The organism is Stenotrophomonas ginsengisoli (assembly GCF_001431485.1).
Taxonomy (GTDB): domain Bacteria; phylum Pseudomonadota; class Gammaproteobacteria; order Xanthomonadales; family Xanthomonadaceae; genus Stenotrophomonas; species Stenotrophomonas ginsengisoli.
In genome coordinates, this window is sequence record NZ_LDJM01000030.1 from 1 (window position 1) to 45,168 (window position 45,168).

Here is a 45,168-nt window from a genome sequence, read left to right on the forward strand (position 1 = left end):
CGTACCCATGGCTTGCCGCAAGTTGTACGGTCGGACAACGGGCCGGAATTTCTTGGGGAAGTATTCACCAGCTGGCTCAAGGCCAATGGGGTGGCGCTGCAGTACATCCAGCCAGGCAAACCCAATCAGAACGCCTTCATCGAACGTTTCAATCGCACTTTCCGCGAAGAAGTGCTCGACCGAAATCTTTACGCCCGTCTGGACGATGTACGCGAAGCCACCTACTGGTGGATGATCAATTACAACGAAGAGCGACCTCACGATTCGCTTGGCGGCATGAGTCCGGTCGAGTACCGCAACCAGTACGTCGAAGGTTCTACTTTTGAAGTGTCTGCTTGACGGGGGAGCTTACGTCTGCATCGCGCGTACTTCGATGACGCTCGAGTAAATTGGAGTAATGCCGGGCCTCGTCCGCTTGCAACCACGATCTGGTATCAGGCATCTGACGATAGTGTTGAGTCAGAGTGGAAAATTGGAGTGTTCCGCTTTGGTCGGAATGCACTGGATGCCCCGTTTGCGGATAACCGGAAGCGCCCGCTTGTAATCTTGTCCCACGGCACGGGCGGTAGCGCAGCACAGCTGTCATGGCTGGCTGAGAGCCTGGTTGCGGCCGGTTACTTGGTTGCTGGCGTCAATCATCACGGGAATACAGGGGCAGAGAGCGCCTCTTGGCCGCACGGCTTTGCTCTTCCCGCAGAGCGCGCTCGTGATATCTCCGTATTGATTGATCAATTGCTTGGCGACAAGGAGATCGCGCCGAACATCGATACTGATCGCATAGCTGTGGCGGGATTCTCGATTGGCGGATACAGCGCACTGGCCTCATCGGGCGCGCACTTCAAGGTGTCGGATAGGCAGCTGCGCTGCGCGAGCCAGTCAAGCAATCCTGTGTGTCAGCTTCCGCCGGAAGCTGGATTTACCGAGGCAGATATCCGCGTTCTGGCGAACTCAGACATTACGTTCAAGCAGGCTCTGGCGCGAGATGAGCATCCTGTCAGTGATTCGCGGATCCGGGTGGTTTATGCAATTGCCCCCGCGTTCCTGTCGTTGATGACCAAGGATGAATTTTCCCTGCTCGATGTTCCGACAAGAGTTGTCCTGGCCGAGAAGGATGAGCAAATTCTGATGGCCGAGACGCTCGATGTGCTGAGAGAGGGGCTTGCTGACGCCACTTCCATCACGATTCCCGACGCAGGGCATTATTCATTTTTGGCTTCATGCACCTTCAGGGGAAGGATTTTCTTGAGTGCCATTTGTAGGGACTCAAGCAAGATTGACCGCGACCAGTTGCACGCACGTATAGGCACTGACGCAGCAAGGTTCTTCGACGCCAAGCTGTGAGCGAGATGAGGCCTCGACGCCCCCCAACTTTGAGTCGCAGGCCGCTTTGCGAGTTCGCTGCATTGCCGGGTGATGCAGCCTGTTGCGGCAGCTTGTATCAGGCAAGGGACGTCATGCGGTACTGGCAAGCCGGTAATGATGCTGTTGCTGCCGCTCGTTGGCTGGTCCTGCTGGGCGCGCCTGCGCTTGTGCGGCAGCATGCTGTGATGTCGCCGGCCGGCGGTTTTGGTGCCGGGGTTCTGCGATGGCGGCCTGCGAACAGGGAAACATGACGATGGACAATGCGGATATTGAACAGCTGGTGCGCATGCAGCAGTTGTGTGACAGGGTCATCAGCAAGACCGAGGCGCTGGAGCCGGTACTGGAGGCCATTGCCGGGCTCAATAAGGACATCCAGCAGCTGGAGGCGATTTACGGCCAGGACTGGCTGCGCCTGCACGATGCGCTGCCAGCTGACGCGGATACGCCGGCCGGCCTGCTTGCCTGCATTGCGCCGGGCAGGTATTCGGTGCTGAGCCAGGACACGATCTGGGATGCCTTGCAGGCGGCGCGCCAAGCGCAGCTTGCATTGACCAAGAGGCTGGTAGCCGCGCTGTAGCACGCGGCTGGCCGCGGCTGCAGCCACTGCATGCGCCGTCAGTGGCTGGTCTGCTCAGCCCAGCAGCAGGCCAATGAGCGCGCCGGCCAGCATGGCCAACAGGCCGCTGCCGACCAGCAGGCCGTACCGGCGGCCGCCGGCGATGCAGGCAATCACGCCCTTGCTCAGGCAACTGGCGGCCAGCACGGCGATGATGCCGATGCTGGCCACCTGTACCGGCAGCTTGCCGATAGCGGCCAGTTGGGCCACGCCGGCGGCAGCGGCATGCACTTCGGCCAGGGCGACGATGATTGCGGCAGCCAGGGCGCCACTATGGCCAAACAGTTCTTCCAGCCAGGCCGCCAGCAGGGAAACCCCGGCGATCAGGCCGGCGATGAGCAGGGCCTGCTGGATCTTGAAGGCCTTGCCGTGGCCCGCCTGCGGCTGCAGGCCGCCATTGCTGTGGGCCTTGGCCAGCAGCCCGGCGATCACCAGCAGCAGGCCGCCCACGGCACCGGCAAAGGCCGCTGCACTGGCCTGCAGCAATGCTGGCGAGGCGGCGGCCACCACGGCCACGAACAACAGCAACGAGGCCAGGTTGGCGAGCAGGGCGGCGGCTGCGCTGGCGATGGTCAGTGCGCTGTGGTTGCGGGCCTGCTGGCCCATGCTGGTGACTGCAGCGGTGGAAGACGCAAAGCCGGCAAAGAAACCGGCAATGGCCAGGCCCCAGCGCGCACCGAGCAGGCGCTGGGCGAAGTGGCCGAACATGCCCACGGCCATGATCAGCACCACGATCTTCCACACCGTCATCGGGCTGACCACGCCCCAGCGGTCCAGTGGCTGCTCGGGCAGCAGGGGCATCACCACCAGGGCGGGAGCGGCCAGCATCAGGATGTCCTGGATTTCGCCCTCGCTGATCCATTCACGGCTGAGCTTCTGCAGCGGAGCCTTGGCCTGCAGCAGGATCGCCACCACCACCGCCAGGGCCGCGGCCAACGAGGCCTGGTGCGCCGCCAGGCCGCCGAGCAGGCAGGTCATCAGCAGGGCGATTTCACCGGTCAGGCCGGGGTCTTCGGCCACCGAGGCGCGGTAGGCAATCACGGTCAGTGCGGTGACGGCCAGCAACACGGCCACCATCACCCATGGCGAGAGCAGCCAGGCGGTGCAGCCGAGCAGGGCTACCAGGGCATGGGTACGGGTACCGGCAGGCAGCAGGTGGGGTGGCTGGGCGCGCTCGCGCACCACGCCGATCATCAGGCCGAGGCCCAGGGCGGTGAAGAGCGCGGTGCTGGCTTGGTTCCAATCCATGGGGGCTCGCAACAGAAGGTTCAGGCAGCGCGACAGCGACGCGTGCGGATTGTCGGCGCATCGGTACGGAAAGACAAAACCACCTGATGGTATGGATGCCCAGCGTGGGTTGCTGCGTGCGAGTGAGGGCGAGCGCTGCGTGGTGGTGGTTGCCGCTCATGGTGAGGGTCGTGCAGCTGGCAGCGCCGGAATGCGGTTGCCGCGGTCATCAAAAAGGCCGCCTTGCGGCGGCCTGGTGGCAGTGTCGAGCGATGCGGCGCTTACTTCAGGGTGGCCAGCTTCTGACCCAGTCGCACCGGGCTTTCGGCCTTGAGCTGAGGATTGAGCTCGGCCACGCCCGGGGGCAGCAGCACGATCACGGTGGAGCCGTAATTGAAGCGGGCCATTTCGGCGAACTTGTCCAGGCTGATGTTCTTGCCGCGCCAGTCCTTGCGGGTGATCTTGTCGCCATAGGCAGGGATTTCCTCGCCGCTCCAGACCGTCTCCACGCCGGAGACCAGCAGGGCGCCGACCATCACCTGCACCATCGGGCCGAATTCGGTGTCGAAATGGCAGACCAGGCGCTCGTTGCGGGCAAACAGGCGCGGCACGTTGGCCACGGCATCGGTGCCCACGCTGAACAGGCGGCCCGGCACATGCACGGTCTCGCGCAGGGTGCCGCGTACCGGCATGTGCACACGGTGGTAGTCACGCGGGGACAGATAGACGGTGGCGAACAGGCCATCGTTGAATGGCTTGGCATCGTTGGCATCGCCCAGCAGCTCGGCGGCGGTGAACGACTGCCCCTTGGCCTGGAAGATGCGGCCATCCTGGATCGGGCCGAGCTGGCTGATGTGGCCGTCGGCCGGCATCAGCAGGGCGCGGCGGTCCGGGTCGGCCTTGCGCGCGCCGGGCTTCAGGGCGCGGGTGAAGAAGGCATTGAAGCTGGGGTAGCTGCCCGGGTCCGGGTTGGCGGCCTCGTCCATGTTGACGCCGAACTTCTCGATCACCGTGTTGATCAGCAGCTGCGACATCTTCGGGTCGGTGGAATAGGCCAGGCGGCGCGCCCAGGCGGAGAGCAGGCGGTGCGGCAGGACGTAGGTCAGGGTGGTTACCAGACTCATGGGGCGGTCTTCTTGGTCAGTTCGGTCAGGTCGGCGGCGATGGTCGCCGCAGTGAAGGGGGGGCGGATCAACCCGGCCAGGCGGCCTTGCGGGTCCAGCACGGCCAGGCCGGCGGAGTGGTCCACGCTGTAGTCGTCCGGGTTGGTGGCAAAGCTGTCGCCTTCGGCCTTGCGGAACACAAAGCCCAGCGAGGTGGCGAACTTCTCCAGGGCCGGCAGCTCGCCGGTGGCGGCCAGGGTGTCGGCATGGAAGGCATGGGCGTATTCACCCAGGCGCGCCGGGGTGTCACGTTCCGGGTCCACCGACACCAGCAGCAGGCGCGGGCGCACCGAATCGGGCAGGGCGCGCCATTGCTGCTGGGCCCCGGCCAGCTCCATCAGGGTGGTCGGGCAGATGTCCGGGCAGGTGGTGAAGCCCAGAAACACCAGGGTCCAGTGGCCGCGCAGCTCGCCGGGCACCAGGCGGGTGCCGTCGGACTGGGCCAGGTTGTACTCGGGCAGTTCGCGCGGGCTGGCGTACCAGGTGATGCTGGCGGTGGCCCCGGCATGTTCGGGCGCAGGGCGGTTGAATACCTTGTTGCCGGCCACCAGCCCGAGCCCGGCGATCAGGGCCAGGGCCAGGATGATGATCGAATTGCGGTTGAACATGGGTCCGTTTCCTGTGCAACGAAGCGCTCAATATACCGGGGTGGCCCCTATAATCGGCGGTTCTATTGCTTACGACGTACCGCCATGACCAGCCAGGTTGCCGCGCAACTCCACACGATCATCGACCTGATCCGCTACGGCGCCAGCCGTTTCAACGCCGCCGGGCTGACCTTCGGCCACAGCTACGACAACGCCCTGGACGAGGCCACCAGCCTGGTGCTGCACGCTCTGCACCTGCCGCCGGACCTGGGCCCGGCCTACGGCGCGGCGCGCCTGCTGGACGATGAGAAGGCCAACATCCTGGGCCTGTTCGAGCGCCGCATCAACGAGCGCGTACCGGCGGCCTACATCAACGGCGAGGCCTGGTTTGCCGGCCTGAACTTCATCAGCGACGAGCGCGCCCTGGTGCCGCGCTCGCCGATCGCCGAGCTGATCCTGGGCGGTTTCGAGCCGTGGCTGGCCGGCCGCGAGGTGACCCGTGCGCTGGACCTGTGCACCGGCTCGGGCTGCATCGCCATCGCCATGGGCCACTACTACCCGAACTGGCAGGTGGACGGCAGCGACATCAACGATGCCGCGCTGAGCCTGGCCCACGAAAACCGCGAGCGCCTGCTGGCGCACAACGTGGAGATCCTCAAGTCCGACCTGTTCAACGGCCTGGATGGGCGCGTGTACGAGCTGATCGTGACCAACCCGCCGTATGTGACCAACCAGGAAACCGACGAGCTGCCGGATGAATACCGTCACGAGCCGGAACTGGCCCTGCGCGCCGGTGACGATGGCCTGGACCTGGTGCTGAAGATCCTGCGTGATGCCCCCGACCACCTCACCGAAGACGGCCTGCTGATCTGCGAAGTGGGTGATTCAGAACAGCACGTCAATGCGCTGCTGCCGGAGCTGGAGCTGGCCTGGATCGAGTTCAAGGTCGGCCAGATGGGCATCTTCGCCGTGGAGGCCAGCGAGCTGCGCCGCCACCACGCCCGCATCGCCGAACTGGCTGCTGCCCGATGAGTGCCAACTCCTTCGGCAAACTGCTCACTGTCACCACCTTTGGTGAGTCCCACGGTCCGGCCATTGGTTGTGTGATCGACGGATGCCCCCCGGGGCTGGCGATCAGCCCGGAGGAGTTCAGCGCCGACCTGCAGCGCCGGGCCACCGGCCGCTCGCGGCATACCTCCCAGCGCCGCGAGCTGGACGAGGTGGAAATCCTGTCCGGGGTGTACGAGGGCCTGACCACCGGCACCCCGATCGCCCTGCTGATCCGCAACACCGACCAGCGCAGCAAGGATTACAGCAACATCGCCGCCCAGTTCCGCCCGGGCCATGCCGACTATGCCTACTGGCACAAGTACGGCATCCGTGACCCGCGCGGTGGCGGCCGTTCCTCGGCCCGCGAGACCACCATGCGCGTGGCCGCCGGCGTGATCGCCAAGAAGTGGCTGGCCCAGCGCTACGGGGTGAGCGTGCGCGGCTACCTGTCCCAGCTGGGGCCGCATCGCCCGGCCGGGTTTGACTGGTCGGCGGTGGAGGACAACCCGTTCTTCTGGCCCGACGCGGCCCAGGTGGGCGAGCTGGAAACCTATATGGACGCCCTGCGCAAATCCGGCGATTCGGTCGGTGCGCGGGTGGACGTGGTGGCCGACGGTGTACCGGCCGGCTGGGGCGAGCCGATCTACGGCAAGCTCTCGGCCGAACTGGCCAGCGCCCTGATGAGCATCAATGCGGTCAAGGGCGTGGAAATCGGTGACGGTTTCGACTCGGCCGCCCAGTTGGGCACCGAGCACCGCGACCTGATCACCCCGGCCGGCTTTGCCTCCAACCATGCCGGCGGCATCCTCGGCGGCATTGCCACCGGGCAGCCGATCCGCGTGTCGCTGGCGCTCAAGCCGACCTCGTCCCTGCGCTTGCCAGGCGAGAGCGTGGACACCGCCGGCAACTCGATCCAGGTGGTGACCACCGGCCGCCACGACCCCTGCGTGGGCATCCGTGCCACCCCGATTGCCGAGGCCATGGTCGCCCTGGTGCTGATGGACCAGGCCCTGCGCCACCGCGCCCAGTGCGGCGATGTCGGTGCGGTGGCCCCGCAGATTCCCGGCCGCATCGATGGCTGAGGCGCTGGCTCCGGCCAACGTCGTGCTGCCGGCGGCCACGCCGGTGGCCTTGCTGTGTGCGATCGCTGCGGGGCAGCTGCCGGGCAACAAACGATAGGGGGCCGTGCTGGTCGTGTGGCGGCTCCCCGAACCTGGTTCCTGTTGCGCCTTCTTCCTCTCCCCCTTTTGAGTGTTCCCCATGAGCAATGCATCCCGTCAGTTCCATGTTGCCGTTGTCGGCGCCACCGGTGCGGTCGGCCAGACCATGCTGGCCATCCTGGCCGAGCGTGCTTTCCCGGTCGGCAAGTTGAGCGTGCTGGCCTCGGCCCGTTCGGCCGGCAACAGCATCGAATTCAACGGCGACAAGGTCACCGTGCAGGACCTGGCCAGCTTCGACCCGGCCGGGGTGGACATCGCCCTGTTCTCGGCCGGTGGTGACATCTCCACCGAGTACGCACCGAAGTTTGCCGCTGCCGGGGCTGTGGTGATCGACAACTCCTCGGCTTTCCGCTACCAGGACGACGTGCCGCTGGTGGTGAGCGAAGTGAACCCGGAGATGGTCAAGCAGCGCCCGCGCGGCATCATCGCCAACCCGAACTGCTCGACCATGCAGCTGATGCCGGTGCTGGCGCCGATCCACCGCGAGGCCGGCATCGAGCGCGTCAACATCGCCACCTACCAGTCCGTTTCCGGTGCCGGCCAGACCGGCATGGAAGAGCTGGGCAAGCAGACCGCCCAGCTGCTGGGCTTCCAGCCGGCCGAGGCGAAGAAGTTCCCGGTGCAGATCGCCTTCAACCTGATCCCGCACATCGATGCCTTCCTGGACAACGGCTACACCAAGGAAGAGATGAAGCTGGTCTGGGAAACCCGCAAGATCCTGGGCGATGACAGCATCCAGGTGAACCCGACCGCGGTGCGCGTGCCGGTGTTCTACGGCCACTCCGAGGCGGTGCACCTGGAAACCCGCGAAAAGATCTCCCTGGAGCGCGTGCGCGAGCTGCTCGCCGCCGCACCGGGTGTGGAAGTGGTCGATACCCGGCAGGCCGGTGGCTACCCGACCCCGGTGACCCATGCCTCGGGCAATGACCCGGTCTACGTGGGCCGCCTGCGCGAGGACATCTCCCATCCGCGTGGCCTGGCCATGTGGGTGGTGGCCGACAACATCCGCAAGGGCGCCGCGCTCAATGCGGTGCAGCTGGCCGAACTGGTCGCTGCCGAAGGCTGAGCCTGCAGGGCAACCGGCGCACAGGCGTATGCCTGACGCCGGTTGCTGGGTATATTGACGCGATGAATACACCGGCACGGGGCGCCAGACGCCCGCTTCAAGGCGCGATGGCGCTGGTCCTGGCATTGAGTTCCAACGCCGCCCTGGCCCTGGGCCTGGGCGATATCCGGGTGCTGTCCCAGCCCGGCCAGCCGCTGCTGGCGGAAATTCCGGTGGTCAGCGCCGACCCCGGCGAGCTGGAAGCGGCAAAGGTGGCCCTGGCCTCGCCGGCCACCTTTGCCCGTGTCGGGTTGGAGCGGCCGAGTGGTTTGATCAGCACCCTGCAGTTCGGTTTTGCCACCGACGCGCAGGGGCGCGCAGTGATCCGGGTGACCAGCCCGGCTGCCGTCGAGGTGCCGGTAGTCAGCTTCCTGATCGAAGTGGACTGGGGCCGTGGCCGCCTGGTGCGCGAATATTCGGCCCTGGTCGATCGCCCGCATACGGCGCAGGCCATCGATGCCCCGCAGATCCAGGCGCCGAGCCTGGCACCGTCCAATGCCATCGTGCGCGAGCCCAGTGCTGCCCCGGTTGAGGGCGTGCAGCGTGTGGCACCGTCGCCGGCTCCTGCGCCGGCCCCGGCTCCGGCCGTGGCCGCCAGCCCGGTACGTGCTGCGGCGCCCGCCGCAGCGGCGATCACGACCGCCGACGGCACGCTGACCGTGCAGTCCGGGCAGACCCTGTCGCAGATCGCCAGCAACCTGGCCCGTGGCAGCAATGCCAGCCTGGACCAGACCATGGTGGCCCTGTTGCAGGCCAACCCGCAGGCCTTCATCGGCGGCAACATCCATCGCCTGCGCAGTGGTGCCCGGCTCGAGTTGCCCGACGCCCAGGCCCTGGCCAGCGTCGGTGCGGCCCAGGCGCGGGCCATCGTGCGCGAGCAGACCGGCCAGTGGCAGCAGGCGCGTGCGCCGATGCCGCAACCGGCAGTCGGCGAGTCGGCCGCATCGGCGGCGGTTGCTGACAAGCCCGCCCAGAACACGGCGGCCACCACCGGTGCCCGCCTGGAAATTGCCCCGGCCGCAGCCGTGGATGGAGCCGCTACGGCGAGCGTATCGGGCACCCAGAGCGGTGCCCAGGGAGACATGCTGGTGAGTGAGCAACTGCGTCAGGCCCAGGAAGACCTGGCCACCCGTGATGCCGAACTTGCCGAGCTGCGTGAGCGCGTGGCCGAGCTGGAAAAGCTGCGCGAGCAGCAGTCGGCGTTGATTGCGTTGAAAGACAATGAAATGGCCGCGGCGCAGAAGCAGGTGGCCGACAGTGCGCCCGCGCCGTCCGAGGGTGGCGCCGGTTGGCTCTGGGGTGGCGGCCTGTTGTTGATCGGTGCCGCCGCGGCAGCTTGGTTTGCCCGTCGCCGCAAGCCCTCGCCGTTGCCGCCCTTGGCCCCCACCGCTGAGCCTGGGCCACACATGCCTGATCAGGACGCGTCCGATCAGGACATGCTCGATCAGGACATGCCCGAACATGATCTTGCGTCGGCCCCCAAGGGGGTGGATGCCGAGCAGATGATTGCCGCCCTGCGCGGTGATGCCGTGGTGCCTGCCACCGACGTGCGTGCGGTGTTGCCTGCAGTACCGGAGCAGGTGACGCGCGTCGAACCGGTGTGGCAGCAGTCCCCGGCGGCGGTCCACGAGGATTTGGCCGCACCGCCGCGTGCTGCCGACGAGGTGTTTGATCCGTTCCTGCCGCCGGCCGCCGAACTGGAGCCGGAGCTGGCGCTGCAGCCGGCCGCCGTGATCGAATCCGCGCCGCCGGCCCAGCCGGTTGCAGAGGACGCCGAGCCGGCAGTTCCGGTGTGGGAATTGCCGGAGCAGCAGGCCAGCCCCGCCAGCCTGCCGCAGCCGGGCAGCCGCGAGCGCCTGGAACTGGCCATTGCCTATCTGGACCTGGGCGATGCCCCGACTGCCCGCAACCTGCTCGAAGAGGTCGTCGCTTCCGGTGATGCCGCCTCGCGTGCGCAGGCGCTGGAGCTGCTGGGGCGTCTGGGTTGAGCCACGTTACAGGCAGGAAGCAGTGATGCGTTACGCAGCAGGCATTGAATACGACGGCAGCGCGTTCAAGGGCTGGCAGTTCCTGGGCGAGGGTGGGCCGAGCGTACAGGCCGCACTGGAGCAGGCACTGTCCTCGGTGGCCGATGCCCCGGTGTCGGTGATGTGCGCCGGGCGCACCGATGCCGGCGTGCACGGCCAGTGCCAGGTCGTGCATTTTGATACCGAGGTGGTGCGTGACCCACGCGCCTGGACCCTGGGCACCAGCACCCGGTTGCCGCCGGAAGTGGCGGTGCGCTGGTGCCAGCCGGTCGATGCGGACTTCCATGCCCGCTTCTCCGCCCGCGCGCGGCGTTACCGCTACCGGATCATGAACCGCTCCGTGCGTCCGGCCCTGGGGCGGCAGTTGCTCAGCTGGGAGCGGCGTCCGCTCGATGCCGATGCCATGCACCAGGCGGCGCAGTTGCTGCTCGGTGAAAACGATTTTTCCGCCCTGCGCAGCGCCGAGTGCCAGGCCGCCCATGCCCGCCGCGAGATGCAGCGCATCAGCGTGACCCGCGAGGGCGAGGTGGTGGAGGTGCAGGTACAGGCCAATGCCTTCCTGCACCACATGGTGCGCAACATCGTCGGCTCGCTGTGCATGATCGGTGCCGGTGAGCGGCCGGTGGAATGGATGGGCGAGGTGCTGGCCGGGCGCGACCGGACCAAGGCCGGGCCGACTGCGCCGGCGGCAGGCCTGGTGTTTCTGGGGCCGCTGTACCCGGCGATCTGGCAATTGCCGGATGAAGTCACCGACGCGGCCCTGCAGCCATGAGCCTGGGCCGCACCCGGATCAAGTTCTGTGGCATGACCCGCGCCGGTGATGTGCGTCTGGCCGCCGAGCTGGGGGTGGATGCGGTCGGCCTGATCTTTGCTGCCGGCAGCAAGCGCCTGCTCAACATCGCCGAGGCCCGGGTGGTGCGCGCGGCGGTGCCGCCGCTGGTGGATGTGGTTGCCCTGTTCCGCAACAACAGCCGTGACGAGGTGCGCGAGGTGATGCGCAGCGTGCGGCCGAGCCTGCTGCAGTTCCACGGTGAGGAAGACGAGGCGTTCTGTGCCGGCTTCCAGATGCCCTGGCTCAAGGCCGTGGCGATGGGCGGCAACGAGCCGGTCACCGGCAAGGAGCTGCTGCAGCGTTATCCCGGTGCCAGCGGCCTGCTGCTGGACAGCCATGCGCCGGGCGGCTCGGGTGGCAGCGGCATGGCCTTTGACTGGAGCCAGGTGCCCGGCGGCCTGCACCGGCCGTTCCTGCTGGCCGGCGGCATCGGCCCGGACAATGTGTACGAGGCGGTGACGCGCACCCGCCCGTGGGGCGTGGATGTGTCCAGCGGGATCGAGCATTCGCCCGGGATCAAGGACGGGGAGAAGATGCGCCGCTTCGTCGAACAGGTACGTCTGGCCGACCAGACATTGATGACGGCATCGCCTTCGCCGGCTTGAGCGCGGTCACAGTTTGCCGGCGGCAGGTATGCCGCATGATCCATGCTTGAACTATGATCGGGGACTGGCTGCGCAAGGAGATGGCGCGGCCAGATCCATGGCCGTGCGCCATGGCCGGCCCTGAATACGGTCACATGGAGGTTGGATGCAGCAGTTCCTGCAGGTTGTGTTGTCCTACCCGACGCTGCCGCTGAGCATCGTGCTCAGTGTGTGCCTGCTGTACTGGCTGCTGATGGCCACCGGCCTGCTGGGCGACGGGCTGGATTTCGGCCTTGCCGATGGCGTGGAGGCCGAGGGCATTGCCCATGCCGTGGCCGCCGTGCTCGGCCGCCTGGGCCTGACCGGTGCACCGCTGATGCTGGTGCTGACCCTGCTGGTTTTCTTTTCCTGGACGCAGGTCTACCTGCTGCAGCTGTTGCTGTTGCAGGCCATGCCGGGGTTCTGGCGTTTGGCGCTGGGCAGCCTGGGCTTGCTGCTGGCGCCGCTGCCTGCGGCCTTTGCCACGGCACTGGTGCTGCGGCCTTTCCGCCGGATGTGGCTGCGTGCCGGCTCCACTGGCGTGCAGCAGCTGCTGGGCCGCACCGGGGTGGTGATTTCTGCCGCGGTCACGGCCGATGAAGGGCGCGCAAGCGTGGCCGATGGCGGGGCCGGCCTGGTCCTGCAGGTACGCAGCCGTGACGGCGCGTACCTGTCGCGCGGCCAGGCGGTGATGCTGGTGGAGTACGACCGCCAGGCCTATTGCTATTACGTGATTGCAGCCGATGCCCTGGAACAGGCGCCGGCTCCGGTTGGCTTACTTGAATCTGGCGACAAGGAGAGTGGTTGATGAGCATGGCGGTGTATGCCCCCTTCGTGGTGGGCGTGGGTGGCGTGGTGGTGGTGCTGGTCGGCATTGCCGGCCTGTTCAAGGCGTTCTATCGCAAGGTCGACCAGGGCGTTGCGCTGATCGTCAACGACATGAGTGCCACGCCCAAGGTGCACTTCACCGGTGCCCTGATCGTGCCGGTGCTGTACCGGGCCGAGCTGATGCGGATCAGCCTGATTACCCTGCAGGTGGACCGCCGTGGCAAGGAAGGCCTGATCTGCCGTGACAACATGCGGGCCGACATCGCGGTGGCGTTCTACCTGCGCGTCAACGAGACCCAGGAAGACGTGCTGCGCGTGGCCAAGGCCATCGGTGCGGACCGCGCTTCGGACAAGCATGCGGTCGATGAGCTGTTCAATGCCAAGTTCTCCGAGGCGCTGAAGACGGTCGGCAAGAAGTTCGAATTCACCGAGCTGTTCGAAAAGCGCCAGGAGTTCCGCGACGAGATCATCAAGGTGATCGGCAACGACCTCAACGGCTATGTGCTGGAGGACGTGGCCATCGATTACCTGGAGCAGACGCCCAAGGCCCTGCTGGACCAGAGCAACATCCTGGACGCCGAAGGCATCCGCAAGATCACCGAACTGACCGCGCGCCAGAACGTGATCACCAACGAGCTGGAGCAGAACGAAAAGCTGGCCATCAGCAAGAAGAACGTGGAGGCCCGCGAGGCCCTGCTGGCGCTGGAGCGGCAGCAGGCCGAGGCCGAGGCACGCCAGCAGCGCGAGGTGCAGACCATGCGCGCGCGCGAGGAGGCCGAAACGCTCAAGGTGCAGGAAGAGCAGCGCCAGCTGGCTGAAAATGCCCGCATCGAGGCCCAGCAGCTGATCGACATCCGTGAGCAGAACCGCCTGCGCGAGGTCGAGGTGGCCGAACAGAACCGCCAGCGTGCGGTGACCATCGAGGCCGAGCGGGTGGAGCGTGCGCGCCAGCTGGAACAGGTGACCACCGAGCGCGAGGTCCAGCTGCAGGGCGTGGAGCGTGACAAGGTGGTCGAGCAGGGCCGCATGGACGTGGCCAACATCACCCGCGAGCGCATCTCCATCGACAAGACCGTGGCCCAGGAAGAGGAGCGCATCAAGGAAGTGCGCCAGGTGTCCGAGGCCGACCGCCTCAAGCAGGTGACCATCCTGGAGGCCGAGGCCAAGGCCCAGGAAGCCCTGGTGCGCGAGGTCAAGGAAGCGCAGGCACGTGAAACCTCGGCCCGGCACAAGGCGGTGGAAATCACCACCCTGGCCCAGGCCGAGTTCGAGGCATCGGGCAAGCAGGCCGAAGCCAAGAAGCTGCTGGCCGAAGGTATCCGCGCCGAGCGCGCGGCGCCGGGCCTGGCCGATGCGCAGGTGCGCGAGGCCGGTGCCCTGGCCATCGAAAAGATCGGCGTGGCCGAGGCGCGGGTGATCGAGGCCAAGGCCGATGCCAACCTCAAGCAGGGCAGTACCGATGCCCAGGTGCTCACCCACAACCTGCAGGCCAAGGCGCAGGGCGAGGAGGCCATGGGCCGGGCCAAGGCAGCAGCTGCCGAGTCGATCGGCACGGCCGAAGCCAGCGTGGTGGAAAAGCGCCTGTTTGCCGAAGCCGAGGGCCTGACCCGCAAGTTCCAGGCCATCGATGCGCTCAGCGACAAGGCGCGTGGGCATGAGGAATTCCGCATGATGCTCGATACCAGCCTGAAGCAGGCGCTGGCCTCGATCGACGCCGGCAAGGAAGTGTCCAAGGAAAATGCCGAGGTCATTGCCACCGCACTGCGCAATGCCGATATCGATCTGGTCGGCGGCGACGGCGGCATGTTCGAGAACCTGATCAAGGCGGTATCGCTGGGCAAGTCGATCGAGGGGCTGGTGGACAAGAGCCCGATCGTGCAGGACCTGATGCAGCGCTATCTGGGCGTGGCCCGGCCGCAGGCGCTGGATCTGGACAAGGCCGACTGAGCCGTCGGCATGGCGTGCCACGCCCGGCCGGGCGTGGCGGTTTTCCTGCGGCAGGCCGCTGGCCGCCGCTGTTGTTGGCCAGGCAGGAAGCGTAGAGCATGTCGGACAATCCGGATCAAGCAAGCAGCGTCGCCGTGGATCAGGCGGTGGCCCAGGGCGGCGCCTACGAGGTACTGCGTCGGCGTCTGAGTGAACAGGGCGAGCAGCTGCTTGCCGCCGCCGCGCAGTTGAACCAGCAGCGCCTGGGTGAGTTCGGTGACAGCCGGATGGAGGTGCTCGGGCGCTTCCGCATCCGCTCCGAGCACAATGCCGTGGGCCGCGACGTGGTCCAGATCGGCACTGACTGCCTGTTGTTCGGCTACAACGTCTACATCGGCCTGAAGAGCCAGACCACGGTGGCCGACGTCTTCAGCCTGTACCGCCTGACCCATGGCGATGCCGGTTATGACGTCACCCCGATCGACCCGGCTACCACGTTCCTGGCCCAGCCGGAGTTCGTGCGTGATTTCACCGAGCTGTACACCTACTACAAGGATGCACGGCTGCTGCAGCTGATCGTCACCGAAGGCCGGCTGCTGGCGGCCTTCCAGATCGGTGAGCGCAACACCGATGTGCGCGTGTTCCGCTGGTCCATTGCCAGTGACGGCGTGCTGAGCTATCTGGATGCACGCGGCGAACGCGACATCGTGCTGCCGCCGCCATTTGATTTTGAATGGACCCGCGCCGGGCGCGAGATGGCGGTCAATGGCCGCCATCCGCATCTGAACATCCTGGACACCCTGTTCGTGGAAACCCTCGGCGGTGACCTGACGATCAAGGTGGAAAACAACACCGACAGTGGCCAGGGTATCTACAGCGAACCGGTGGAAGACGCCACCCAGTCGCTGGATGACGCGCAGATCGAGTTTGCCCAGCTTGGCACCCTGATCCTGCTGCGCGTGCTGCCGTACCGCGAGACCCAGTGGCGCGGGCTGATCTTCAACCGCCTCACCGGCCAGGTGCTGCGCAATGACGCCATCGTCCAGGCCTGCGTGCAGCTGCCCGAGGACCACGGCATCATCTTCCCCGGTGGCAGTTACCTGCAAAGTGGCGAACACCGCCATTTCGATGCCGGCGTGGAAGGCATGCAGTTCAAGCGCAGCATCCGTTCGCCCAATGGCGAGGATGTGCTGTACATCTTCTATGACCGCCAGGCCGGGCGCTCGGCCCTGCTGGTCTACAACACCATCGCCCGCAGCCTGCAGAACCCGGTGATCGGCCATGGTTATGCCTTTCTGGCCGATGGCCGCCTGGTGCTGTTCAACGCCGAGGGCGATGCGCCCACCCGCATCCACCCGATGCAGGTCTGGCAAACCCCGTTCTACAGCGATGAGTACGCCGCCAGCCGGCCGCCGAGCACCAGTTTTCTGGGGGCCATCGGCAATGCCGAGCTGGTCCGTGGCATTTCCAACCTGATCGCGGTTGCGCGCCAGATCGCCAGCCCGGATGTGTCCCTGCCGCGTTACCAGCGTCTGGTGGAGCAGGCGCGGCGCCTGTTTGACAGCCATCACTGGCTTGATGATGCCAACTGCGGCGGCATTGCCAGCCTGCTGCATGCGGTCACCGCCACCGGTGAGTCGGTGCTGGACGAGTTCGAGAAAGTGCAGTCCATTGCTGCGCAGTCGCAGCAGGCCATGGACGATGCCCGGCGTGAGCACCGCGCCTTGCTGGCACGCCTGCAGCCGGACAACTGGCAGCAGGTGGATGCGTTCGTGCAGGCGCTCACTGCCATCCGTCAGCAGCGTGGCCAGCTGCTGACGATCCGTGAACTGCGCTACATCGATACCGCTGCCATCGATGCGATGACCGATGCCCTGGCCCAGGCCGAGCAGCAGGTCGGTGCGGCCACCGGCCGCTTCCTGGCCAGTGAACGTGCGCTGCAGCCCTACAACGAGCGCCTGTCGGCGCTGGACCAGGCCGCGCAGGAAGCCGTCAGCGCGCGCGCCATTGCCGGGCAGCTGGAGCTGATGCAGGCCATGGCCGCCGAGCTGGACATGCTCAGCGAGCTGATGGCCGGCCTGCCGATCGAAGATGCGGGCGTGCAGACTGCCGTGGTCGAGGCGATTTCGGCCATCTATGCCCGCCTCAACCAGGCCCGGGCCCGCGCCGAGCAGCGCCGCCGCAGCGCCGGCAGCCAGGAAAGCATGGCCCAGTTCGGTGCCCAGTTCGCCCTGTTCGGGCAGGCCACGGCCAGTGCCCTGGCCCTGGCCACCGACCCGGAACGTGCCGACGAACAGCTCTCGCGCCTGCTGGTGCAGCTGGAAGAGCTGGAAAGCCGCTTCGGCGAGCATGAGCAGTTCCTCGGCGACATCCTGGACAAGCGCCAGGAGTTGATGGAGGCCTTTGACAGCCACAAGCAGGCCTTGCTGGAGCAGCGCCAGCGCAAGGCGCGCTCGGTACTGGAAGCGGCCAACCGCCTGCTGGAGGGCCTGGGCCGGCGGACCGAGCGCTTCGAGCGTGCCGAGGACCTGCATGCCTTCTTTGCCGGCGACCCGCTGGTGGTCAAGCTGCGCCAGCTCAGTGCCCGCCTGCGCGAGTACCACGACAACGTCAAGGCCGATGATGTCGATGCCCGGCTCAAGGGCGTGGCCGACCAGGCCGTGCGCGCGCTGCGTGACCGCAGCGACCTGTACGAGGCCGGCGGCAGTGTGATCAAGCTGGGGCCGCGCCACCGTTTCAGCGTCAACAGCCAGGTGCTGGACCTGACCCTGGTGCCCGATGGCCAGGATCTGGCCGTGCACCTGACCGGTACCGATTACCTGCAACGCATCGAGGATCCAGCGCTGGAGGCCGGCCGGGCGTACTGGCAAGTCAACCTGGAATCGGAATCGGAGCAGCTGTACCGGGGCGAATTCCTTGCCGGCAGCATCCTGCTGGCGGCCCGGGCAGGGCAGGAGGGCCTGGACATGGCACGCCTGCGCCAGGCCGCTGCCGACCCGCAGCAGCTGGACCGGCTGGTGCGCGAATTTGCCGCGCCCCGCTACCGGCAGGGGTACGAGCGCGGCATCCATGACCATGACGCGGTGATCCTGCTGCAGGCGCTGCTGCCCATCGAACGAGGGGCCGGGGTGCTGGTGCATGCGGCCGCCACCCGGGCCATCGCGCTGCGCTACTGGGCCGAGCACGGGCAGTCGGTGGTGGTCAGCCAGTGGGGCGCGCGGCGTGCCGGCGCCGCTACCCTGCAGCGCCTGTTCGGTGACGGCAGTGCCCTGCAGGCCCTGCAGCAGGAGATGGCCAACCAGCTGCACGAGCATGCCCAGGTGCAAGCGCTGGCGTGGAGCCCGGCACAGTGCATGGCCGCTGCGGCCTACCTGCTTGATGAGCTGGCCGCCGCACCACCGGTTTTCAGCATCAGCCGCAATGCGCAGGTCCTGCTGCAGCAGTTGCGCCAGACCCTGCAGGACGCCGGCGAGAACGAACGCTTTGACGCCTTGCTGGCCGCCGCCGGTGATGCCGGCTCACGCTGGGCCCTGGCAGTCCAGTGGCTGGGGGCAATCTGCCGCGATCCGCAGGCACAGCCGCTGCGTGATTATGTGGCCGAGGCCGCCGCCCTGCTGCTGCATGGCCCGGCCCTGCATCACCGGGTCAGCCAGGCAGGCCTGTCCGCGTCGGTGGAGGGCCTGCTCGGCGAGCATCCGCGCATCGTGGAAGGGCGCATGGCGCTGACCCTGGATGATTTCATGGCCCGCCTGCAGCACCACATCGAGCACTTCCAGCCCGGCCTGGCGGCCTACCAGAAAGTGCGCAACCAGATCATCGCGCGCGAGCGCGAGCAGCTGCGGCTGGAGGAGTTCAAGGCGCGCCCGCTGTCCTCGTTTGTCCGCAACAAATTGATCAACGATGTCTACCTGGGCCTGATCGGCGACAACCTGGCCAAGCAGATGGGCACGGTGGGGCAGGACAAGCGCAGCGACCTGATGGGCCTGCTGATGCTGATCAGCCCGCCCGGTTACGGCAAGACCACGCTGATGGAATACGTGGCCAGCCGCCTGGGCCTGGTTTTCATGAAGATCAATGGTCCGTCGCTGGGCCACGAGGTCAAGTCGCTGGACCCGGCCCAGGCCCCGGATGCGACCTCGCGCCAGGAGCTGGAAAAGATCAACCTGGCCCTGGAGATGGGCAACAACACCATGCTGTATGTGGATGACATCCAGCACACCCATCCTGAGTTCCTGCAGAAGTTCATTTCCCTGTGCGATGGCACCCGGCGCATCGAGGGCGTGTGGCGCGGGCGTACCCGCACCTATGACATGCGCGGCAAGAAGTTCTGCGTGGTGATGGCCGGCAACCCGTACACCGAGTCCGGCGAGGTGTTCAAGATTCCGGACATGCTGGCCAACCGTGCCGACATCTACAACCTGGGCGATGTGCTGGGCGGCATGGAAGAGGCGTTCAAGCTCAGCTACATCGAAAACAGCCTGACCTCCAACCCGGTGCTGGCGCCGCTGGCCACCCGGCAGATGGCCGACCTGTACCTGCTGGTGGACCAGGCCCAGGGCAAGCAGGTGTCCAGCAACGACCTGAGCCATGCCTACAGCCAGGCCGAGATCAACGAGATTGTCGCCACCCTGCAGCGCATGCTGCAGGTGCGCGAGGTGGTCTACCGGGTCAACCTGCAGTACATCGCCAGCGCCGCCCAGGCCGACCAGTACCGGGTCGAGCCGCCGTTCCGGCTGCAGGGCAGCTACCGCAACATGAACAAGCTGGCCGAGAAGGTCTCGCCGGTGATCAATGCGCAGGAGCTGGCCCAGCTGCTGGATGACCATTACCAGGGCGAATCGCAGCTGCTCACCACCGGGGCGGAGGAAAACCTGCTCAAGCTCGGTGAGCTGCGTGGCAGCCTGGGGGCCGAGCAACTGGCGCGCTGGGAGCAGATCAAGCGTGATTTCCTGCGCAACAAGGCCATTGGTGGCGATGACGCCGATGTCGGTGGCCGGGTCGTGGCGCAGCTGGCCGACATCGCCCAGGGGCTGCAGCAACAGCACGCGCCGGTAGTGGTGGCCGGGCCCGCCGAGCCGGCACCGTGGCCGGCCATCGTGGAGGCACTGCAGGCCCTGGTTGTGCCGGCCGCCACCGCAACCCCGGTCACGTCCGCCTCGCCGGCAGCGGCCAATGCCGGGCCTGCGCTGGACATGCAGGCGCTGGAGCCATTGCTGCAGGCACTGCGCAGCAACCAGCTGCAACAGCAGCAGACCGCGCAGGCGCTGGCCGCACTGGCCCAGAGCCTGGCCCAGCGCACGACGTCCGCGCCCGTCGAAGGTGGTGGCAAGCCACGGCGCAGCCGCCAAGGGGCGGTGACCCGCGACATGGACCGCGAGCTGGTCCAGCATTTCTATGGCTTGCAGGCCATTGATGCCGAAACCGGGCAACGTCCGCCCGCCCCGCCGGAACCCGGGCCGCAATGAGCCTGGTCAGCGCCGATGTCCTGGGCCGGGCCGCACCGCAGGCCGATGCCGCGCCGCCAGGCACGGTAGAGATGGCCACGGCCTATGCGCAGCCGTGGCTGGCGCTGTATTCCAGCCTGCCGGCGGTGCCGCCGGCCACGTGCGCCGCGGCTGGCCTGGTGGACGAGCTGGAGAACCTGCAGCTGGCCCTGCTGGCTGATGATCCGGCCGCCCTGCGTCGCCGCAGCAGTTGGTGGGGGCGCTTGCTCGGGCGGGATCTGCTGGTCCAGCAACAGGCACAGCAACTGGCCGGCGGGATGCCGGCGGTGATCGCCCGTGCCGATGCCCAGGCCCGCCAGCTGGGCGCCGATACCGCGCAGCAGCAAGCGCTGGCCGATGCCTTGCTCATGCTCGATGCGCTTGCCCAGGCCTGGCTGGCGCAGGGCCAGGGTTTCATTGCCGATGCCGCGCTGGCGGCGCCGGTGGCCCCGGCATTGCGCACGCGCCTGCAGCACCTGCAGCGCATGCGCCTGCTCGGCCAGCAGGGCCTGCAGCATGCGCAGTTGCTGGTGGCCAGCGGACAGGGGCTGTTGCAGCGCTATGCCGGCCTGCGCGAGGCCTTGCTGGCCGCGTGGAAACAACAGCAGGCCCTGCGTGCGGCCGATCCGGCCCTGCAGGCACGCATCCTTGCCCAGCTGGCGCAGATGCGTCAGGGTCTGGACAGCCTGCCCGGCGCTGATCCGGCAGCGCCCCCGTCCTCATTTCCTTGATCCAACCAAGCGAGCCCGCGCATGAACCAAGATCATCTTCCCGTTGCTGCCGACAGCCTGGAGCCCGGCTTGCTGACCCGCCTCGGTTTGCACGATGCCGACATGGCCCAGATCCAGCAGCTGGCCCAGGGCCTGGCCGATGCCGGGCCGTCCGGATTGCCGGTATTCGGCAGCGAGGCCGCCGGCAAGAGCGCGGCATTTTCCTCGCGCCTGCTTGACCAGGTGCGCAACCGTGACCTGGATGCCGCCGGCGACAAGCTGGGCGAGGTGGTGCGCATTGCACGCACGCTCAAGCTGGACGGCCTGGCGCAGCGTTCGCGGGTGCCGGTGATCGGTGGGCTGATCGACCGCATGCGTGCCAGTCGCGGTGAACTGGTGCAGAAGTTCAGCGACAGCAACAGCCAGATCGAACAGCTGATGGCCGATGTCGGCGTGCAGCAGGCCGGTCAGCTGCAGCGGGTGCACGAGTTTGACCGCATGCACGAGCTGGTGCGCCAGGAACACCACGCGCTGGGCCTGCATGTGGCAGCGGGCAAGCTGCAGCTGGCACGGATGGCCGCTGAACTGGCGGGCCTGGCCGAGGGCGATGATCCGCTGCTGCGCACCCGGCGCAGCGAGCTGGACAATGCGCGCCGTCTGCTCGACAAACGGGTGGGCGACCTGCTGTTGATGCAGCATGCGGCCGAGCAGTCCCTGCCGATGATCCGCCTGATCCAGGCCAATGCCCTGCAGCTGATCGAAAAGTTCAACACCGTACGCGAGATCACCATCCCCTCGTGGAAGCGCCAGTTCGCCATCCAGCTGTCACTGGACGAGCAGAGCAAGGCCGCCGGCCTGACCACGGCCATCGACGATGCCACCAACGAGCTGATGCGGCGCAATGCCGACCTGTTGCGCCAGGCCTCGGTGGAGACCGCGCGCACCAACCAGCGTGGGGTGATCGACGTGGCCACGCTGCGCCATGTGCATGACCAGCTGATCGCCACGGTGGAGGAGGTGCGCAGCATCCACCGCGAGGGCATGCAGCAGCGGCAGCAGGCCGAAGTCGAGCTGTCCCGGCTCAGCCAGGACCTGCAGCAACGTCTGGCGGCCCCGACGGCCCCCTGAGGGCTTGCCGGTGCAGCGGCAGGCAGCGCCCGGCAGTCCGGGCGCCGGCCCCGGCGGGGGTCACTGCAGTTGTTGCTGCAGCCACCGGGCCAGCGCGTCGATGCGCCGGTCACGGTTGTCGGCCCGCCGGCACAGGGCCCAGCTGCCACCGGTGGGGGCAAAGCCCCAAGGAGCGAGCAGGCGTCCGCTGGCGAGGTCGGCGGCAACCAGCTCCTGCGGCGCGATGGCCACGCCCAGGCCCGCGCCGGCCGCTTCCAGCAGGTAGTAGAGATGGTCAAAGCCTTGCCCAAGCTGCGGTGTGGCGGTGCCCAGGCCGTGGGCATCAAGCCAGGCCGGCCAGGCCTGCGGGCGCGAGGTGGTGTGCAGCAGGGGCTGTTGCAGCAGCTGGGCTGGCACGGCCTGGCTCAAGTGGGCGGCCTGTGGCAGTTGCGGGCTGAACACCGGGCCGATGCGCTCGGCGGCCAGCACATCGACCTGCCAGTGTGCCGGCCAGGGCGGCTGGCCCAGCAACAGCACGCCATCCAGGCCGGGCAGGTCGGGATGCAGTTCCCCTTCCACCGCGGCCAGGTGCAGGGTCAGTCCGGGCAGGTCGCGCTTGAGCGCCTCCAGCCGCGGAATCATCCAGCGCGCCAGCACGCTGCCCGGGCAGCCCAGCACCAGCGGGCCGTCGGCAGGACGTGGCTGGATCGCGGCCCAGCCTGCGCGCAGCTGCTCGAAGGCGGCCTGTGCGGCTTGCTGCAGTTGTCGCCCGGCTGGTGTCGGTGCCAGCCCACGCCCGATGCGTTCCAGCAGCGGGACGCCGGCGGCTTGTTCCAGGGCCTGCAACTGGCGGCTGATTGCGCCATGGGTGACATGCAGCTCGGTCGCGGCCGCGCTGGCACTGCCCAGGCGGACCGTTGCCTCGAAGGCGCGCAGGGCGGTGAGTGGGGGCAGGGGGCTGGGCATTGTGTGAGTTTAAATCACATTTCTGGCCAAAATGTCGATTGTTTCCGGCATGCCGGCCCGGGTAATGTGAGTCCATCGCACGATTTACAGCAGGTTTGTCATGTCCAGCGGCCCGATTGCCGATTTCCACGCCTTCCCCGACGCCAGCGGCCACTTCGGCCGTTATGGCGGCAGCTTCGTGGCCGAAACCCTGGTCGGCCCGTTGCAGGAGCTGGCCGCTGCCTATGACGCCGCGCGCCGTGATGCCAGCTTCCAGCAGGCCTTTGACAAGGACATGGCCCATTACGTGGGCCGGCCCAGCCCGATCTATCACGCGCAGCGTTTGAGCCGCGAAGTGGGCGGGGCGCAGATCCTGCTCAAGCGCGAGGACCTCAACCACACCGGCGCGCACAAGATCAACAACACCATCGGCCAGGCCCTGCTGGCTGCGCGGATGGGCAAGAAGCGCATCATCGCCGAGACCGGTGCCGGCCAGCACGGCGTGGCTTCGGCCACGGTGGCGGCGCGTCTGGGCCTGGAATGCGTGGTCTACATGGGCGCCACCGACATCGAGCGGCAGAAGATCAACGTCTACCGGATGAAACTGCTTGGCGCCACGGTGGTGCCGGTGACCTCCGGCTCGGCCACCCTGAAGGACGCGCTGAACGAGGCGATGCGCGACTGGGTGACCAATATCGCCGACACCTTCTACATCATCGGCACCGTGGCCGGCCCGGACCCGTACCCGCGCATGGTGCGTGACTTCAATGCGATTGTCGGCCGCGAGGCGCGCGAGCAGATGCTGGCCGAGTACGGCCGCCTGCCTGATGCGATCACCGCCTGCGTCGGTGGTGGCTCCAATGCGATCGGCCTGTTCCATGCCTTCCTCAATGACCCGGGTGTGGCCATCTATGGCGCCGAGGCTGCCGGTGACGGCATCCACACCGGCCGCCATGCCGCCTCGATCAGTGCCGGCCGTCCGGGCGTGCTGCACGGCAACCGCACCTATGTACTGTGCGATGACGACGGCCAGATCACCGAAACCCATTCGATCTCTGCCGGCCTGGACTACCCGGGCGTGGGCCCGGAGCATGCCTTCCTGGCCGACAGCGGCCGGGCCAAGTACGTGGGCATCACCGATACCGAAGCGCTGGATGCCTTCCATCGCCTGACCCGGGTGGAGGGCATCCTGCCGGCACTGGAATCCAGCCATGCCATCGCCCAGGCGATCAAGCTGGCGCGCGACCTGTCTCCGGACAAGATCGTGCTGTGCAACCTCTCCGGCCGTGGCGACAAGGACGTGCACACCATCGCCGGCCGCGAAGGCATTGTGCTGTGAGCGCTGTAATCGAACCTGCCGTGAGTGCTGCCATGACTGCTTCCCGTATCGATGCCCGTTTTGCCCAGCTGCGCGCGCAAGGCCGCAAGGCCCTGATTCCCTTCATCACCGCCGGCGATCCCTCGCTGGAGGCAACCGTGCCGGTGATGCACGCGCTGGCCGCCGCCGGCGCCGATGTGATCGAGCTGGGGGTGCCGTTCTCCGACCCGATGGCCGACGGCCCGACCATCCAGCGTTCCTCCGAGCGCGCCCTGGCCCGTGGTGCCGGTATGCGCTTCGTGCTGGAAGCGGTGGCGCAGTTCCGCAGGACCGATGACACCACCCCGGTGGTGTTGATGGGCTATCTCAACCCGGTGGAAATCCGCGGTGCCGAAGCCTTTGCCGATGCCGCCCTGGCGGCCGGGGTGGACGGCGTGCTGCTGGTCGACCTGCCGCCGGAGGAGGCGGCCGATCTGCAGGCGGCCTTCGCCCGTACCGGCCTGTCGCTGGTGCTGCTGGCCTCGCCGACCACGCCGGCTTCGCGCATCCAGCGCCTGTGTGACGATGCGGCCGGCTATCTGTACTACGTCAGCTTCAATGGCGTGACCGGGGCCAGCGAGCGGTTGGACCTGCAGGCCGCCGGCACCCGCCTGCGCCAGCTGCGCCAGGCCTGCCGCGTGCCGGTGGTGGCAGGCTTCGGCATCAAGGATGCGGCCAGTGCCGCGGCAATGGCGGTGGATGCCGATGGTGTGGTGGTGGGCAGTGCGCTGGTTGCCGCGCTGGCCGAAGCGGCCGACCCGGTCGCCGCTGCCGGGCAGTTCCTGGCCCCGCTGCGCCAGGCGCTGGACGCGGGCTGAGCGTGCGGGCGGGGCGTTGCCGGTGGATCGCCGGCAATGAGCGGCGTTGTTGTGTGCGGCAGGCTGCAAGATCGCTTCCATACGGATGGGTCTACACCGGTACGCTGCGCTAGACTGTCCGGGTTGCGGCTTTCGCCGCCTAGAACGGAAACCTGCTCCCGATGAGTTGGCTCAGCAAGTTGATGCCGTCCGGCATCCGTACCGACAATGCCCCGGCCAAGAAGCACAACATTCCCGAAGGGGTCTGGGACAAGTGCAGCAGCTGCAATGAAGCGCTGTACCGGCCCGAGCTGGAAGAAAACCTGATGGTCTGCCCTAAGTGCGGGCACCACATGGCCATCCGCGCCCGTGCCCGCCTGACGGCCCTGTTCGATCAAGGCAGTACGGTGGAAATCGGGGCCCGTCTGGCCCCGGTGGATGTGCTCAAGTTCAAGGATTCCAAGCGCTACGCCGAACGCATCAAGTCCACTCAGAAGGCCACCGGCGAGTTTGATGCCCTGGTTGCCCTGCGCGGCACACTGAAGGGGCGCGCCCTGGTTGCCTCCTCGTTCGACTTCGCCTACATGGGCGGCTCGATGGGCTCGGTGGTCGGCGAGCGCTTTGCCCTGGCCGCCGAAGCGGCGCTGGAGAACGGCTGCCCGTTCGTCAATTTCTCCGCTTCCGGCGGTGCGCGCATGCAGGAAGGCCTGCTCTCGCTGATGCAGATGGCCAAGACCTCGGCCGCCCTGGCCAAGCTGCGTGCAGCCGGCCTGCCGTACATCTCGGTGCTGACCCATCCCACCACCGGTGGTGTGTCGGCCTCGTTCGCCATGCTCGGTGACATCAACATCGCCGAGCCGCAGGCGCTGATCGGCTTTGCCGGCCCGCGCGTGATCGAGCAGACCGTGCGCGAGACCCTGCCCGAGGGCTTCCAGCGTTCGGAGTTCCTGCTCGAACACGGCGCCATCGACCAGATCGTGGACCGTCGCCAGATGCGTGAGCGTCTGGCAGACTTGACGGCTCTTCTGATGAGCCAGCCGGCGCATGCCGACAAAGAAGTGGGTTGATGTCTGAACGTAAGTACTTTGGTACCGATGGCATCCGTGGCCGCGTCGGCCAGGGGGTGATCACCGCCGAATTCGTGCTGCGCCTGGGCAATGCCCTGGGCCGGGTCCTTTCGGCTGACGGTGCCAAGCGCCCGGTGGTGGTGATCGGCAAGGACACCCGGATTTCCGGCTACATGTTCGAATCGGCGCTGGAGGCGGGCCTGACCGCTGCCGGCGCGGATGTGCAGCTGCTCGGGCCGATGCCGACCCCGGCCATTGCGTTTCTGGCCCGTACCCTGGGCGCCGATGCCGGCGTGGTGATCAGTGCCTCGCACAATCCGCATCATGACAACGGGATCAAGTTCTTCTCGGCCAGTGGCGAAAAGCTTGATGACGCCACCGAGGCGGCGATCGAGGCGGCCATCGACCAGCCGCTGCTGACCGTGGATTCGGCCCATCTGGGCAAGGCGCGGCGTTCGGTGGAGGCCATCGGCCGCTACGTGGAATTCTGCAAGGCCACCGTGCCGCGCGGGTTTGACCTGCATGGCATGAAGATCGTGCTTGATTGCGCCCATGGGGCCACCTACCAGATCGCGCCGCTGCTGTTTGCCGAGCTGGGCGCGCAGGTCAGCGTGATCGGTGCCGCGCCCAATGGCCTGAACATCAATGACGGCGTGGGTTCCACCCATATCGATGCACTGCAGAGGGTGGTGGTGGAGCAGGGCGCAGATCTGGGGATTGCCTTTGACGGCGACGGTGACCGGGTGCTGATGGTCGATGACCAGGGCGCTGCGGTGGACGGCGATGGCCTGCTCTATGTACTGGCCCGCGCCTGGCAGGCCTCCGGCCGACTGCGTGGCCCGGTGGTGGGCACGGTGATGACCAACTACGGCCTGGAACAGGCCATGGCCGGGCTGTCGATCCCGTTCGTGCGTGCCAAGGTCGGTGACCGCCACGTGCACAAGGGCCTGGTTGATGGGGGTGGCCTGCTCGGTGGCGAGGCCTCCGGGCACCTGCTGTGCCTGGATCGTGCCTCCACCGGCGATGCCATCATCAGTGCCCTGCAGGTGCTGGAAGTGCTGCGCGCCCAGGGGCAGACCCTGCGTCAGGCCCTGGCAGGCCTGGTAATGGTGCCGCAAGTCACTGAAAACGTATGCCTCAGTGGCGATGCGAAGGCGGTTGTGGCTGCGCCGGTGGTGCTGCAGGCGCTGGCCCAGGCGCAGCTGGCGGTGGCCGGTCGTGGCCGTGCCTTCCTGCGTCCTTCCGGCACCGAGCCGGTGGTCCGGGTCACGGTGGAAGCCGATACCGCAGAGCTGGTGCGCAAGACCCTGGATGATCTGGCCGCGGCGGTCCGGCAGGCGGCTGCCTGAGTATCCGGGCGGGGTAGGCAGGGCCGGCAGTGTCGGTCTTGCCTATCGTGCCGGATAGGCAAATGCAATGATTTCAGTCGGGTCAGGTTCGGCTGGAAAGGCGCATAATCGCCGGCCTTGCCCAATCATCCGGCGCATTTGCGCCCGTGCCCGTCCGGCACGCAACCCATGAGCTGATCATGACCGCACGTATTCCGACTCTGGATATCACCCGCTTTGATACTGACCGCGATGCGTTCGTGGCCGAGCTGGGTGCTGCTTACCGTCAATGGGGTTTTGCTGGCATCAGCAACCACGGCATTTCCCAGGAACTGATCGACAACGCCTATGCGGCGTTCCGCAAGTTCTATGCGCTGCCGGAAGAAACCAAGAAGAAGTACCACCTGGCAGGCCAGGGCGGTGCGCGTGGCTACACCCCGTTCGGCATCGAAACAGCCAAGGATTCCAAGCACTTCGACCTGAAGGAGTTCTATCACATCGGTCGCGAGATCGCCGATGACTCCAAGTACCGCGATGTGATGGCACCGAACGTGTGGCCCGAAGAAGTGGCCGAGTTCAAGCAGTACGGCCTGGCCCTGTACAACGCCCTGGACGCCCTGGGTGCCCGCGTGCTGGCTGCCCTGGCCCTGCACATCGACCTGCCGGAAGATTTCTTCGTGGACAAGGTCAATGTCGGCAACTCGATCCTGCGCCCGATCCACTACCCGCCGATCACCACCGACGACATCCCCAACGAGCGCGCTGGCGCCCATGGCGACATCAACTTCATCACCCTGCTGGTCGGTGCTTCCACCGCTGGCCTGGAAGTGCGTTCGCACGATGGCGAGTGGGTCCCGTTCACCTCGGCAGGGGACACCATCGTGGTCAACATCGGCGACATGCTGCAGCGCCTGACCAATCACGTGTATCCGTCCACCATCCACCGCGTGGTCAACCCGGCTGGCGAGGCTGCCCGCCAGCCGCGTTACTCGGTGCCGTTCTTCCTGCATCCGAACCCGGATTACCTGATCGACGTGCTGCCTTCGTGCATCACTGCTGAAAATCCGAGCCGCTACCCGGAGGCGATCACCGCCCATGGCTTCCTGGAAGAGCGTCTGCGCGAGATCAAGCTGAAGTAAGGCGATCTTCGCTGCCATACAAGCGCCACCTGCGATGCGGGTGGCGTTTTTGTTTGTGGGGGTCACGCGGCCGGGGTGATCGGCTATCCTTGCGCGCTTGAATATCCGGGAGTGACCTGATGCGTCGCATGATTGTTGCTGGTAACTGGAAGCTGCAGGGCAGCCGTGAATTCACCGCCGCCCTGATCGGGCAGCTGGTCCAGGCCGGTGTGCCGGCCGGGGTGGAGATGGTGGTGATTCCGCCGGCGCCGTACATCGCCCTGGCGGTGGACAAGGCGGCCGGGACGCTGGCCGTTGGTGGCCAGGATGTCAGCGTGCATGCCAAGGGTGCCTATACCGGTGAGGTGGCCGCTTCGATGCTGGTAGATACCGGTGCGCGCTATGTGCTGGTCGGTCATTCCGAGCGTCGTCAGTACCATGCCGAGAGCAGCCAGCTGGTGGCCGACAAGTTCAAGGCGGCGCGCGATGCCGGCCTGGTGCCGGTGTTGTGCGTGGGCGAAACCCTGGCCGAGCGCGAGGCCGGGCAGATGGAGGCGGTGATTGCCGCCCAGCTGCAGCCGGTGCTGGACCTGGTTGGTGCGGCCGGGCTGGGGCAGGGTGTGGTGGCCTACGAGCCGGTCTGGGCGATCGGTACCGGTATGACCGCCAGCCCGGCGCAGGCGCAGGCCGTGCACGCCTTCATCCGTGGCGTGGTGGCGGCTGCCGATGCTACAATTGCCGATTCGCTGTCGATCCTGTATGGCGGCAGTGTCAAGCCCGACAATGCATCCGAGCTGTTTGCCCAGCCGGATGTGGATGGCGGGCTGGTTGGCGGGGCCTCGCTGGTGGCGGCAGATTTCACTGCCATCGCCAATGCGGCTGCCCGCTGAGTTTTCGATACACCTTCCGCGGACTCAATGCCCATGTTGATGATTGTCCTGAATGTGATCTATGTGCTCGTCGCCATTGCGATGATCGCGCTGATCTTGCTGCAGCGTGGCTCTGGTGCCGCGGCTGGTTCCGGCTTTGGTGCCGGTGCTTCGGGTACCGTTTTCGGTGCGCGTGGCGCAGCCAACTTCATGTCCAAGACCACCAAGTGGCTGGGCGTGGCCTTTTTCTCCATCAGCATGTTCATGGCCTGGTATGCCACCCATGGTGGTCGCGCCGAAGGCTCGGACCTGGGTGTGATGGCGCAGGTCCCGGCAGCCGAGGTGCAGCCGGTTTCGGCGCCGGCCGCCACTGTCCCGGCAGCGGCGGCAGCAGTGGAGCCGGCAGCTGTGCCGGCTCAGGCGGAAACGGCTGTTTCGAGTGAAGAAACTGCCGAAAAGCCCGCACAAAACGACTGAAGACGGTTACAATAGCGGCTGCACTGTTCTTCACGGTGCATGCATTGCCCAGGTGGCGGAATTGGTAGACGCACTACCTTGAGGTGGTAGCGACGAGAGTCGTAGGGGTTCGAGTCCCCTCTTGGGCACCAATACTTCAGAAGTACATTCGGAGCAAGCGGACCTGCAGCCTGTCTGCTCCGTCAATCCCCATGCCGAAACGCCAGCTGGTGTGGAGGCAGAGGCAAGAGAGAATCGCTGTGCTGGCCGAATATTTGCCGTCTCTGCTGTTTCTGATCATCGCCACCGGCATCGGCATCACGCTGATGGCGGTGAGTCGCTTTTTGGCGCCGCGTAATCCTGATGCCCAGATGTTGTCGCCCTATGAGTGCGGCTTCGAGGCATTTGAAAACGCCCGCATGAAGTTCGACGTGCGGTATTACCTGATCGCGATCCAGTTCATCGTCTTCGACCTGGAAATCATCTTCATCGTGCCGTGGACCCAGGTCTTCATGGAGCTGGGTGCACGTTCGTTGGTGACGATGGGCCTGTTCGTGGGCATGCTGTTTCTCGGTTTCATCTATGTGTGGAAGAAGGGAGCGCTGGAATGGGAGTGATTCAGACTCTCGATGGCCTGATGCACAACCCGGTCCCGCTGGGCCAGGTCGATGACATCCTGCGCCCTGAAGGCGAGAACCCGCTGCTGGACAAGGGCTATGTGACCACCAGTGTCGACGCCCTGTTGAACTGGGCACGTACCGGTTCGATGTGGCCGATGACCTTCGGTCTGGCCTGTTGCGCGGTGGAGATGATGCACTGCGGTGCAGCACGTCTTGACCTTGACCGTTATGGCGTTGTGTTCCGTCCGTCGCCGCGTCAGTCCGACGTGATGATCGTTGCCGGTACCCTGGTCAACAAGATGGCCCCAGCGCTGCGCAAGGTCTATGACCAGATGCCCAACCCGAAGTGGGTGATCTCGATGGGTAGCTGCGCCAATGGCGGCGGCTATTACCACTATTCGTATTCGGTCGTGCGCGGTTGTGACCGTGTGGTGCCGGTGGATGTCTATGTGCCGGGCTGCCCGCCAACCGCTGAGGCGTTGGTCTACGGCATCCTGCAGCTGCAGAAGAAGATCCGTCGCGAACACACCATCGCGCGCTGACCTGTCCCCCTTACAAGAGCACGCCAAGCCCCATGGCACAGCAAGCCTCCTCCTTCATCGACCGACTTGAAGCGCGTTTCGCCGGCGCACAGGTCAGTGTGGTCGAACCGCGTGGCGAAGTGACCCTGGATGTGGCGGTGGCCGAGTGGCTGCCGACCTGCCAGGCGTTGCGTGACGAGCTGGGTTTTGAACAGCTGATCGACCTGTGTGGTGTTGACTACATGGGTTATGGCGACGCCGAATGGGATACTTCGGACGTTTCCTCCTCCGGTTTCAGCCGCGGCGTCGAAGGCCGCGGCGTTGGTCGTTTTGGCTGGGGCGAAACGCCGCAGCGCGAAACTGCCGATGGCCCGGAAACGATGGAACTGCCGTCGCGTCGTTTCGCCGTGGTTGCCCAGCTGCGTTCGCTGCAGCACAACCTGATCCTCACCGTGCGCACCTATGCGCCGAACGACGGCCTGCCGGTGGTTGCCTCGCTGTGCAACGTCTGGCCGGGCGTGAACTGGTTCGAGCGTGAAGCGTTCGACCTGTACGGGATCCTGTTCGAAGGCCACCCGGACCTGCGTCGCATCCTGACCGACTACGGCTTCATCGGCCATCCGTTCCGCAAGGACTTCCCGCTGATCGGCAACGTCGAAGTTCGCTACGACGAGCAAAAGCAGCGCGTGGTCTACGAGCCGGTGACCTCGGTCGAGCCGCGAGTCGGCGTGCCGCGCGTACTGCGCGACGACGCCCGTTTTGCCACCGCTGCCGGTGAGCGTGCCCAGCAGGAGGCAGCCAAGTGAGCGAGATCCTTCAGGCCTCCAAGGCCTTTGCCAGCAATGCTGCCGAAGACCGCCAGGAGATCCAGAACTACACCATGAACTTCGGTCCCCAGCATCCGTCCGCGCACGGTGTGCTGCGACTGATTCTGGAAATGGACGGCGAAACGATCATTCGTGCCGATCCGCACATCGGTCTGCTGCACCGTGGCACCGAGAAGCTGGCAGAATCCAAGCCGTTCAACCAGTCGATCGGTTACATGGATCGCCTGGATTACTGCTCGATGATGTGCAACGAGCACGCCTACGTACGCGCGATCGAAAACCTGATGGGGATCGAGGCGCCGGTGCGTGCGCAGTACATCCGCACCATGTTCGACGAAATCACCCGTATCCTGAACCATCTGATGAACATCGGTACCGGTGCATTGGATCTGGGTGCCATGGCCGTGATGCTGTACGCCTTCCGCGAGCGCGAAGAGTTGATGGACTGCTACGAGGCCGTTTCCGGTGCCCGTATGCACGCCGCCTACTACCGCCCGGGCGGTGTCTACCGCGACCTGCCCGATGCCATGCCCAAATACAAGGAATCGCGTTGGCACAAGGGTTCGGCGCTGAAGAAGCTCAACGCCGCCCGCGAAGGCTCGCTGCTGGACTTCCTGGAGAACTTCACCCAGGAGTTCCCCAAGCGAGTGGACGAATACGAGACCCTGCTGACCGACAACCGTATCTGGAAGCAGCGTACCGTCGGTATCGGCATCGTTACCCCGGAACAGGCCAAGGCCTGGGGCATGACCGGTGTGATGCTGCGCGGTTCGGGCATCGAATGGGATCTGCGCAAGAAGCGTCCCTACGCTGCCTACGCCAACATGGATTTCGACATCCCGGTGGGTGTGGAAGGTGACTGCTACGACCGTTACCTGTGCCGCGTGGCTGAAATGCGCCAGTCCAACCGCATCATCGCCCAGTGCGTGAAGTGGCTGAAGGCCAATCCGGGCCCGGTGATCGTCGACAACTTCAAGGTCGCGCCGCCCAAGCGCACCGAGATGAAGGACGACATGGAAGCGCTGATCCATCACTTCAAGCTGTTCAGTGAAGGCTACAGCGTGCCGGCCGGTGAAACCTATTCGGCCGTGGAAGCGCCCAAGGGCGAGTTCGGCTGCTACCTGGTCAGCGATGGCGCGAACAAGCCGTTCCGTGTGCACCTGCGTGCACCGGGCTTTGCCCATCTGTCCTCGATCGACACCTGCGTCAAGGGCCACATGCTGGCCGACGTGGTCGCCATGATCGGTACCTACGATCTGGTGTTCGGCGAGGTCGACCGGTGAACCCGGTCAACAAGAACCTGCTGGCCGGCGCTTGCGCCGGCTTGGCTATTGGCTTTATCGATTTTGCATCTGAGGTCGGCTGATGAAGGCGACAGGAAATTTCGAGGCGGCGCGCGACGTCGACCCGATGGTGGTGTTGAGCGAGAAGACCCGCGCACACATCGATCACTGGCTGAGCAAGTTCCCGCCGGACCGCAAGCGTTCGGCGGTACTGCAAGGGCTGCATGCAGCCCAGGAACAGAACAATGGCTTCCTGACCGACGAGCTGATCGCCGGCGTTGCCAAGTATCTGGACCTGCCGCCGGTGTGGGCTTACGAGGTTGCCAGCTTCTACTCGATGTACGAGCTGGAGCCGGTCGGCCGTCACAACGTGGCCTTCTGCAACAACATCAGCTGCTGGCTCAATGGCGCCGACGATCTGATCGCGCACGCCGAGAAGAAGCTGGGCTGCAAGACCGGTGAGTCCACCGCCGACGGCCGCATCTACCTCAAGCGCGAGGAAGAGTGCCTGGCCGGCTGTGCCGGTGCACCGATGATGGTCATCAACGGCCACTACCACGAGCGTCTGACCAAGGAAAAGGTCGATGCCCTGCTGGACGGTCTGGAGTAAGCGCCATGGCACACCACGAAACCCTCGGGCCGGTGGGCCCGGCGCCGCAGCCGCACAACGTGGTCTACACCACGTTGCACTTCGACAAGCCCTGGTCCTACGAGAACTACGTCAAGACCGGCGGTTATGAAGCGCTGCGCAAGATCCTGAGTGAAAAGATTGCCCCGGCCGACGTGATCGAGATGGTCAAGGCCTCCGGTCTGCGTGGCCGCGGCGGTGCGGGCTTCCCGACCGGCCTGAAGTGGTCCTTCATGCCCAAGGGTGATGTGCAGAAGTACATCCTGTGCAACTCGGACGAATCCGAGCCGGGTACCTGCAAGGATCGCGACATCCTGCGCTACAACCCGCATTCGGTGATCGAGGGCATGATCATTGCCTGCTACGCCACCGGTTCGGACACGGGCTACAACTACATGCGTGGCGAGTTCCACCATGAGCCCTTCGAGCATTTCGAGGAAGCGCTGGCCGAAGCACGTGCCAATGGCATGCTGGGCAAGAACATCCTCGGTTCGGGCATCGACATTGAAGTGCATGGTGCCCTGGGCGCCGGCGCCTACATCTGTGGCGAGGAAACCGCCCTGATGGAGTCGCTGGAAGGCAAGAAGGGCCAGCCGCGCTACAAGCCGCCGTTCCCGGCCAACTTCGGCCTGTACGGCAAGCCGACCACGATCAACAACACCGAGACCTATGGTTCGGTGCCGGCGATCGTGCGCAACGGTCCGGAATGGTTCAAGGGCCTGTCCAAGTCCAACAACGGTGGCCCGAAGTGCTTCTCCGTGTCTGGCTGCGTCCAGCACGGTGGCAACTTCGAGGTGCCGCTGGGCACCACCTTCAACGAGCTGCTGCAGATGGCCGGTGGCCTGAAGCCGGGCCGCAAGCTGAAGGGTGCCATCCCCGGTGGTGTGTCCATGCCCGTGCTGACCGCAGCCGAACTGGAAAACCTGCCGATGGATTACGACACCATCCGTGCCCTGGGTTCCGGCCTGGGTTCGGGCGCGATCGTGGTGCTCGATGACAGCGTGTGCTGCGTCAAGTTCGCCCGTCGCATCAGCCAGTTCTTCCACAAGGAATCCTGTGGCCAGTGCACCCCGTGCCGTGAAGGTACCGGCTGGATGCACCGCATGCTGCAACGCATTGTCGATGGCAAGGCCACGATGGAAGACCTGCATCAGCTCAAGACGGTGGCCGGCCAGATCGAAGGCCACACCATCTGTGCATTCGGTGAAGCGGCCGCATGGCCGATCCAGGGGTTCCTGCGTCAGTTCTGGGACGAATTCGAGTACTACATCGTCAACGGTCATTCGATGGTTGACGGCAAGAAGGTGGAGGCTGCTGACGCATGAGCGCGCAACCGGTAAACACAAGCGTGCCGCCGGATCACGTGACCATCGAGATCGATGGTCGCGCCTTGGTCGTGCCCAAGGGTTCGATGATCATCCATGCCGCCGACAAGGCCGGCATTCCGATTCCGCGTTTCTGCTACCACGAGAAGCTGTCCATTGCGGCCAGCTGCCGTATGTGTCTGGTGGACGTGGAAAAGTCGCCCAAGCCGTCGCCGGCCTGCGCGACCCCGGTCATGGATGGCATGAAGGTCCATACCCGCAGTGAGAAGGCGCTGAAGTTCCAGCGTTCGGTGATGGAGTTCCTGCTGGTCAACCACCCGCTGGACTGCCCGATCTGTGACCAGGGCGGCGAGTGCGAACTGCAGGACGTGTCGCTGGGCTACGGCCGCAGCGTCAGCCGCTTCAACGAGCGCAAGCGCGTGGTGGCCGACGAGGACATGGGCCCGCTGGTCGCCACCGAGATGACCCGCTGCATCCAGTGCACCCGCTGCGTGCGCTTCACCGATGAAATTGCCGGTACCCAGGAGCTGGGCGGCATGTACCGCGGTGAAAACCTGCAGATCGGCACCTACGACGGCAAGCCGCTGACCACCGAGCTGTCGGGCAACGTGATCGACGTCTGCCCGGTCGGCGCGCTGACCAACAAGGTGTTCCAGTTCAAGGCCCGTCCGTGGGAACTGACCTCGCGCGAGTCGCTGGGCTACCACGATGCGCTGGGCTCCAACCTGCTGCTGCACGTGCGTCGTGGCGAAGTGCTGCGCACCGTGCCGCGCGAGAATGTGCAGGTCAACGACTGCTGGCTGTCTGACCGCGACCGTTATTCGCACCAGGGCCTGTACAGCGCCGACCGCGCTGATGTGCCGCTGAAGAAGGTCAATGGCGAGTGGGTGGAAATCAGCTGGGCCGATGCCCTGGCCGAAGCCACCGCGATCCTGTCGGCCAACAAGGGCGATGACCTGGGCGTGCTGGTCCATCCGTCCACCTCCAACGAGGAGGGCGCACTGCTGGCCCGCCTGGCCAAGGGCCTGGGCAGCAGCAACATCGACCACCGCATCAACCAGCGTGACTTCTCCGATGCTGCCGTTGCCGAAGCCTTCGGCATGCCGGTGGCAGAAATCGACAAGGCCGCGCAGATCGTGGTGTTCGGTTCGAACATCCGTCACGAAGTGCCGCTGCTGCACGCCCGCGTGCGCAAGGCCCAGGTCGACAACGGCGCCCGCGTGCACGTGGTCAACCCGGTCGATTTCGACTTCGCCTTCAACACCGCCAGCAAGCAGGTCGTGCTGCCGTCGCAGCTGGCCGATGCCCTGGGCAATGCCGAGCTGCGCGCCGCTGTGGCCGCTGCCAACGGCAATGCCGTGGTGCTTGTCGGTGCGATTGTTGAAAACCATCCGCAGGCTGCCCAGCTGCGTCGTGCCGCCGCCGAGTTTGCCGCGGCCACCGGCGCCCGTCTGTGCCGCATCCCGCAGGGTGCCAACGCACTGGGTCTGACCCGCGCCGGCGTGCTGCCGGCCGGCAAGGACGCCGCGGCGATGCTGTCCGCACCGCGCAAGGCTTATGTGCTGTACGGCATCGAGCCGGGTCTGGACTTCGCCGATACCGCCACTGCCCTGAAGGCGCTCAATGCGGCCAAGGTCGTGGCCTTCAGCCAGTTCGCCTGCACCTCGACCCGTAATGTCGCCGACCTGATCCTGCCGATCGGTGCGCTGCCGGAAATCGACGCCACCCTGACCAACCTGGACGGTCGCGAGCAGTCGGCGCGTGCCGGCGGCAAGCTGGCTGGCCAGGCCCGTGAAGGCTGGCGCGTGCTGCGTGCCATCGGTGGTGAACTGGCCGTTGCCGGTTTCGAGTTCACCGATCTGGCCGGCCTGCGTGCCAGCCTGGCACCGGTCACGGTGCAGGTGGCTGCTTCGGCTGCCGCCACTGCCGCGGCCCTGGCTGATGGCTACGAAGTGGTGGCCACCACGGGTATCTACCGCGGTGATGCGGTGGTGCGTCGCGCCAGCGCGCTGCAGGCCCATCCGCTCAATGCTGGCCCGCGTGTCAGCCTGAGCCCGGCTGATGCGACCCGCCTGGGTCTGGTCACCGGCCAGATGGCCAAGGTCGGTTCCGATGCCGGTCGTGCCACCTTGCAGGTTGTGGTGGACTCGCGCGTGGCCGCGGGTTCGGTCTGGATTGAATCGGGCCACGGCGCAACCGCGCCGCTGGGTGCCGCACGCGTGACGGTGGTGGCTGCATGAACGAGTTGCTGTTGAATAATGTGGCCGGTCCGCTGGGCGACTGGTTCGCCTCGCTCGGCCCGATCGGTGCACTGGTCTGGATCGTGCTGAAGATCCTGCTGATCGCCGTGCCGGTGATCACCGCGGTGGCCTTCTACGTGCTCTGGGAGCGCAAGCTGATCGGCTGGATGCATATCCGCCACGGGCCGATGTACGTGGGTGGTGGTCTGCTGCAGACCTTCGCCGACGTGTTCAAGCTGCTGTTCAAGGAGCTGGTGCAGCCGACCAACGCACACAAGGCAATGTTCATCATTGCCCCGTTGCTGACCCTGGCGCCGTCCTTCGCTGCATGGTCGGTGGTGCCGTTTGACACCCAGGTCGTGCTGTCCAACGCCAACGTCGGCCTGCTGTACCTGCTGGCGATGACCTCGCTGGGCGTGTACGGCGTGATCCTGGCCGGTTGGGCATCCAACTCCAAGTACGCCTTCCTCGGTGCCATGCGTTCGGCCGCCCAGGTGGTGTCCTACGAAATCTCGATGGGCTTTGCCCTGGTCGGTGTGATGATCGCCTCCGGTTCGTTGAACCTGTCGGCCATCGTCCAGGCCCAGAGCGGCAATGCCGGCCTGTTCGAGTGGTACTGGCTGCCGCTGCTGCCGATGTTCGTCATCTACTGGGTCTCCGGTGTTGCCGAAACCAACCGCGCGCCGTTCGACGTGGTGGAAGGTGAGTCGGAAATCGTTGCCGGCCACATGGTCGAATACTCCGGCGGTGCCTTTGCACTGTTCTTCCTGGCCGAATACGCCAACATGATCCTGGTCAGCTTCCTGATCTCGATCTTCTTCATGGGCGGCTGGCTGAGCCCGATCCAGGGCATGGTCAATGCCGACATCTCGCCGTGGATCAACTGGATCTGGGACGGTGGTTGGCCGTGGCTGTTCCTGAAGGTGTTCTTCTTCGCCAGCTCGTTCATCTGGTTCCGCGCCAGCTTCCCGCGCTTCCGTTATGACCAGATCATGCGTCTGGGCTGGAAGGTGTTCATCCCGCTGAGCATTGTCTGGATTGCGGTGACTGCGCTGATGGTCTTCTTCGGCGTGATCGAAAAGGGCGTTTGATTCATGAACAAGATCACCCATTACTTTAAAAGCCTGCTGCTCCTGGAGCTGATCGCCGGCCTGTGGCTGACCTTGAAGTACACCTTCAAGCCGAAGTACACGCTGATGTATCCGATGGAGAAGTTCCCGCAGTCCCCGCGTTTCCGCGGCCTGCACGCCCTGCGCCGTTACCCCAACGGCGAAGAGCGCTGCATCGCCTGCAAGCTGTGCGAAGCGGTCTGTCCGGCTCTGGCCATCACCATCGATTCGGACAAGCGCGAAGACGGCACCCGCCGTACCACCCGCTACGAAATCGATCTGTTCAAGTGCATTTTCTGCGGCTTCTGTGAAGAGTCCTGCCCGGTCGATTCGATCGTGGAGACACACATCATGGAATACCACTTCGAAAAGCGCGGTCAGAACATCCTCACCAAGTCCAAGCTGCTGGCCATCGGCGATCGTTTCGAAAACGAAATTGCCGAGCGCCGTGCTGCTGACGCTGCCTACCGCTAAAGGCCTGGAAACATGGATTGGGTAAATATTCTCTTCTGGATTTTCGCGGCCATCGCCGGTGCTTCGGCACTGGCCGTGATCAGCGTGCGCAACCCGGTGTATTCGGTGTTGTTCCTCATCCTCACATTCTTCTCGGTGGCCTGTACCTGGTTGCTGGTCGGTGCCGAGTTCCTCGGCGTGACCCTGGTGCTGGTGTATGTGGGCGCGGTGATGGTGTTGTTCCTGTTCGTGGTGATGATGCTGGACATCGACACCAAGAACCTGCGTGAGGGTTGGGTGCGCTATCTGCCGGTCGGGGCCCTGGTGGCCATCGTCATGCTGGTGCAGATGGTTGCCCTGATCGGTGTCAAGGCCCGTGCGGTGACCCCGTTCCCGGCCGACAACGCCGCGGCCATCGCCGCCGATCAGTCCAACATCACCTGGCTGGCCCGCAGCCTGTACACCGAGTACCTGCTGCCGTTCGAGTTCGCTGCGGTGATCCTGACCGTGGCCGTGGTGGCTGCCGTGATGCTGACCCTGCGTCGTCGTGAAGGCGTCAAGAGCCAGAACGCCGGTGAGCAGACCATGGTCAAGGCGGCCGACCGCATGCGCATGGTCAAGATGGCTGTTGAAACTCCGGAAGTGCACACCGCACGCAAGCCGGCGGATGCCGAGGAGGGCAACTGATGATCACCCTGGGACACATGCTCGGCCTGGGCGCGGTGCTGTTCTGCATCTCGCTGGCCGGTATCTTCCTGAACCGGAAGAACATCATCGTGCTGCTGATGTCCATCGAACTGATGCTGCTGTCGGTGAACATCAATTTCGTGGGTTTCTCGCGTGAGATGGGTGATACGGGCGGTCAGCTGTTCGTGTTCTTCATCCTCACTGTCGCCGCCGCCGAGGCCGCCATTGGCCTGGCAATCCTGGTGACCCTGTTCCGTACCCGCCGCACCATCAATGTCGGCGAAGTCGATTCGCTGAAGGGCTGATCCACAGATGGATATCACTCTCTCCAAGAATCTGTTGATCGCAGTGGTGCTTGCACCGCTGTTCGGCAGCATCATCGCCGGCCTGTTCGGTCGTCAGGTAGGTCGCCGCGGCGCCCAGTACGCCACCATCGGTGGCGTGATGCTCAGCTGCGCCCTGTCCATCTACACCTTCTACCAACTGCTGTGGGGTGGTGCGAGCCCGTTCAACGAGAACGTCTACACCTTCTTCCAGGTCGGCAACTACGCCGCCCACGTTGGCTTCATGGTCGACAAGCTGACCGCGATGATGATGGTCGTGGTCACCTTCGTGTCGCTGCTGGTGCACATCTACACCATCGGCTACATGGAAGAAGATCCGGGCTACCAGCGTTTCTTCAGCTACATCTCGCTGTTCACCTTCTCCATGCTCACCCTGGTGATGAGCAACAACTTCCTGCAGCTGTTCTTCGGCTGGGAAGCGGTGGGTCTGGTGTCCTACCTGCTGATCGGCTTCTGGTTCAAGCGCCCGACCGCGGTGTTTGCCAACCTGAAGGCGTTCCTGGTCAACCGCGTGGGTGACTTCGGCTTCCTGCTGGGTATTTCCGGCATCCTGCTGGCCTTCGGCACCCTGGACTACGGCACTGCCTTCGCCCGTGCCGGCGAAAGCGGCCTGACCATGGCACAGCTCAAGCACGTCTGGCCGTCGCTGGCCGAAGGTGGTTCGATCCTGGCTGCCATCGGTGAGTGGTCGCTGATCACCACCATCTGCATCTGCCTGTTCATCGGTGCCATGGGCAAGTCGGCCCAGGTTCCGCTGCACGTGTGGCTGCCGGACTCGATGGAAGGACCGACCCCGATCTCGGCGCTGATCCATGCCGCGACCATGGTGACTGCCGGTATCTTCATGGTCACCCGCATGTCGCCGCTGTTCGAGCTGAGCCCGACGGCGCTGGAGTTCGTGCTGTTCATCGGCGCCACCACGGCCTTCTTCACCGGCCTGATCGGCATCGTGCAGAGTGACATCAAGCGCGTGGTTGCCTATTCGACCCTGTCCCAGCTCGGCTACATGACCGTCGCCCTGGGTGTGTCGGCCTATTCGGCTGCCGTGTTCCACCTGATGACCCACGCCTTCTTCAAGGCCCTGCTGTTCCTGGGCGCCGGCTCGGTGATCATCGGCATGCACCACGAACAGAACATGTTCAAGATGGGTGGCCTGCGCAAGTACATGCCGCTGACCTTCATCGGCATGTGGATCGGTACCCTGGCCCTGGTCGGTACGCCGTTCTTCTCCGGCTTCTACTCCAAGGACACCATCATCGAGGCCGCGGCGCTCAACGCCCACGCCGATGGCGCTTCCTGGGTGGCCACCTACGGTTACTGGGCTGTGCTGGGCGGCGTCATCGTCACCTCGTTCTACAGCTTCCGCCTGCTGTTTTTGACCTTCTACGGCAAGGAGCGCTTCCGCGACAACCACCACGATGACCACGGCCACGATGCCCACCATGACGACCACGGTCACCATGGCGCACACGAGCCGCACGAGTCGCCGTGGGTGGTGACCCTGCCGCTGATGCTGCTGGCGATCCCGTCGATCTTCATTGGCTTCTTCACCGCCGGCCCGATGCTGTTCGGTACCGACTGGCAGGGCCATGCACCGGCCTCGCTGATTCCAGGCCAGGTCATGGGCTTCTTCACCGGCATCGTTGACTTCGCCGATCCGGCCCGCGACACCGTCGCCAAGGTGGGCGCCGAGTTCTGGCACGGTGCGGTCAACTACGCGCTGCACGGCATGATGATGCCGGCCTTCTGGCTGACCGTCGCCGGCTTCGTCCTGGCCTGGGTGATGTACATCGCCAAGCCGGAACTGGCCACCGCTGCGCGCAAGACCTTCGCTCCGGTGATCTACGTGCTGGAAAACAAGTACGGCTTCGACAAGCTGTGGATCGACGGCTTTGCCGGCGGCAGCGTCAAGCTGGGCAAGGCTTCCCGTGCGGTGGATACCGGTCTGGTTGACGGTGTGATGGTGAATGGTTCGGCCAAGCTGGTGGAGTTGTTCTCCAACCTGCTGCGTCGCACCCAGTCCGGCTACCTGTACCACTATGCGTTCGCGATGATCATCGGCCTGATTGCCCTGCTGGGCCTGCTGATGCATTACTGGCGCTGACAAGATGGAAATGACTGACGTGTCCAACTGGCCCCTTCTCAGTGTCCTTATCTGGCTGCCGATCATTGGCGGCGGCCTGATCCTCGCCCTGCGCAACGCGCAGGCCGCCCGCTGGGCGTCGGTCGGCGTTGCCGCGCTGACCTTCGTCCTCAGTCTGGGCCTGCTCACCGGCTTTGACGCCACCAACCCGGGTCTGCAGTTCATCGAGCAGCGCGCCTGGATCCCGGCTTTCGACATCGGCTACAACCTGGGCGTGGACGGTATTGCCATCGCCCTGGTCCTGCTGACCACCCTGGTCGGCCTGCTCGCCCTGATCGGCGCCTGGGGCGTGATCGGCAAGCGGGTCAACCAGTACGTGGCCGCCTTCCTGATCCTGGAAGGTGTGACCGTGGGCATCTTCGCGGCAACCGACGCGATGCTGTTCTACGTGTTCTTCGAAGCCATGCTGATCCCGATGTTCCTGATCATCGGTGTGTGGGGCGGCCCGCGCCGCATCTACGCGGCAATGAAGTTCTTCCTGTACACCTTCCTCGGCTCGGTGCTGATGCTGGTGGCCCTGGTCTACCTGTACATGAAGGGCGGCAGCTTCCAGCTGGTCGACCTGTACGCACTGCCGCTGAGCGCCACCGAGCAGACCTGGATCTTCTTTGCCTTCCTGATCGCCTTTGCGGTCAAGGTGCCGATGTTCCCGGTCCACACCTGGCTGCCCGATGCCCACGTGGAAGCCCCGACTGCCGGTTCGGTGATCCTGGCCGCCATTGCCCTGAAGATCGGTGGCTACGGCTTCCTGCGCTTCAACCTGCCGATCGTCCCGGACGCTTCGCAGGAATGGGCATGGTTGGTGATCGCCCTGTCGCTGGTGGCCGTGGTCTACATCGGCCTGGTCGCCCTGGTCCAGGACGACATGAAGAAGCTGGTGGCGTATTCGTCGATCGCCCACATGGGTTTTGTCACCCTGGGCATCTTCATCGTGCTGCACCTGGTGCGTGAGTCCGGCAACCTGGATGCGGCCCGTCTGGCCCTGCAGGGTGCAATGGTGCAGATGATCAGCCACGGCTTCGTCTCCGGTGCCATGTTCACCTGTATCGGTGTCCTGTACGACCGCATGCACACCCGCCGGATCGCCGATTACGGCGGTGTGGCCAACGTGATGCCGTGGTTTGCCGTGTTCGCCATGCTGTTCTACATGGCCAACTCCGGCCTGCCGGGTACCAGTGGTTTCGTCGGTGAGTTCATGGTCGTGCTGGCCACCTTCCAGTACAACCCGCTGGTTGCCTTCGTTGCCGCCACCACGCTGATCTTGAGTGCCGGTTACACCCTGTGGCTGTACAAGCGCATCTTCTTCGGTGAAGTGGCCAACAGCCACGTGGCCGAACTGAAGGACATCAATGGCCGTGAATGGCTGGTGCTGGGCGTGTTTGCCTTCTTCACGCTGGCAGTGGGCCTGTATCCGAAGCCGTTGACCGACTTGATGGAACCGTCCATTGCACAGCTGGCCATGCAGATCGCTGCCAGCAAGCTGCCGTGATCGGCCCCAAGTGAATTGATTCCAGGATTTGATGATGACAACGCCGACCCTACCGCCGATGTCCGTTGCTGATCTGGCGCCGCTCGCTCCCGAGCTGGTGCTGATCGGCGGCGCCTTCGCCTTGATGATTGCAGACCTGTTCATCAGCAACCGCAACAAGGTGTGGACCCACCTGTTGTCGGTACTGGTACTGGCCGTGGTCCTGTTCATGCTTGCCACCGGTACGGGCGGGCAGGGCGAAGTGCTCAACGGCATGTTCGTCCGTGATACCGCTGCCGATGTTATGAAGGCGGTGATCGTGCTGGTGACCGGGATGACCCTGGTCTATGGCTTCAGCTACCTGCGCGAACGCAACCTGTTCCAGGGCGAGATTCCGGTCCTGATCCTGTTCGCCACCGCGGGCATGATGGTGCTGGTGTCCTCGGGCAACCTGCTGATGGCCTACCTGGGCCTGGAACTGCTGGCGCTGTCCTCCTATGCGCTGGTGGCCTCCAACCGCGAAAGCGGCCTGTCCTCCGAAGCGGCGATGAAGTACTTCATCCTCGGTTCGCTGGCCTCCGGCCTGCTGCTGTACGGCATGTCGCTGGTCTACGGTGCCACCGGCACCCTGGATCTGTCCGATCTGAACGCAGCCATCGCCACCTCCGACGAGGGCGTGCTGCTGATGACCGGTGCGGTGTTCATGATCGCCGGTGTGGCCTTCAAGCTCGGCGCGGCCCCGTTCCACATGTGGCTGCCGGACGTGTACCAGGGTGCCCCGGCACCGATCGCCATGTTCATCAGCTCGGCTCCCAAGCTGGCTGCATTCGGCATGGCCTACCGCCTGCTGGAGCAGGGCGTCGGTTCGCTGTCTGACCAGCTGCAGCTGATGCTGGCCGGCCTGGCCGCACTGTCTCTGATCATCGGCAACCTGATGGCCCTGGCCCAGACCAACCTCAAGCGCATGCTGGCCTTCTCCACCGTTTCGCACATCGGCTTCCTGCTGATGGGCATTGCCGGTGGTGGCAAGGACGGTTATGCCGCCGCCATGTTCTACGGCATCACCTATGCGCTGATGTCCACCGCCGCCTTCGGTGCGATCATCGTGCTGTCGCGCAAGGGCTTTGAAGCCGAGTCCATCGATGACTTCAAGGGCCTGAATGCCCGCAATCCGTGGATGGCCGGCATGGTGTTGTGCATCATGGCCTCGCTGGCCGGTGTGCCGCCGCTGCTGGGCTTCTTCTCCAAGATGTTCGTGCTCAGCGCCGCGGTCAACGGTGGCCTGCTGTGGCTGGCCCTGCTGGGCGTGATCGCTTCGGTGGTCGGTGCGTTCTACTACCTGCGCGTGATCAAGGTCATGTACTTTGACGAGCCGGTGGGCGAGCCGATGCCGGCCAACGACGACCGTGCCGTGGGCATCCTGTTCGGTGTCAATGCCCTGGCCCTGCTGGCCCTGGCCCTGGCTTTCAACCCGATCATGGCCTGGTGCCAGAAGGCATTTGCCCATCTGGCGTAATTAGGGCTTCCCTAACGCGTTAAGTTGGTGTAATATTTGCCTCACATTGAAGCAAGGCGCGCCCATCCGGGCCGCACTTGCACTGCCAGCGGAGACGCTGGCGGCAAGCTGAGCCACCTGCCAGGGTGGGGTGCTTGGGATTCATCGGCCAGGGTGACCTGCCGGGTGGTCCGCCAAAAGATTCTGTTGCGGGGTGGAGCA

Annotated in this window: 38 protein-coding genes, 1 tRNA gene and 1 pseudogene; 36 read left to right on the forward strand and 4 right to left on the reverse strand. The window is 65.4% G+C overall.

Features of this window, described 5'->3' with window-relative positions:
* The 3 genes and pseudogenes from ABB30_RS11680 to ABB30_RS11690 form a co-directional block, all read left to right on the forward strand.
* Nucleotides 1-339, forward strand: a pseudogene (locus ABB30_RS11680) (integrase core domain-containing protein); the annotation flags it as partial.
* Between the two features lie 138 nt (nt 340-477).
* On the forward strand, nt 478-1,341 hold the full coding sequence (locus tag ABB30_RS15865) for an alpha/beta hydrolase family protein (RefSeq protein WP_161808860.1): 864 nt from the start codon (nt 478-480) through the stop codon (nt 1,339-1,341).
* A gap of 244 nt (nt 1,342-1,585) precedes the next feature.
* Entirely contained in the window at nt 1,586-1,939 is a 354-nt protein-coding gene (locus ABB30_RS11690; RefSeq protein ID WP_057638496.1) for a DUF4298 domain-containing protein, read from the forward strand.
* A gap of 54 nt (nt 1,940-1,993) precedes the next feature.
* Here the strand turns inward: ABB30_RS11690 and ABB30_RS11695 are convergent, their stop codons facing one another.
* The 3 genes from ABB30_RS11695 to ABB30_RS11705 all read right to left on the reverse strand — a co-directional run bounded on the left by ABB30_RS11695 (nt 1,994) and on the right by ABB30_RS11705 (nt 4,976).
* On the reverse strand, nt 1,994-3,226 hold the full coding sequence (locus ABB30_RS11695) for an MgtC/SapB family protein (protein ID WP_057638497.1): 1,233 nt from the start codon (nt 3,224-3,226) through the stop codon (nt 1,994-1,996).
* A gap of 260 nt (nt 3,227-3,486) precedes the next feature.
* Nucleotides 3,487-4,329, reverse strand: coding sequence for an archaetidylserine decarboxylase (asd, locus tag ABB30_RS11700; protein ID WP_057638498.1), 843 nt, complete (start codon nt 4,327-4,329; stop codon nt 3,487-3,489).
* On the reverse strand, nt 4,326-4,976 hold the full coding sequence (locus ABB30_RS11705; protein ID WP_057638499.1) for an SCO family protein: 651 nt from the start codon (nt 4,974-4,976) through the stop codon (nt 4,326-4,328). Before ABB30_RS11705 ends, asd begins: the two co-directional genes overlap by 4 nt.
* A gap of 84 nt (nt 4,977-5,060) precedes the next feature.
* Between ABB30_RS11705 and prmB the strand changes: the two genes are divergently transcribed.
* The 11 genes from prmB to ABB30_RS11760 all read left to right on the forward strand — a co-directional run bounded on the left by prmB (nt 5,061) and on the right by ABB30_RS11760 (nt 21,887).
* Nucleotides 5,061-5,987, forward strand: coding sequence for a 50S ribosomal protein L3 N(5)-glutamine methyltransferase (gene prmB / locus ABB30_RS11710; RefSeq protein ID WP_057638500.1), 927 nt, complete (start codon nt 5,061-5,063; stop codon nt 5,985-5,987).
* Nucleotides 5,984-7,087 (forward strand): chorismate synthase, encoded by a 1,104-nt coding sequence (gene aroC / locus ABB30_RS11715; protein WP_057638501.1) that lies wholly within the window; start codon nt 5,984-5,986, stop codon nt 7,085-7,087. The genes prmB and aroC overlap by 4 nt, the downstream gene beginning before the upstream one ends.
* 178 nt (nt 7,088-7,265) lie before the next feature.
* Nucleotides 7,266-8,291 carry an aspartate-semialdehyde dehydrogenase gene (locus ABB30_RS11720; protein WP_057638502.1) on the forward strand — a complete coding sequence of 342 codons (1,026 nt, stop codon included), beginning with the start codon at nt 7,266-7,268 and terminating at the stop codon, nt 8,289-8,291.
* Nucleotides 8,292-8,353: 62 nt separating this feature from the next.
* Nucleotides 8,354-10,318, forward strand: coding sequence for a FimV/HubP family polar landmark protein (locus ABB30_RS11725; RefSeq protein WP_057638503.1), 1,965 nt, complete (start codon nt 8,354-8,356; stop codon nt 10,316-10,318).
* A gap of 25 nt (nt 10,319-10,343) precedes the next feature.
* Nucleotides 10,344-11,129, forward strand: a complete 786-nt coding sequence (gene truA, locus ABB30_RS11730; protein WP_057638504.1) for a tRNA pseudouridine(38-40) synthase TruA — start codon at nt 10,344-10,346, stop codon at nt 11,127-11,129.
* On the forward strand, nt 11,126-11,794 hold the full coding sequence (locus ABB30_RS11735; protein ID WP_057638505.1) for a phosphoribosylanthranilate isomerase: 669 nt from the start codon (nt 11,126-11,128) through the stop codon (nt 11,792-11,794). The genes truA and ABB30_RS11735 overlap by 4 nt, the downstream gene beginning before the upstream one ends.
* Before the next feature lie 145 nt (nt 11,795-11,939).
* Nucleotides 11,940-12,620 (forward strand): hypothetical protein, encoded by a 681-nt coding sequence (locus ABB30_RS11740; RefSeq protein WP_057638506.1) that lies wholly within the window; start codon nt 11,940-11,942, stop codon nt 12,618-12,620.
* Nucleotides 12,620-14,587: a flotillin family protein gene (locus ABB30_RS11745; protein WP_057638507.1), complete on the forward strand. Its 1,968-nt coding sequence runs from the start codon at nt 12,620-12,622 to the stop codon at nt 14,585-14,587. The genes ABB30_RS11740 and ABB30_RS11745 overlap by 1 nt, the downstream gene beginning before the upstream one ends.
* A gap of 98 nt (nt 14,588-14,685) precedes the next feature.
* On the forward strand, nt 14,686-20,031 hold the full coding sequence (locus tag ABB30_RS11750) for a DNA repair ATPase (protein ID WP_057638508.1): 5,346 nt from the start codon (nt 14,686-14,688) through the stop codon (nt 20,029-20,031).
* Nucleotides 20,028-20,780, forward strand: coding sequence for a hypothetical protein (locus tag ABB30_RS11755; RefSeq protein WP_057638509.1), 753 nt, complete (start codon nt 20,028-20,030; stop codon nt 20,778-20,780). Before ABB30_RS11750 ends, ABB30_RS11755 begins: the two co-directional genes overlap by 4 nt.
* A gap of 21 nt (nt 20,781-20,801) precedes the next feature.
* Nucleotides 20,802-21,887, forward strand: a complete 1,086-nt coding sequence (locus ABB30_RS11760) for a toxic anion resistance protein (RefSeq protein ID WP_057638510.1) — start codon at nt 20,802-20,804, stop codon at nt 21,885-21,887.
* A gap of 60 nt (nt 21,888-21,947) precedes the next feature.
* Here the strand turns inward: ABB30_RS11760 and ABB30_RS11765 are convergent, their stop codons facing one another.
* A complete protein-coding gene (locus tag ABB30_RS11765; protein WP_057638511.1) occupies nt 21,948-22,832 on the reverse strand; it encodes a LysR family transcriptional regulator in 885 nt (294 codons plus the stop codon).
* 100 nt (nt 22,833-22,932) lie between these two features.
* Between ABB30_RS11765 and trpB the strand changes: the two genes are divergently transcribed.
* The 22 genes from trpB (at nt 22,933) to nuoN (ending at nt 44,967) form a co-directional block, all read left to right on the forward strand.
* Nucleotides 22,933-24,150: a tryptophan synthase subunit beta gene (gene trpB, locus ABB30_RS11770; RefSeq protein ID WP_057638512.1), complete on the forward strand. Its 1,218-nt coding sequence runs from the start codon at nt 22,933-22,935 to the stop codon at nt 24,148-24,150.
* A 32-nt stretch (nt 24,151-24,182) separates the two neighbouring features.
* The gene (gene trpA / locus ABB30_RS11775; RefSeq protein WP_057638513.1) at nt 24,183-24,986 is read left to right on the forward strand and encodes a tryptophan synthase subunit alpha; all 804 of its coding nucleotides are present in this window, start codon (nt 24,183-24,185) and stop codon (nt 24,984-24,986) included.
* A gap of 161 nt (nt 24,987-25,147) precedes the next feature.
* On the forward strand, nt 25,148-26,032 hold the full coding sequence (gene accD, locus ABB30_RS11780; protein ID WP_057638514.1) for an acetyl-CoA carboxylase, carboxyltransferase subunit beta: 885 nt from the start codon (nt 25,148-25,150) through the stop codon (nt 26,030-26,032).
* Nucleotides 26,032-27,381, forward strand: a complete 1,350-nt coding sequence (gene glmM / locus ABB30_RS11785; protein ID WP_057638515.1) for a phosphoglucosamine mutase — start codon at nt 26,032-26,034, stop codon at nt 27,379-27,381. The genes accD and glmM overlap by 1 nt, the downstream gene beginning before the upstream one ends.
* A gap of 179 nt (nt 27,382-27,560) precedes the next feature.
* Complete coding sequence (locus ABB30_RS11790) at nt 27,561-28,499, forward strand: isopenicillin N synthase family dioxygenase (RefSeq protein WP_057638530.1); 939 nt, start codon at nt 27,561-27,563, stop codon at nt 28,497-28,499.
* Between the two features lie 119 nt (nt 28,500-28,618).
* A complete protein-coding gene (gene tpiA, locus ABB30_RS11795; protein ID WP_057638516.1) occupies nt 28,619-29,368 on the forward strand; it encodes a triose-phosphate isomerase in 750 nt (249 codons plus the stop codon).
* A 33-nt stretch (nt 29,369-29,401) separates the two neighbouring features.
* Nucleotides 29,402-29,824, forward strand: a complete 423-nt coding sequence (secG, locus tag ABB30_RS11800) for a preprotein translocase subunit SecG (protein WP_057638517.1) — start codon at nt 29,402-29,404, stop codon at nt 29,822-29,824.
* Between the two features lie 46 nt (nt 29,825-29,870).
* Nucleotides 29,871-29,955: transfer RNA gene (locus ABB30_RS11805), tRNA-Leu, on the forward strand.
* A 108-nt stretch (nt 29,956-30,063) separates the two neighbouring features.
* On the forward strand, nt 30,064-30,420 hold the full coding sequence (locus ABB30_RS11810; RefSeq protein ID WP_057638518.1) for an NADH-quinone oxidoreductase subunit A: 357 nt from the start codon (nt 30,064-30,066) through the stop codon (nt 30,418-30,420).
* Complete coding sequence (locus ABB30_RS11815; RefSeq protein WP_057638519.1) at nt 30,411-30,965, forward strand: NuoB/complex I 20 kDa subunit family protein; 555 nt, start codon at nt 30,411-30,413, stop codon at nt 30,963-30,965. Before ABB30_RS11810 ends, ABB30_RS11815 begins: the two co-directional genes overlap by 10 nt.
* Before the next feature lie 32 nt (nt 30,966-30,997).
* A complete protein-coding gene (locus tag ABB30_RS11820; protein WP_057638520.1) occupies nt 30,998-31,750 on the forward strand; it encodes an NADH-quinone oxidoreductase subunit C in 753 nt (250 codons plus the stop codon).
* Nucleotides 31,747-33,054, forward strand: a complete 1,308-nt coding sequence (locus ABB30_RS11825; RefSeq protein ID WP_057638521.1) for an NADH-quinone oxidoreductase subunit D — start codon at nt 31,747-31,749, stop codon at nt 33,052-33,054. Before ABB30_RS11820 ends, ABB30_RS11825 begins: the two co-directional genes overlap by 4 nt.
* Nucleotides 33,055-33,136: 82 nt before the next feature.
* Nucleotides 33,137-33,664, forward strand: coding sequence for an NADH-quinone oxidoreductase subunit NuoE (nuoE, locus tag ABB30_RS11830; protein ID WP_057638522.1), 528 nt, complete (start codon nt 33,137-33,139; stop codon nt 33,662-33,664).
* A gap of 5 nt (nt 33,665-33,669) precedes the next feature.
* Nucleotides 33,670-35,007, forward strand: coding sequence for an NADH-quinone oxidoreductase subunit NuoF (nuoF, locus tag ABB30_RS11835; protein WP_057638523.1), 1,338 nt, complete (start codon nt 33,670-33,672; stop codon nt 35,005-35,007).
* Nucleotides 35,004-37,247 carry an NADH-quinone oxidoreductase subunit NuoG gene (gene nuoG, locus ABB30_RS11840; protein WP_057638524.1) on the forward strand — a complete coding sequence of 748 codons (2,244 nt, stop codon included), beginning with the start codon at nt 35,004-35,006 and terminating at the stop codon, nt 37,245-37,247. The genes nuoF and nuoG overlap by 4 nt, the downstream gene beginning before the upstream one ends.
* A complete protein-coding gene (gene nuoH / locus ABB30_RS11845; RefSeq protein WP_057638525.1) occupies nt 37,244-38,338 on the forward strand; it encodes an NADH-quinone oxidoreductase subunit NuoH in 1,095 nt (364 codons plus the stop codon). Before nuoG ends, nuoH begins: the two co-directional genes overlap by 4 nt.
* Nucleotides 38,339-38,341: 3 nt before the next feature.
* Nucleotides 38,342-38,830, forward strand: a complete 489-nt coding sequence (nuoI, locus tag ABB30_RS11850) for an NADH-quinone oxidoreductase subunit NuoI (protein ID WP_057638526.1) — start codon at nt 38,342-38,344, stop codon at nt 38,828-38,830.
* Nucleotides 38,831-38,842: 12 nt separating this feature from the next.
* A complete protein-coding gene (locus tag ABB30_RS11855) occupies nt 38,843-39,496 on the forward strand; it encodes an NADH-quinone oxidoreductase subunit J (protein ID WP_057638527.1) in 654 nt (217 codons plus the stop codon).
* Entirely contained in the window at nt 39,496-39,801 is a 306-nt protein-coding gene (nuoK, locus tag ABB30_RS11860; protein ID WP_057638528.1) for an NADH-quinone oxidoreductase subunit NuoK, read from the forward strand. Before ABB30_RS11855 ends, nuoK begins: the two co-directional genes overlap by 1 nt.
* A gap of 7 nt (nt 39,802-39,808) precedes the next feature.
* A complete protein-coding gene (nuoL, locus tag ABB30_RS11865; RefSeq protein ID WP_057638529.1) occupies nt 39,809-41,944 on the forward strand; it encodes an NADH-quinone oxidoreductase subunit L in 2,136 nt (711 codons plus the stop codon).
* Between the two features lie 19 nt (nt 41,945-41,963).
* Nucleotides 41,964-43,472 carry an NADH-quinone oxidoreductase subunit M gene (locus tag ABB30_RS11870; protein WP_057638531.1) on the forward strand — a complete coding sequence of 503 codons (1,509 nt, stop codon included), beginning with the start codon at nt 41,964-41,966 and terminating at the stop codon, nt 43,470-43,472.
* Between the two features lie 34 nt (nt 43,473-43,506).
* Nucleotides 43,507-44,967, forward strand: coding sequence for an NADH-quinone oxidoreductase subunit NuoN (nuoN, locus tag ABB30_RS11875; RefSeq protein WP_057638532.1), 1,461 nt, complete (start codon nt 43,507-43,509; stop codon nt 44,965-44,967).
* Nucleotides 44,968-45,168: the final 201 nt, after the last annotated feature.

Excerpts from the sequence above, each read along its gene's own strand:
- ABB30_RS11690 (WP_057638496.1), top strand. The coding sequence starts at position 1,586 with ATGGCGGCCTGCGAACAGGGAAACATGACGATGGACAATGCGGATATT.
- ABB30_RS11695 (WP_057638497.1), bottom strand. The coding sequence starts at position 3,226 with ATGGATTGGAACCAAGCCAGCACCGCGCTCTTCACCGCCCTGGGCCTC.
- asd (WP_057638498.1), bottom strand. The coding sequence starts at position 4,329 with ATGAGTCTGGTAACCACCCTGACCTACGTCCTGCCGCACCGCCTGCTC.
- ABB30_RS11705 (WP_057638499.1), bottom strand. The coding sequence starts at position 4,976 with ATGTTCAACCGCAATTCGATCATCATCCTGGCCCTGGCCCTGATCGCC.
- prmB (WP_057638500.1), top strand. The coding sequence starts at position 5,061 with ATGACCAGCCAGGTTGCCGCGCAACTCCACACGATCATCGACCTGATC.
- aroC (WP_057638501.1), top strand. The coding sequence starts at position 5,984 with ATGAGTGCCAACTCCTTCGGCAAACTGCTCACTGTCACCACCTTTGGT.
- ABB30_RS11720 (WP_057638502.1), top strand. The coding sequence starts at position 7,266 with ATGAGCAATGCATCCCGTCAGTTCCATGTTGCCGTTGTCGGCGCCACC.
- ABB30_RS11725 (WP_057638503.1), top strand. The coding sequence starts at position 8,354 with ATGAATACACCGGCACGGGGCGCCAGACGCCCGCTTCAAGGCGCGATG.
- truA (WP_057638504.1), top strand. The coding sequence starts at position 10,344 with ATGCGTTACGCAGCAGGCATTGAATACGACGGCAGCGCGTTCAAGGGC.
- ABB30_RS11735 (WP_057638505.1), top strand. The coding sequence starts at position 11,126 with ATGAGCCTGGGCCGCACCCGGATCAAGTTCTGTGGCATGACCCGCGCC.
- ABB30_RS11740 (WP_057638506.1), top strand. The coding sequence starts at position 11,940 with ATGCAGCAGTTCCTGCAGGTTGTGTTGTCCTACCCGACGCTGCCGCTG.
- ABB30_RS11745 (WP_057638507.1), top strand. The coding sequence starts at position 12,620 with ATGAGCATGGCGGTGTATGCCCCCTTCGTGGTGGGCGTGGGTGGCGTG.
- ABB30_RS11750 (WP_057638508.1), top strand. The coding sequence starts at position 14,686 with ATGTCGGACAATCCGGATCAAGCAAGCAGCGTCGCCGTGGATCAGGCG.
- ABB30_RS11755 (WP_057638509.1), top strand. The coding sequence starts at position 20,028 with ATGAGCCTGGTCAGCGCCGATGTCCTGGGCCGGGCCGCACCGCAGGCC.
- ABB30_RS11760 (WP_057638510.1), top strand. The coding sequence starts at position 20,802 with ATGAACCAAGATCATCTTCCCGTTGCTGCCGACAGCCTGGAGCCCGGC.
- ABB30_RS11765 (WP_057638511.1), bottom strand. The coding sequence starts at position 22,832 with ATGCCCAGCCCCCTGCCCCCACTCACCGCCCTGCGCGCCTTCGAGGCA.
- trpB (WP_057638512.1), top strand. The coding sequence starts at position 22,933 with ATGTCCAGCGGCCCGATTGCCGATTTCCACGCCTTCCCCGACGCCAGC.
- trpA (WP_057638513.1), top strand. The coding sequence starts at position 24,183 with ATGACTGCTTCCCGTATCGATGCCCGTTTTGCCCAGCTGCGCGCGCAA.
- accD (WP_057638514.1), top strand. The coding sequence starts at position 25,148 with ATGAGTTGGCTCAGCAAGTTGATGCCGTCCGGCATCCGTACCGACAAT.
- glmM (WP_057638515.1), top strand. The coding sequence starts at position 26,032 with ATGTCTGAACGTAAGTACTTTGGTACCGATGGCATCCGTGGCCGCGTC.
- ABB30_RS11790 (WP_057638530.1), top strand. The coding sequence starts at position 27,561 with ATGACCGCACGTATTCCGACTCTGGATATCACCCGCTTTGATACTGAC.
- tpiA (WP_057638516.1), top strand. The coding sequence starts at position 28,619 with ATGCGTCGCATGATTGTTGCTGGTAACTGGAAGCTGCAGGGCAGCCGT.
- secG (WP_057638517.1), top strand. The coding sequence starts at position 29,402 with ATGTTGATGATTGTCCTGAATGTGATCTATGTGCTCGTCGCCATTGCG.
- ABB30_RS11815 (WP_057638519.1), top strand. The coding sequence starts at position 30,411 with ATGGGAGTGATTCAGACTCTCGATGGCCTGATGCACAACCCGGTCCCG.
- ABB30_RS11820 (WP_057638520.1), top strand. The coding sequence starts at position 30,998 with ATGGCACAGCAAGCCTCCTCCTTCATCGACCGACTTGAAGCGCGTTTC.
- nuoE (WP_057638522.1), top strand. The coding sequence starts at position 33,137 with ATGAAGGCGACAGGAAATTTCGAGGCGGCGCGCGACGTCGACCCGATG.
- nuoF (WP_057638523.1), top strand. The coding sequence starts at position 33,670 with ATGGCACACCACGAAACCCTCGGGCCGGTGGGCCCGGCGCCGCAGCCG.
- nuoG (WP_057638524.1), top strand. The coding sequence starts at position 35,004 with ATGAGCGCGCAACCGGTAAACACAAGCGTGCCGCCGGATCACGTGACC.
- nuoH (WP_057638525.1), top strand. The coding sequence starts at position 37,244 with ATGAACGAGTTGCTGTTGAATAATGTGGCCGGTCCGCTGGGCGACTGG.
- nuoI (WP_057638526.1), top strand. The coding sequence starts at position 38,342 with ATGAACAAGATCACCCATTACTTTAAAAGCCTGCTGCTCCTGGAGCTG.
- ABB30_RS11855 (WP_057638527.1), top strand. The coding sequence starts at position 38,843 with ATGGATTGGGTAAATATTCTCTTCTGGATTTTCGCGGCCATCGCCGGT.
- nuoK (WP_057638528.1), top strand. The coding sequence starts at position 39,496 with ATGATCACCCTGGGACACATGCTCGGCCTGGGCGCGGTGCTGTTCTGC.
- nuoL (WP_057638529.1), top strand. The coding sequence starts at position 39,809 with ATGGATATCACTCTCTCCAAGAATCTGTTGATCGCAGTGGTGCTTGCA.
- nuoN (WP_057638532.1), top strand. The coding sequence starts at position 43,507 with ATGACAACGCCGACCCTACCGCCGATGTCCGTTGCTGATCTGGCGCCG.